This is a genomic window from Nocardiopsis sp. NPDC006198, assembly GCF_040613895.1.
In the GTDB taxonomy this organism is placed as follows: Bacteria; Actinomycetota; Actinomycetes; order Streptosporangiales; family Streptosporangiaceae; genus Nocardiopsis; species Nocardiopsis tropica.
In genome coordinates this window covers 114575-171540 of record NZ_JBEXSY010000002.1, presented here as the reverse complement: position 1 = coordinate 171540, position 56966 = coordinate 114575, and the positions used below count along the sequence as shown (strand labels likewise).

General features: G+C 71.4%; 49 protein-coding genes. 21 read left to right on the top strand and 28 right to left on the bottom strand.

Translation table 11 applies throughout. The features are described 5' to 3' along the window. Positions 1-43: 43 nt before the first annotated feature. Genes ABZ234_RS02550 through ABZ234_RS02540 form a run of 3 tightly spaced genes read left to right on the top strand, consistent with a single transcriptional unit; the run spans position 44 to position 4915 of the window. Positions 44-2290 (top strand): hypothetical protein, encoded by a 2247-nt coding sequence (locus ABZ234_RS02550; RefSeq protein WP_355010710.1) that lies wholly within the window; start codon positions 44-46, stop codon positions 2288-2290. Then, on the top strand, positions 2287-3546 hold the full coding sequence (locus ABZ234_RS02545; protein ID WP_355010709.1) for a hypothetical protein: 1260 nt from the start codon (positions 2287-2289) through the stop codon (positions 3544-3546). Before ABZ234_RS02550 ends, ABZ234_RS02545 begins: the two co-directional genes overlap by 4 nt. Further along, on the top strand, positions 3536-4915 hold the full coding sequence (locus tag ABZ234_RS02540) for a DUF4407 domain-containing protein (protein ID WP_355010708.1): 1380 nt from the start codon (positions 3536-3538) through the stop codon (positions 4913-4915). Before ABZ234_RS02545 ends, ABZ234_RS02540 begins: the two co-directional genes overlap by 11 nt. 247 nt (positions 4916-5162) lie before the next feature. On the opposite strand, the gene ABZ234_RS02535 is transcribed toward ABZ234_RS02540, so the two are convergent. Together ABZ234_RS02535 and ABZ234_RS02530 are read right to left on the bottom strand one after the other, a co-directional pair. Continuing rightward, positions 5163-5525 carry a DUF3140 domain-containing protein gene (locus ABZ234_RS02535; protein WP_355010707.1) on the bottom strand — a complete coding sequence of 121 codons (363 nt, stop codon included), beginning with the start codon at positions 5523-5525 and terminating at the stop codon, positions 5163-5165. 117 nt (positions 5526-5642) lie between these two features. After that, positions 5643-6659 (bottom strand): SDR family oxidoreductase, encoded by a 1017-nt coding sequence (locus tag ABZ234_RS02530; protein ID WP_355010754.1) that lies wholly within the window; start codon positions 6657-6659, stop codon positions 5643-5645. Between the two features lie 155 nt (positions 6660-6814). Between ABZ234_RS02530 and ABZ234_RS02525 the strand changes: the two genes are divergently transcribed. Continuing rightward, positions 6815-8689: a glycoside hydrolase family 15 protein gene (locus ABZ234_RS02525; RefSeq protein ID WP_355010706.1), complete on the top strand. Its 1875-nt coding sequence runs from the start codon at positions 6815-6817 to the stop codon at positions 8687-8689. Further along, positions 8682-9215, top strand: coding sequence for a DUF1360 domain-containing protein (locus ABZ234_RS02520; protein ID WP_355010705.1), 534 nt, complete (start codon positions 8682-8684; stop codon positions 9213-9215). Before ABZ234_RS02525 ends, ABZ234_RS02520 begins: the two co-directional genes overlap by 8 nt. Positions 9216-9268: 53 nt before the next feature. Here the strand turns inward: ABZ234_RS02520 and ABZ234_RS02515 are convergent, their stop codons facing one another. Then, a complete protein-coding gene (locus ABZ234_RS02515) occupies positions 9269-9754 on the bottom strand; it encodes a hypothetical protein (RefSeq protein ID WP_352982392.1) in 486 nt (161 codons plus the stop codon). Between the two features lie 303 nt (positions 9755-10057). On the opposite strand from ABZ234_RS02515, the gene ABZ234_RS02510 reads away from it, so the two are divergent. The 4 genes from ABZ234_RS02510 (at position 10058) to ABZ234_RS02495 (ending at position 13975) form a co-directional block, all read left to right on the top strand. After that, positions 10058-10654 carry a class I SAM-dependent methyltransferase gene (locus tag ABZ234_RS02510; RefSeq protein WP_355010704.1) on the top strand — a complete coding sequence of 199 codons (597 nt, stop codon included), beginning with the start codon at positions 10058-10060 and terminating at the stop codon, positions 10652-10654. Positions 10655-10743: 89 nt separating this feature from the next. Further along, positions 10744-11487, top strand: coding sequence for a spermidine synthase (locus ABZ234_RS02505; protein WP_355010703.1), 744 nt, complete (start codon positions 10744-10746; stop codon positions 11485-11487). Positions 11488-11686: 199 nt separating this feature from the next. Continuing rightward, positions 11687-12820, top strand: coding sequence for an aromatic acid exporter family protein (locus ABZ234_RS02500; protein WP_355010702.1), 1134 nt, complete (start codon positions 11687-11689; stop codon positions 12818-12820). A gap of 42 nt (positions 12821-12862) precedes the next feature. Continuing rightward, positions 12863-13975 (top strand): PQQ-dependent sugar dehydrogenase, encoded by a 1113-nt coding sequence (locus ABZ234_RS02495; RefSeq protein ID WP_355010701.1) that lies wholly within the window; start codon positions 12863-12865, stop codon positions 13973-13975. A 182-nt stretch (positions 13976-14157) separates the two neighbouring features. Here the strand turns inward: ABZ234_RS02495 and ABZ234_RS02490 are convergent, their stop codons facing one another. The 10 genes from ABZ234_RS02490 to ABZ234_RS02445 form a co-directional block, all read right to left on the bottom strand. After that, positions 14158-16416, bottom strand: coding sequence for a glycoside hydrolase family 9 protein (locus ABZ234_RS02490; RefSeq protein ID WP_355010700.1), 2259 nt, complete (start codon positions 16414-16416; stop codon positions 14158-14160). A gap of 171 nt (positions 16417-16587) precedes the next feature. After that, on the bottom strand, positions 16588-17574 hold the full coding sequence (locus tag ABZ234_RS02485; RefSeq protein WP_355010699.1) for a hypothetical protein: 987 nt from the start codon (positions 17572-17574) through the stop codon (positions 16588-16590). Positions 17575-17718: 144 nt separating this feature from the next. After that, positions 17719-18471 (bottom strand): hypothetical protein, encoded by a 753-nt coding sequence (locus tag ABZ234_RS02480; protein ID WP_355010698.1) that lies wholly within the window; start codon positions 18469-18471, stop codon positions 17719-17721. Between the two features lie 262 nt (positions 18472-18733). Further along, positions 18734-19474 carry an SDR family oxidoreductase gene (locus tag ABZ234_RS02475; RefSeq protein ID WP_267947090.1) on the bottom strand — a complete coding sequence of 247 codons (741 nt, stop codon included), beginning with the start codon at positions 19472-19474 and terminating at the stop codon, positions 18734-18736. Between the two features lie 223 nt (positions 19475-19697). Continuing rightward, the gene (locus ABZ234_RS02470) at positions 19698-21407 is read right to left on the bottom strand and encodes a dihydroxyacetone kinase family protein (protein WP_352982298.1); all 1710 of its coding nucleotides are present in this window, start codon (positions 21405-21407) and stop codon (positions 19698-19700) included. Positions 21408-21505: 98 nt separating this feature from the next. Next, complete coding sequence (locus ABZ234_RS02465) at positions 21506-22375, bottom strand: dihydrodipicolinate synthase family protein (protein ID WP_267947088.1); 870 nt, start codon at positions 22373-22375, stop codon at positions 21506-21508. A gap of 48 nt (positions 22376-22423) precedes the next feature. Further along, positions 22424-23938 (bottom strand): tripartite tricarboxylate transporter permease, encoded by a 1515-nt coding sequence (locus tag ABZ234_RS02460; protein ID WP_344179599.1) that lies wholly within the window; start codon positions 23936-23938, stop codon positions 22424-22426. Next, entirely contained in the window at positions 23935-24438 is a 504-nt protein-coding gene (locus ABZ234_RS02455) for a tripartite tricarboxylate transporter TctB family protein (RefSeq protein WP_355010697.1), read from the bottom strand. Before ABZ234_RS02455 ends, ABZ234_RS02460 begins: the two co-directional genes overlap by 4 nt. 5 nt (positions 24439-24443) lie before the next feature. Continuing rightward, positions 24444-25415 carry a tripartite tricarboxylate transporter substrate binding protein gene (locus ABZ234_RS02450; RefSeq protein ID WP_355010696.1) on the bottom strand — a complete coding sequence of 324 codons (972 nt, stop codon included), beginning with the start codon at positions 25413-25415 and terminating at the stop codon, positions 24444-24446. A 92-nt stretch (positions 25416-25507) separates the two neighbouring features. Further along, positions 25508-26176, bottom strand: coding sequence for a GntR family transcriptional regulator (locus ABZ234_RS02445; protein WP_355010695.1), 669 nt, complete (start codon positions 26174-26176; stop codon positions 25508-25510). Positions 26177-26610: 434 nt separating this feature from the next. Between ABZ234_RS02445 and ABZ234_RS02440 the strand changes: the two genes are divergently transcribed. Beyond that, complete coding sequence (locus ABZ234_RS02440; RefSeq protein ID WP_355010694.1) at positions 26611-27246, top strand: DNA-3-methyladenine glycosylase I; 636 nt, start codon at positions 26611-26613, stop codon at positions 27244-27246. 22 nt (positions 27247-27268) lie between these two features. Here ABZ234_RS02440 and ABZ234_RS02435 read toward each other — a convergent pair whose 3' ends face one another. The 6 genes from ABZ234_RS02435 to ABZ234_RS02410 form a co-directional block, all read right to left on the bottom strand. Then, a complete protein-coding gene (locus tag ABZ234_RS02435) occupies positions 27269-27844 on the bottom strand; it encodes a TetR/AcrR family transcriptional regulator (protein ID WP_355010693.1) in 576 nt (191 codons plus the stop codon). Positions 27845-27945: 101 nt separating this feature from the next. Further along, complete coding sequence (locus ABZ234_RS02430; protein WP_355010692.1) at positions 27946-28614, bottom strand: hypothetical protein; 669 nt, start codon at positions 28612-28614, stop codon at positions 27946-27948. Continuing rightward, positions 28611-29267 carry a hypothetical protein gene (locus ABZ234_RS02425; RefSeq protein ID WP_355010691.1) on the bottom strand — a complete coding sequence of 219 codons (657 nt, stop codon included), beginning with the start codon at positions 29265-29267 and terminating at the stop codon, positions 28611-28613. Before ABZ234_RS02425 ends, ABZ234_RS02430 begins: the two co-directional genes overlap by 4 nt. Positions 29268-29591: 324 nt before the next feature. Further along, positions 29592-32168 (bottom strand): class IV lanthionine synthetase LanL, encoded by a 2577-nt coding sequence (gene lanL, locus ABZ234_RS02420; RefSeq protein WP_355010690.1) that lies wholly within the window; start codon positions 32166-32168, stop codon positions 29592-29594. An 82-nt stretch (positions 32169-32250) separates the two neighbouring features. Further along, entirely contained in the window at positions 32251-32415 is a 165-nt protein-coding gene (locus ABZ234_RS02415) for a hypothetical protein (protein WP_355010689.1), read from the bottom strand. Between the two features lie 68 nt (positions 32416-32483). Continuing rightward, complete coding sequence (locus ABZ234_RS02410) at positions 32484-32645, bottom strand: cinnamycin family lantibiotic (RefSeq protein ID WP_267947077.1); 162 nt, start codon at positions 32643-32645, stop codon at positions 32484-32486. 285 nt (positions 32646-32930) lie between these two features. Between ABZ234_RS02410 and ABZ234_RS02405 the strand changes: the two genes are divergently transcribed. Both ABZ234_RS02405 and ABZ234_RS02400 read left to right on the top strand, forming a co-directional pair. Continuing rightward, complete coding sequence (locus ABZ234_RS02405; protein WP_344183584.1) at positions 32931-33827, top strand: ATP-binding cassette domain-containing protein; 897 nt, start codon at positions 32931-32933, stop codon at positions 33825-33827. After that, the gene (locus ABZ234_RS02400; RefSeq protein ID WP_355010688.1) at positions 33824-34657 is read left to right on the top strand and encodes an ABC transporter permease; all 834 of its coding nucleotides are present in this window, start codon (positions 33824-33826) and stop codon (positions 34655-34657) included. The genes ABZ234_RS02405 and ABZ234_RS02400 overlap by 4 nt, the downstream gene beginning before the upstream one ends. Positions 34658-34728: 71 nt before the next feature. On the opposite strand, the gene ABZ234_RS02395 is transcribed toward ABZ234_RS02400, so the two are convergent. The 4 genes from ABZ234_RS02395 to ABZ234_RS02380 form a co-directional block, all read right to left on the bottom strand. Continuing rightward, complete coding sequence (locus tag ABZ234_RS02395; RefSeq protein WP_355010687.1) at positions 34729-35550, bottom strand: SAM-dependent methyltransferase; 822 nt, start codon at positions 35548-35550, stop codon at positions 34729-34731. A gap of 364 nt (positions 35551-35914) precedes the next feature. Beyond that, positions 35915-36571 (bottom strand): response regulator transcription factor, encoded by a 657-nt coding sequence (locus ABZ234_RS02390; protein WP_355010686.1) that lies wholly within the window; start codon positions 36569-36571, stop codon positions 35915-35917. A 441-nt stretch (positions 36572-37012) separates the two neighbouring features. Next, on the bottom strand, positions 37013-38344 hold the full coding sequence (locus tag ABZ234_RS02385; protein WP_355010685.1) for a histidine kinase: 1332 nt from the start codon (positions 38342-38344) through the stop codon (positions 37013-37015). A gap of 85 nt (positions 38345-38429) precedes the next feature. Further along, positions 38430-40355, bottom strand: a complete 1926-nt coding sequence (locus tag ABZ234_RS02380; protein WP_355010684.1) for a serine hydrolase domain-containing protein — start codon at positions 40353-40355, stop codon at positions 38430-38432. Positions 40356-40655: 300 nt separating this feature from the next. On the opposite strand from ABZ234_RS02380, the gene ABZ234_RS02375 reads away from it, so the two are divergent. Then, a complete protein-coding gene (locus ABZ234_RS02375) occupies positions 40656-41255 on the top strand; it encodes a class I SAM-dependent methyltransferase (RefSeq protein ID WP_267947073.1) in 600 nt (199 codons plus the stop codon). A gap of 40 nt (positions 41256-41295) precedes the next feature. Here ABZ234_RS02375 and ABZ234_RS02370 read toward each other — a convergent pair whose 3' ends face one another. Together ABZ234_RS02370 and ABZ234_RS02365 are read right to left on the bottom strand one after the other, a co-directional pair. After that, the gene (locus tag ABZ234_RS02370) at positions 41296-42078 is read right to left on the bottom strand and encodes a methyltransferase (protein WP_355010683.1); all 783 of its coding nucleotides are present in this window, start codon (positions 42076-42078) and stop codon (positions 41296-41298) included. A gap of 719 nt (positions 42079-42797) precedes the next feature. Continuing rightward, positions 42798-43028 (bottom strand): hypothetical protein, encoded by a 231-nt coding sequence (locus ABZ234_RS02365; protein WP_355010682.1) that lies wholly within the window; start codon positions 43026-43028, stop codon positions 42798-42800. Positions 43029-43710: 682 nt separating this feature from the next. On the opposite strand from ABZ234_RS02365, the gene ABZ234_RS02360 reads away from it, so the two are divergent. Both ABZ234_RS02360 and ABZ234_RS02355 read left to right on the top strand, forming a co-directional pair. Next, complete coding sequence (locus ABZ234_RS02360; RefSeq protein ID WP_355010681.1) at positions 43711-44010, top strand: hypothetical protein; 300 nt, start codon at positions 43711-43713, stop codon at positions 44008-44010. Between the two features lie 460 nt (positions 44011-44470). Next, complete coding sequence (locus ABZ234_RS02355; RefSeq protein ID WP_355010680.1) at positions 44471-45016, top strand: NUDIX hydrolase; 546 nt, start codon at positions 44471-44473, stop codon at positions 45014-45016. Here the strand turns inward: ABZ234_RS02355 and ABZ234_RS02350 are convergent. Beyond that, positions 44993-46249, bottom strand: a complete 1257-nt coding sequence (locus tag ABZ234_RS02350; protein ID WP_355010679.1) for an XRE family transcriptional regulator — start codon at positions 46247-46249, stop codon at positions 44993-44995. The genes ABZ234_RS02355 and ABZ234_RS02350 overlap by 24 nt on opposite strands. Before the next feature lie 148 nt (positions 46250-46397). Here ABZ234_RS02350 and ABZ234_RS02345 point away from each other — a divergent pair, with 148 nt between their 5' ends. The 6 genes from ABZ234_RS02345 to ABZ234_RS02320 all read left to right on the top strand — a co-directional run bounded on the left by ABZ234_RS02345 (position 46398) and on the right by ABZ234_RS02320 (position 52048). Continuing rightward, a complete protein-coding gene (locus ABZ234_RS02345) occupies positions 46398-47546 on the top strand; it encodes a radical SAM protein (protein WP_355010678.1) in 1149 nt (382 codons plus the stop codon). Beyond that, on the top strand, positions 47543-48085 hold the full coding sequence (locus ABZ234_RS02340; protein WP_355010677.1) for a class IV adenylate cyclase: 543 nt from the start codon (positions 47543-47545) through the stop codon (positions 48083-48085). Before ABZ234_RS02345 ends, ABZ234_RS02340 begins: the two co-directional genes overlap by 4 nt. A 176-nt stretch (positions 48086-48261) precedes the next feature. After that, positions 48262-48423, top strand: a complete 162-nt coding sequence (locus ABZ234_RS02335) for a hypothetical protein (protein WP_355010676.1) — start codon at positions 48262-48264, stop codon at positions 48421-48423. A gap of 986 nt (positions 48424-49409) precedes the next feature. Beyond that, a complete protein-coding gene (locus tag ABZ234_RS02330; RefSeq protein ID WP_355010675.1) occupies positions 49410-50678 on the top strand; it encodes a Shedu immune nuclease family protein in 1269 nt (422 codons plus the stop codon). A gap of 276 nt (positions 50679-50954) precedes the next feature. After that, positions 50955-51500: a winged helix-turn-helix domain-containing protein gene (locus tag ABZ234_RS02325; protein WP_355010674.1), complete on the top strand. Its 546-nt coding sequence runs from the start codon at positions 50955-50957 to the stop codon at positions 51498-51500. Next, positions 51497-52048, top strand: a complete 552-nt coding sequence (locus ABZ234_RS02320) for a transposase (protein WP_355010753.1) — start codon at positions 51497-51499, stop codon at positions 52046-52048. Before ABZ234_RS02325 ends, ABZ234_RS02320 begins: the two co-directional genes overlap by 4 nt. Before the next feature lie 207 nt (positions 52049-52255). Here ABZ234_RS02320 and ABZ234_RS02315 read toward each other — a convergent pair whose 3' ends face one another. After that, positions 52256-54244 carry an N-6 DNA methylase gene (locus ABZ234_RS02315; protein WP_355010673.1) on the bottom strand — a complete coding sequence of 663 codons (1989 nt, stop codon included), beginning with the start codon at positions 54242-54244 and terminating at the stop codon, positions 52256-52258. Continuing rightward, the gene (gene hsdR, locus ABZ234_RS02310; protein ID WP_355010672.1) at positions 54241-56802 is read right to left on the bottom strand and encodes an EcoAI/FtnUII family type I restriction enzme subunit R; all 2562 of its coding nucleotides are present in this window, start codon (positions 56800-56802) and stop codon (positions 54241-54243) included. Before hsdR ends, ABZ234_RS02315 begins: the two co-directional genes overlap by 4 nt. Positions 56803-56966: the final 164 nt, after the last annotated feature.

The following is a 56966-nucleotide window of genomic DNA, read 5'->3' as shown; positions in this document are numbered from 1 at the left end:
GCCCCGCGACCGAACCGATCCGTGGACAGAGATCCCCAGCCGGGTGACCAACGTGTTCTACGGCATGGTCAACGCCCAGAACGGTACCTTCGGTGCGGCGGGGGAGCCCGGGGAACCGGACTCCCCACGCCCATCGGTCACCGGCCCCATGCGGGACCACGAGATCAGCGAGGCCGTCCGGGCCTTCGCCACCCCTGAGGGCTACACGGCCGCAGCCGAGCTCCTGGCGGACAGGGCCGTCCTCGTCCTCACAGGGGAGGCGGGAACCGGTAAGAGGACCGGAGCGATCTCCCTCCTCTCGAGGCTCTCCGACGGCGGGATCACTGTGCTCCCGCCGAGCCAGACCCTGGAGTCCCTGGCGGACCGCGACTTCGTGCCCGGCCGCGGCTACATCGTCCTGGACTGGTTCGGCGTGGACCGGTGGGACTCACCGGCGGAGCACGAGTACCAGTGGTCGGTGCTGTTCGGGTGTGTCGCCAACGCCGGGGCACACCTCGTCCTCACCTGCGACCGGGGTGTTCCCACCGGGAGGACGGCGCCCTCCGTCCCCTGGACCCGCCCCCGCGTGGTCGACGTCCTCCACGAACACCTGCGGGCACGGGCCCCGGGGGAGGAAGGCACGGACCCCGGTGGTGACCCCGGCGTGCCGGAGGCGGCCGAGAAGGCCGCCGCCGCCCTCCCGGACGACCGGTCACTCGCCGACGTCGTGGCTGTCGCGGAGGGGATCGCAGCCGGAGAGGACCCACAGGCGGCGGTCGAGGGCGTCCTGCGGTCCTCCTCCCGTACCCGGGTCCAGGAGTGGTTCGACGCCGACCCGGAAAGGCGTGACGTCGCCGACGCCACCGCGCTCGCGCTCCTCCACGGTGTGCACGAACGCGACTACGAGATCCTTGCCAAACGACTGCACCACCGTCTGAACAGGGCCTTTCCCTCAACGGCTCCCCTGGAGGGGTCTTCCGGGCGTACGGCGGAAGGTGACACCGAGAAGGAACCGGACCGCCTGCCCATGCTTCGGCGGCGGCGAGGTGCGGGAGGGCACAGCCTGATCCGGGTCAGGCTCCGCGACGACGGCTGGTTGGTCCGGCGCTTCCCCGGGTTCGCCGAGAACGGCGACCGGGCCGAGGTCCTGCGTCAGCTATGGGAGCGCTACGACGCGGACTTCTGGAACGCCGTCGAGTCCTGGACCAGGACGGTCGTCGGCCACGAGACCCGGAGGGTGTTCCTCGCCCGCGGCCTGGCGGCCCTGGCCGGAATCGCCTTCGAGGAGGTCCACGATCTCTACCTGGACCGGTGGTCGAGAAGGGGTGGCGGCGACGGCCGCGACACGTGCGTCTTCGTCCTGTGGTCCATGTGCATGGACGAGGGGCTCGCCCCCGTGGTCCTGCGGACCGCGGACCGCTGGCTCTCCCACGGCACGCCGGCGCAGGCCGAGACGGCACTCCACGTGTGGAGCGGTGAGCTGGGCGTGGCCTATCCGACCGAGGCCTTCAACCGGCTGTGGTCCCGGATGCTCGAAGAGGATGCGGCGGAGCGACGGCTGAGCGCGGCCCAGTCCATCGGCACGCTCTTCGGCAGCCTGGTGGACAGGGGCGGCAACGGACGGGCCGTGCTGCGCAGGCTCGACGACGGACTGCTCGACATCCGCCGCTTCGGTTCTGACCGGATCAACCGGACACTGCTGATCATCGCGGTCTTCTCCGCCCTCACGGTCCCCACAAGCGAACCCGTCACCGGGGGGCCGCCCCCGGCCCACGAGGACGACGGGCCCGACGACACGGGTACCGGAGAGGCCCTGGACGGCGACGGCCGGTCCCCGGCTGAGCCCGGCGGCGGCCCGGACGGCACCGCGGGACCTCTCGCGGCGGAGGACGGACAGGGGAGGGAAGCCCTCGGCGCCGACCCGGCGATAGCCCGCCACCTCATGCTCGCCCCGGACCAGATCCCCACAGTGGCCTGCCTGTGGGTGGAGACGGTCCGTCATCGCCCTGTGCGGCGCCTGTCGATCGAGGCCCTGTGGCGCACCCTGAGGGCGCTCCAGCGCAACGGTGCAGACGCGCAGGGCACGGCGCGCGACCTGCTCCTCGCCCTCGTACCGATGCTGCGGCCGGACGAACGCACCGGGTTCCGGACCAGCTTCGTCAGCGCGGTCCGCCGCTGCGCGGGCAGTGACCCCTCCACCGACGCCGTCCTGGAGATCCTCGCCGGGGTCTTCGGGGACGGCACCGACACCCCGACCGGCGCGGGCGCAGGCCCGGGCCCAGGCCCCCTCACGAAAGTGACGACGACATGAAACCCGCCACCTATCCGGTCGTGGAGGAACGCGCCCTGGGCGCTCCGGCCCGACAGGGATTCCTCAACCTGCGCGGCCGTCGCCGCGAGGCCTCCGAACTGCCGCAACCCGCCGCCCATCAGGTGCGCGTCTACCGCAGCGGCGGCGCGTTCCACGTGGACAGGGGCGGTCTCGCCCTCGACGACAACCGCGTCGTCGAGGCGGACCACGTGAGCCTGGTCGACGTCGGACACGACGTCGCGGTCGTGGTGGTCCTCTCGATCCCCTCCGCGGAGGACGACGAGTTCGAGGTTCGGACGACCTTCGCCTGTACGGTCATCGACCCGGTGACCGTGGTCAGCGAGGGCCGGGGAGACGCCGACCGCTTCCTGACCGGCTACATGAGGCGCTACGACAAGCTGCCGCAGATCGCCCAGAACCTCAGGCTGGCCGACATCAACGACGTCCGCGAGCTGGTGTGGAGCCACGTCAAGGCGTTCATCGACCTGTCGCCGCCCGAGGTCCGGGGGATGCGGATCGAGTACGTCGGTACGGAGGTGCTCACCCCGAACAGCCTCCGTGAGACGCGGGGGACATGGCGCACCACCCGTCACGAACAGGAGGTCGAGGTGGCCCGCACCGAGCACGACCACCTGATGAAGGAGAAGGTCACGAACCACACCCGTTCGATCATGGCCGGGCTCAGCGAGGCTGTCCAGAACGACACCATCAACGCGGTCATGCTGGCGCTGGCCGAGGGCCGCATCGACCCGACCGAGGTCGCGCACCGCATCACCGCCGAGCGCGAGCGGGCCCTCACCCGGGAAAGGGAGCGCGAGGAGGCCGAACGGCAGGAGCGGCAGCGCCAGGGGGAGTGGGAGCGCGATCTCGCCCTGCGCAGGGAGACCTGGGCACGTGAGGACGAGCACCGCCGTATGCAGGTCCGCTCCCAGTTGGCCCAGACGGCGATCCGGGAGAACTATGTGGACGGCGCCATGACCGCCGCCGAGGTCGTCGACTTCGTCGACCCCGAGATGTTCCCGATGCGCACCGAGTCGATCGGCAGCGGTGAGCGGAACACGACGGTGGCGGAGCCCGCCGTGGACACCGGCGAGATCGTCGCGCAGACCGGTGAGGACCCGCGCTCCGGGGGAGGGAGGACGGAGGGAGACCACGTCCTGCCTCGCGAGGCCGCCGTCGGTGACGGCCCCGAGAACGGAGTGAGGGGGCGGCGCTCCTATTCGGAGGGCCTGAGCGAGGACGACCATGACGCATAGCACCGTCGCCCCACCGGAGGCGGGCTCCCGCCCGGAGACCGCGGAGGAGCCCCGGCTCCCTCCCGAGAGCCGTCCGTACAGATTCCGCGCCTGGACAAGCCGTGTGCTGCGCCGCCTGACCGGCGTCGACGAGGACCTCCTGGACGAGGTCCCCGAGGAACGCCCCCGCTACACCCTCCAGGGGCTGGTGGTCGTCTGCACCTCCCTCCTGGCCGGGATCGCCGTCTTCGTCGCGCTCGGCCGGTTCACCGACACCCCGTGGCCGCTCCTGGTCCCCGCCGCCGCGTTCTGGGCCGGGCTCATCCTGGTCTTCGACTGTTGGATGCTCTCGACCATGCACGGTGTGAAGAAGGGCCACCGGTTCCGCGACTACACGGGGCGGATCATCCTGGCCGTGCTGGTCAGCGTGGTCGTCGCCGAGCCCGTGCTCCTCTACGTCTTCCGGCCGTCCGTCGAACAGGAGATCCGGGTCGACCGGCAGCAGGAGGAGGCGGCCTTCCGGTCGTCGCTGGAGCGCTGCAACCCGGTGTCGGGAGAACAGAGCACCGATCCGTCCTGCACGGAGGAGTTCCTGTTGACGGTCGGCGGCAGCACTCTCGCCGCCGACCGGTCCGCGCTGGCAGCGACGGTCGCCGAACGCGACCGCGTGCAGGAACACGTCGACTCCCTCCGGGGCCAGCTGGAGGAGAAGCAGGAGCTGGCCCGTCTGGAGTGCAACGGCAGTTCCGGAGACGGGCTGACCGGCCGAGCGGGTGAGGGCGTCAACTGTCAGCGGCTGCGCGGCGAGGCCGACGCGTTCGAGGAGGACAGCCGGCTCTCCTCCTACCAGGCCAACCTGCTGGAACTCGACTCCGAGGTGGAGGGCCTCACTTCCGCTTCGGGGGTGTCGACAGCGGATTTCGCCTCCGCGCGCGGCGAGCTGATCGACGAGAAGGTCGCGGACCGGACCGCCGCGGAGGGGGAGCACGGGATCATCGACGAGATGGAGGCCTTGGGCGAGCTCGCCAGGGGGAACTTCTACGTCATGGCGGCGGTGCTGCTGTTGAGGCTCCTGCTGGTTGCCGTGGACCTGTTCCCGGTCCTGACCAAGGTGCTCGGAGGGGCGAGCAAGTACGACGAGCTGTACACCGCCCGGGCCGACTTCCACCGGGAGCGCCACGGGGAGAAGCTGCGGATCCGGCGCAAGCAGCTCCAGGTGGACACAGATCGGGATGTGGGGCGCTTGGACGCCCAGCAGCAGGCCGACCGCAACGAGAACGATCGGCGGATGCGCAGCGACAAGGTCAGGCAGCGGGCCGTCCTGGAGGACGAGATCGCCCGCCAGGCCTCCCAGTACCGGGGGCAGCGCGGGCCCGACGGCGAGGGCTGAGGGGGAACGGAGAGGGGCGGAGCCCGTACCGGGCGCCGCCCCTTCGCCTTCCTGCCCTTCGTCACCCTCCGGGACCCCTGTCCCTCCTGTCCCTCACCGGTCCGTCGGCCGCTGCTCTGCCGGGGCTCGTATCCGGTCGGGCGAGAGTGTGCCTGGTGGTGGCGGACACCGGACGGGGACCGGGCCGGGTCTCGGCGGCCGGACGGACTCCCCGTCGGGCGGCCCTGCACCGGTGGGCCCGGCCCGGCTACGCGAGGTCCTCCTCGTCGGGCCGCGCCGAGTCTGGGCTGAGCGGGTCGTGCCCCACCGACATCAGGCGGCGCCGCCAGCCGGGATCCTCGCGGTGCGGGTCCGCCAGTTCGCGCCGGACGAGATCCGACACCTCGCGCATCAGCTCGACGTCGGCCCCCGTCACGTCGACACGGCGCTTGGAGAGCAGGTTCACGACCGCCTCGCCCCGCCGGGACACCGTGTGGCCGGGCTCCGGCCGGAAGCCCTCCTCGCCGGAGGCGTTGGTCAGCAGCCACTCGCGCAGCTCCTCACCGGTCATGTTCACCGCCGAGTGGAAGTCCTCCCACGCGTCGTCCACGGTCGGATCGTGCTCGGTCATCTTCTTCCTCCTCGCTCTCGGACATGTCCTGTCGGACCCGTTCGCCGGCCCCCGCGCCCCCGCCCCGCCTCCGGCCGGGACACCCCGGCTCCCCGGCCGCCGTGCCGGTCGAGCCCCTCACCGACGGAGCCGGCGGGACGCGTAGACCGCGGCCCCCGCCGCCAGCGCGGCGGCGCCGACCAGGGCCGCGGGACGGCGCCTGCGGTTCAGCTCGTCGAGGGGGCTGACGCCCCACGCCTCGTCGTCGAACTCCCCGTGCGCTCCGAAGTCCAGCACGTCGTCCACGGGCTCGAACAGGTTGTCCCGCTCGGGCGCGGGCTCGTCCCGGACCTGGCTGTCCCTGCCGGAGAGGCCCAGCTGGAGGTCGAGCGCCCTCGGGGCGAGACGCTGCGCCAGCACGGTGCCCACGGTCGACGCGCCCACCCAGTACCGGCGGCGCCGGGGGTGCTCGGCGGCCCACACGATCGCGCGCGCCGCCACCTCCGGCTGGTAGACCGGCGGCACGGGCCTGGTCCGCGCCCCCATCCGCGAGCGGACCCACGAGAACTGCGGGGTGTTGACCGCCGGCAGGTGGACCTCCGTCAACCTGATCCGCGACCGGGCGTGCACCAGTTCGGCGCGCACGGAGTCGGTGAACCCGCGCACCGCGTGCTTGGCCCCGCAGTACGCGGACTGGAAGGGGATGCCCCGGTAGGCCAGGGCCGACCCGACCTGCACGACCACGCCCCGGTTCCGGGGCGCCATCAGCTCCAGCGCGGTCCGCGTGCCGTGGACGTAGCCGTGGTAGCAGACGTCGGTGACCCGGCGGTACTCCTCGGGCTCCACCTCTCCGAAGGGGGCGATGACCGAGGCGAAGGCCGCGTTCACCCACACGTCCACCGGGCCGAGCGCGGCCTCGGTCCGGGCCGCGGCCTCGCGCACCGCCGCGGCGTCCGCGACGTCCGTGCGGACGGCCAGCGAGGGGACCCCGGCCTCGTGCGCCTCCCGCTCGGCGGCGGCCAGCCCCTTCGCGCCGCGCGCGAGGAGGGCCACCGCGTAGCCTCGGCGGGCGAACTCCCGCGCGGTCGCCCGGCCGACGCCGGCGCTGGCGCCGCTGACGACGGCCACCCGGCGTCCCCCGTTCCCGGTCTCCATACCGACCTCCGTCACGAACTCGGGTCCTTCCCCCTGCGCTACCCGGGGCAGTGGTTCCTTATGTGCACACCAGGACTCTGAAGTGTCGTTTCGTCCCGTCCTTCCCAGGGCAGGCGGAGAGGAAGCGCTCGCGGGAGGACCACGGGGAGGGGCCGATGGGGCAGGGGACGACGGGCATCGGGGACCACGGCTTCCTCTCGGACTGCCACACCGCGGCTCTCACCACACCGGACGGCACGGTCACGTGGCTGTGCGCGCCGAGGTTCGACGGGCCCGCGTTCCTGTCCGGGATCCTCGACCCGGACCGCGGCGGGGAGTGGACCCTGGAGGTCCAGGGGGCGCGGCCGGCGGAGCGCGCCTACGTGGACGAGACACTCGTCCTGGAGACCCTGTGGCGGGGCGACGGGGTGGAGGTCGCGGTCCGCGACCTGCTCGCGGTGCGGACCCCCGGGGGGAAGGAGGGCCTGTACCGCGAGGGCGTCCTCGTGCGGCTCGTCGAGTGCAGGTCGGGCACCACCTCCGTGCGCTCCCGACTGCGTGCCCGTCCCGACTTCGGACGCTCGGAGCCGCGGTGGGAGAGCGTGGACGGGGGCCTGAGGGAGGCGTCGGGCCCGCTGCTGTCGGGCGCTCCCGGCCCCGGCCTCACCGGGGACGGCGACCCCGAGTTCCTGGTGGAGCTCTCCGAGGGGGACACCGCGGTCTTCGCGCTGGACTACCTCCACGGCGAGCGCCGCGTCGACCTGGGGGAGGGGCGCGCCCTGCTCCGGGGGACGGTGGACGCGTGGCGGGCGTGGTCGGCACGGACCGACTACGATGGCGCGGGGGCCACCCACGTGCGCCGCAGCGCGCTCACCCTGCGCGGGCTGCTCCACGAGGAGAGCGGAGCCCTGATCGCCGCGCCCACCACCTCCCTGCCGGAGTGGCCGGGAGGGACCAGGAACTGGGACTACCGCTACGTGTGGCACCGCGACGCGGCCCTCGTGGTGCTGGCCTTCCTCCGCCTCGGGCACGAGGCCGAGGCGGGGAGCTACCTGAGCTTCCTGCTGCGGGTGTGCGGTCGCCCGAAGGGATGGCTCCCGCCCGTGGAGACGGTCGACGAGGAACCGCCCCCCGAGGAGGAGGTCCTGGACCACCTGTCCGGGTACGGCGGAGCGCGGCCGGTCCGGACCGGCAACGCGGCCTACTCGCAGCACCAGCTGGACGTCTACGGGCACATCCTCGACGCGGCCCTCTCCTACGAGGACGCCACCGGGAGCCTGCCGCCGGACGAGCTGGCCCGGCTCGCCACCGTGGTCGAGTCGGCGCGCGAGCTGTGGCGGGAGCCGGACGAGGGCATGTGGGAGGTCAGGTCGGATCCCCGGCACTGGACCAGCTCCAAGGTCTACGCCTGGGTGTGCCTCGACCGCGCGGTCCAGCTCGCGGAGATGACCGGCGGGGAGGACGAGGTGCCGCTGGAGGCATGGCGCGAGGAGGCCCGCGCGATCCGCCGGGACGTCCTCGACCACGGCTACGACCCGTCCACCGGCTCCTTCGTCCAGTCCTACGGCGCGGCCAACGTGGACGGCTCGCTGCTGCGGATCCCGCTCCTGGGCTTCCTCGACGGCACCGACCCGCGTGTGCTCCGCACCCTGGAGCGCGTGGAGGCCGAACTGGGCGAGGGCGGCGGCCTGATCCGCAGGTACGACCCCGAGGAGACCGGCGACGGGATCGGCACCCCGGAGGGCGCCTTCCTCCTCTGCTCGTTCGACATGGTGTCCGCGCTCGTCCTCGCCGGGCGGACCGACGAGGCGAGGGAGAGGTTCGAGCGGCTGTGCGGGAGCGGGGGCGAACTGGGGCTCCTTGCCGAGGAGATGACCGCGGACGGCACCCAGCTGGGCAACTTCCCCCAGGCCTTCACGCACCTCGCGCTGATCGAGGCCGCCGTCAACGTCGACGGGGCGGCCGACAGGGAGGCGCTGCACGACTGGGCCCGCACCAGGTCCGGCAACGGAGGCGGAACGAGACGAAGGAGGAACGGGGACGATGACTGACGACACCTCCGGCGCGGAGAGCGTCAAGGAGACCGTCCGGCAGGAGGCGGAGGCCTACCGCGGGGGCAGCGACCAGCCGCTCGTCGGCTACGCCGCGGTGGCGTCCGGCTACGCGGCCCTGGTGGCGGCGGGGGCGCTCGTCGCGAGCCGCTCCCGCCGGAGCAAGGCCGCCGCCTCGGTGGGGCCCTGGGACCTGGCGCTGATGGGGCTCACCACCCACAAGCTGTCGCGGCTGCTGGCCAAGGACCCGGTGACCAGCCCGCTGCGGTCGTTCTTCACGCGCTTCCGGGGGGCCTCCGCGCCGGCCGAGCTCGACGAGGAGGTGCGCGGCGAGGGCGGGCGCAAGGCGGTCGGCGAGCTGGTCACCTGCCCCTTCTGCCTGGCCCAGTGGGTGGCCACCGGCTACGCCTTCGGGCTGGTGTTCGCGCCCGCCCTCACCCGGAGCGCGGGAGCGGTGTTCAGCGCCGTGGCGGTGTCCGACTGGCTGCAACTCGCCTACGTGCGCCTCCAGAAGGCGCAGGAGTAGGGCCCGGCCGCTGGAACCCAAACTCTTCTCCCGGCCGGGCCCGGTCCGCCCGGTCAGGCGCCGCGGCGGCGGTCCTCCGGCCCGGTCCCCCCGGCGCCGGAGCCGTCCCCGCGGGGCTCACCGCCCGGCTCCCCGTCCGGGCCGTCGGAGCCGGCGATGCCCGCCTCGGGGGGCGTGCCGACGACGAACCCGAAGACGACGTGGTCGATCAGCAGCGCCCACCGCTCGCGCGGCCTGGACCCGCGCGCGTGGGCCAGTCCCAGCACCGGGGCGACGGCCACCTCGAACAGGCCCCAGACCGCGACGCCGTACACCGGCCCGGTCAGCCGCGAACGGCGCAGCCGGGCGGGCAGGAGGGCGAACGCCGCCCCCGCCGTCGCGCCGTACCCCCAGTGGGCCAGTTCCACGGCGGCCGACCTGCGGTGCTCGGGCACGCTCTCCAGCAGGAGGGGCACGCCCTCCTTGAGGACGGCGTCGGGCGGCGTCCTCTCGATGGCCCCCACGCCGACCGCCACCTGCCGCATCCCGCTCATGGCCATCGCGCCCACGACCCCCCGCAGAGCCCCCCGGAACCAGGGGCGGCGGGGAGGAGCACCGGTTTCGTCGACCATCGCTGCCTCCCAATTGCTCGGTGCCTTCCGGTTCCCACCCCCTAGCCGTTCCACGGCCCGTCCACACGTCGGGACGCGAATCCGTCGCACCGGCCGGAGCGGCGGGGACCGTCCGGACCGGCGCGCCGGGGCCGACGCGCGCCGTGCGCCCCGTCCGGGTGCTGGACCGGCCCTCCCCGCCGCCGTAGCCTCGACCCGACGGGCAAGGCGAACAGCGAGGAGCCCCGCCACATGGCGACCACAGCGCCGGACCGGCGACCCGCGTCCCTGGCCGCGATCGAGGCCGACACCGAGGCCATCGGCTTCACCATGTCCTGCGAGGAGGGCGTCGGCCGCCTGCTCCGGGCCCTGGCGGCGTCCAAGCCCGGAGGGCGGTTGCTCGAACTGGGCACCGGCACCGGGGCGGGTACCGCGTGGCTGCTCGCCGGGATGGACCGGGAGTCCGTCCTGGAGACCGTCGACAACGACCCCGAGTGCCTCGGCGTGGCCCGCCGCCACCACACCGTGGACCCGCGCGTGACGGTCTACGAGGCCGACGGCGGCGAGTGGCTGACCGGTCGGGCGGACGACGCCGGCCCCGGCTACGACCTGGTGTTCGCGGACGCGTGGCCGGGCAAGTTCACCCACCTGGACGAGGCGCTGTCGCTCGTGGACCGGGGCGGCTTCTACGTCGTCGCCGACCTCGCACGGCACGCGGAGGGCACGGACTCCGAGGGCCACCGGCTGGAGGTGGAGGGGCTGATCGGCGACCTGGAGTCGCGTTCGGGCTGGGAGCGGATCCCGCTGCTCGGCTGGTCCTGCGGGGTGCTCGTGATGGTCCGCCGCTGAGGCGTGTCCGGCGCGGAACCGGCCCCCGGGCGGGCGGCGCCCCCTACGGTGGGCGGGACACCCGCCCTCTCCTGTCTGGAGCACCGACCTTGAGCCCACGTTTCCGGGAACTCGACCACCGGCCCACCCCGATGGGGGTGATCAGCCTGCGCCGCCGCTGGGACCCCCTCGTGGGCGACGACGTCTACGAGATCAAGCTCGACGACGACTTCCTGATGTCCAGCGCCTTCACCGCCGCGGAGGTGGAGGTGGCCCGCCTCGCCCTGGCCGAACTGCGCGCGGGCCCCGGCGCGGAGCCGCCGGACGGGTACGACGTGGTCGTGGGCGGGCTCGGGCTCGGCCACACCGCCCTCACCGTGCTCGACGACCCCGGTGTGCGCTCGCTCCTGGTGGTGGAGGCGCTGGGCGAGGTGGTCGACTGGCACCGGGAGGGGCTCGTCCCGGCGGGGGCCGTGCTGTCCGCCGACCCCCGCTGCCGGCTGGCGCGCGGCGACTTCTTCGCACGGGCCCTGGGTTCGGAGGGGCTGGACCCGGAGGCCCCGGGCAGCCGGTTCCACGCGGTCGTGGTCGACATCGACCACTCGCCCCGACACCTGCTCCACCCGTCCCACGCACCCTTCTACGAGCCGGAGGGGGTGCGCCGCCTCGCCGGGAGCCTGCACCCCGGCGGGGTGTTCGCGCTCTGGTCCAACGACCCGCCGGACGCCGACTACGAGGACGTCCTGCGGCTCGCCTTCGGCGGGGTGCGCAGCGAGGTGGTGACCTTCGCCAGCCCCTACCAGGAGGCGCCCGCGTCGAACACCGTCTACCTGGGGACCGCCCCCGGGGCCTGAGCCGCGAGGACGGGGACGCCGCGGTGCCGGGGGCCCCGCGACGTGTCGGAAGCGCCGGAGGGGGAAGCGACGGTGACAGCGGGGACGGCCCGCGGCGGGACTGCTCCGCCGGGCCGGGGGCACGGGAACGGGCCCCCCTCCCCGGCGGCGGACGAGGACAGGAGGGGACGGGGTGGCGCAGCGGCATCGGACGGGACCCGTGGAGCGTTGGCGCCGGTGGGGGCGCAGGGCCTTCGAACGGCGGGGACACGAGCGCGAGACCGCCGTCCTCATCCTCAAGTGCGCCGTGGCCGCGACCCTCGCCCTGGGGGTGGGCACCCTGCTGATGGACACGCAGCAGATCGGGTTCGCGCCGTTCTCCGCCCTCCTGGTCGTGCGCCCCAGCGTCTACGGGTCGGTGCTCCAGTCCGGCCGCTACGTGGCCGCGGTCGTGACGGGCGCGCTGATCGCGGGCCTGGGCGGTCTCACCGTGGGCCCCGAGCTGTGGATCTTCGCCCTGCTCGTCCTGTTCGCCCTCGTCCTGGGCCAGGCCGCCGTCTTCGGCTCGCAGGGCTCCCAGATCCCCGTCGTCGCGGCTTTCGCCCTGGCGGGGGGCACGGCGGCCAGCCCCGGCGACCTCGGCTCGCTCCTGGCCATGGTCATGGTGGGCGCGGGCGCGGCCGTGGTGACGAACACGGTCCTCGCCCCCGCCATCCGCTTCCGCGACGCCGAGAACGCGGTGCTCGACTTCGCCGACGGCCTGCGCCACCTGTCGCACGAGATGGCCGAGGGGCTCGGGCGGGGGAACGACGGCCTGGCCGATCTCGACCACTGGGCGCGCGTCGCGGAGGGGTTCGACGACACCGAGCGCAACGCGCGGGCCGCGGTCGCCAAGCAGGAGGAGCGGGTGCGCCTCAACCCGCGCAGGGCCCTGGGCGGTCGCGGGCCCCAGGGCGACCCGGACGCGTACCGGGCCTGGATCTCCGCCCTGGGCCGGGCCTCGCGCCACCTCCGGTCCGTCGTGCGCACCCTGCGGTACTCGACCGACTCCGGGGGGAGGTTCCCCGCACCGGACGACGCCTTCCTGAGCGGGTTCGCGCAGCTCCTGAACGGCGCGGCCGACGCGTTCCGGGCCGTCTGCGACGCCGAGGAGCCGGAGCGCTCCTCCGCCTCCGCCGACCTGCGCGCCTGCCTGGACGCGGGGGAGCGCGGGGTGGAGCGGGCGCGGCAGGAGCTCGGCGAGGATCGGGACCGGGACCGGTGGCCCGTGTACAGCGCGCTGCTCACCGATGTGGACCGCCTGTTCGAGGAGCTCCGCGAGGGGCACGAGAACAGCACGCGCGACCGCGGGTGAGGAACCGGGCGTACACGGGCCGTCACGGGGAAGGGAGCGGACATGGTGCACACATCGACCGCCGGACCCGCCTCGCGTACCCTCTCCGCCCTCGGCGCCCTCCTCCTGCTCTCCGCCTGCAGCACCCCCGAGGGCGTGACCACCGGAACCGGTGAGACCGACCCCGGGACGACCGCCTCCGAGCCCGGGCAGCCGGAGGACGTCGCCACCGGCCTGGAGGTGCCGTGGGGCGTCGCGTTCCTCCCCGACGGCTCGGCTCTGGTCGCCCAGCGCGACTCCGCCGACGTCGTCCGCGTGGCGGACGACGGCACCGTCACCGGCGCCGGGACCGTCCCCGGGGTGTCCCCGTCCGGGGAGGGCGGCCTGCTGGGACTGGCCGTCGACCCCGGTTTCCCCGAGGAGCCCTACGTGTACGCCTACTACACGACGGATTCCGACAACCGGATCGGCCGGATGGAGTACGACCCGGACGGGGGAGGCCTGGGCGAGCCGGAGACGGTCCTCGACGGGATCCCCTCGGCGTCCACCCACAACGGCGGCCGGATCGAATTCGGCCCCGACGGCCTCCTCTACGCGGGGACCGGCGATGCCGGGGACCCGCGGAACTCCCAGGACACCGGCTCCCTCGGGGGCAAGGTCCTGCGCCTCACCCCGGACGGGGAGCCCGCCCCGGACAACCCGTTCGGCAACTACACGTACAGCTACGGGCACCGCAACGTGCAGGGCCTGGCCTGGGACGGGGACGGCAGCCTCTACGCCACCGAGTTCGGCCAGAACCGGCTGGACGAGGTCAACCTGATCGAGCCGGGCGACAACTACGGGTGGCCCGAGGTGGAGGGGCCCGGCGGCGGGGACGAGTACGTCGACCCGCTGGTCACGTGGACCACCGCGGAGGCCTCCCCGAGCGGCGCCGCCTTCGCGGGCGGCTCCCTGTGGGTGGCGGGCCTGCGCGGCGAGCGGCTCTGGGAGGTGCCGCTCACCGGTGACGGCGGAGCGGGCGAGCCGGTCGCCCACCTGGAGGGGGATTACGGCCGCCTGCGCACGGTGGTGGCCGTCCCCGGCGGGGACGGTCTGTGGCTGGGCACCAGCAACCTGGACGGCCGGGGCGAACCGCGCGACGGCGACGACCGGATCCTGCGGCTGCCCCTGGAGTAGGCGGTCCGGCGACGCGCTGCTCCCGCCGGCCCGGGCGGGGGAGCGGCCCCGGCGGCCGGGCCCTCCCCGGACGTCCAGGGGGAGGATGTCGGACGGGGCCCCACGCTCTCCTGAGGGGCCCCGTCCTCCCGGATGGATCTGTGGCCGGTCCGGGCCCGGTCACCGGGTCCCGGACCGGGCGGCTACCGGAGCTGTTCGACGGCGAACGCGGACACCCACGCCAGCGTCGAGTTCCAGTTGACGGTCAGCTCGTTGGTGGCGTAGGAGCCGATGTCGTCGATGTAGCAGAACTGGGGGGCGCACCCCGCCAGGTCGGCCTCGGTCACCGGGTCCCAGGTGGCCGTGTCCGAGTTGGGCCCTCCGGCGAGCGAACCGGGGGGCGGGGCGGGCAGCGACGGGTCGAGCTGGTGGGCGTACCAGCGGCTGTGCTGGTTGACCGCGTCGTTGGTGCCGTGCCCGGTGACGTAGGACTGGTTGAGGGCGTTGCGGCCCAGCACGTAGTCCATCCCCTCCAGGACCGCGTCCCGGAAGGCCGCGTCCCCGCTGACGTCGTAGGCGGTCGACAGCACCACCAGGTTGTTCAGCACGAGGTTGTTGGAGCCCCAGGCGAAGACCCCGTCCTCGGGCGCGTAGGCCAGGCCGTACGGGTGGGACCCGACGTTGTCCAGGTACTGCCCGGCGCCCTCGACCAGCGCGTCCCGGGCCCCGTCGGACAGGTCGTTGGGCACCGAGGCCAGCTGGAGGACCCCCAGCGGCGCCGTGTAGCGCCAGTCGAACCCGCCGGGTCCGAACACCCCGGGGTCGGCGTGCAGGCCGGACGAGGTGACGGCGTCCTCGTACCCGTCGTCGCCCGTGGCCAGGTACAGCTCCGCGGCCGCCCAGTAGAACTCGTCGGAGACGTCGGTGTCGTCGTAGGGGCCGCCGCCCTCGCCGGTCGGTGGGGCGTACTCCTCGGGGTGGGCCGCGGCGGCGGCCCAGGCGGTCTCCGCCGACTCCAGGCAGGAGGCGGCGAACTCCGCGTCGTAGGGCTCGAAGACCCGGGAGCACTGGGCCGCGGTCGCCGCGAGGTTGAGGGTGGCGGCCGTCGACGGCGGGTGCAGGTAACGGGGCTGGGGGTCGTCGGCGGGCAGCATCGGGATCGCCGTCCACGCCGCGTCGTGGACCTTGTGGTGGGCCATGCCGGCCAGGGGTTCTCCCTCGGGCACCTGCATGGCCATCAGGAACTCCATCTCCCAGCGGGCCTCGTCCAGGACGTCGGGGACGCCGTTGTCCCGCTCGGGCAGGCGCAGGGTGGAGTCGCCCGCGCGCTCGGGGTTGCCGGTCGGCGCGTGCAGGGCGCGCTCGTGGACGCTCATCAGCTGGTGGACGGAGATGCCGCCGTTGACCACGTACTTGCCGTGGTCGCCCGCGTCGTACCAGCCGCCGGACACGTCCAGTGTGTAGTCGCAGGGGGTCGCGGGATGGCAGGGGACCTCGGTGTCGCCCTGGTTGGGCGCGACGCCGACGTGTCCGGCCCCGCGTCCGTAGCCGGGGGCGATCGCGTCCGAGATCCCGATGCCGCTGCGCTGGGGGTAGTAGAAGGACAGGGCGTCCGCGGCCAGGTCCTCGTAGAGGTCGGCGGAGACGGCGAAGGGATGGCTCGTCTCGCCGTCGGCGGTCAGCGTGTACCCCTCACCGGGTTCGGTGAAGCCGCCGAAGTCGACGGTGTGGACGCTCTGGCCGGACGAGGCGTCGGGGCCGTGGGGGACGGTGTCGCCGTCGGCGACGACCGCGCCGTCCGCGTCGGACAGCGTCCAGGGGAGGGGATCGGCGGCGTCGGTGACGACGGTGGCGTTCTTGGGGCCCTCGGGCAGGTAGCCGAGCTGGTTGACGCGCACGCGCGGGCCGGTGTCGGGCACGTACACGGGGGGTTCGGCGCCGTCGAGCAGGGACACGTCGTCCAGGCAGAGCGTCCAGGGCTCGGCCGCGCCGCCGACCTGGAAGGCCACCTGGGCGTCGTCGCGGTCCTCGTCCGCCGTGAAGACGAACGCGTGGGCGGAGGCCTCCTCGGTGAGGAACGCGCGTTCGTCGAGCTCGGTGCGCCAGGGGTCGACGGGTTCCTGGACGAGCGCGCGGACGGGCCGCGACCCGGTCCCGGAGGCGGTGAAGGAGAAGGTGTAGGACTCGCCCGCACGCAGGGGGACGCCGTCCTGGCCGATGATCACGTCCCACGGATCGGCGGTTCCGCCGGGGATGTCGGCGCACAGCCGTCCGTCCTCCGTGACCTCGGGCGCGATGGAGGGGCTGCCCCACCATCCGGTGGTGCCGTCGTCGAAGCCTCCGTTGACGATGTGTTCGGTGGGTTCCTCGTCGGCCTGAACGGGGGAGGCCGCGAGGAGGGTCGCCGAGAGCGCCAGGGCGGCGCCGAGGGCCGGTGCAGCTTTTCTTCGTACCGGTCTCACTGTGGGGGTCCTTCCGCCGGGGGGTGAGCGGTCGACACGTCTGGGAGCGCTCCCAAACTCATTGTTGTGTCGTGGGTCACTGCTGTCAATGGGGGTAAACGGCACCGGAGGGCGCGGTCTCCCCGCCGCGGCGGAGGGAGCCCTCCGGCGCGGCGGGCGACCCGCCGGGGCTCAGCCCCCGGACCCGGACGCCTGCTGCGTCCCCACCCGCTCCATGCCGACGGCGGAGCCCCCGGTTCCGGCCGACCCGCCTTCGCGACCCAGTGCCCACAGGGCCAGGGCCGCGCCCAGCAGAACCAGGACCAGCGCCGCCGCGGCCAGGGCGACGGCCGGTCCCGTCCCGGACCGCTTCCGCTCGGGAGGCGGCGGGGGCCCGCCGGAACCGGTCAGCGCGCGGGCCAGGCCCGCCGCGTCCGGGCGGTCCTCCGCCAGCGGCACCAGCGCGGCCGAGACCGGGCCGGCCAGGTCCCGGGGCACCCCGAACAGGTCCGGGCGTCCGTTCTCGTGCCGGTGCGCCACCGCGTCCGGGTCGCCGGTGCCGAACGGAGCCCTGCCGGTCGCGGCGAAGGCCACCACCGACCCCCAGGAGAACATGTCGATCGAGGGGGACAGGCGGCCGGTGAAGCACTCCGGGTCGACCCAGCCCGCCGAGTCGGCCGCGGCAACGTGCGCCTCGAAACCGGTCAACACGGGGCCGTCCGGACCCAGGACCACGCCGGCCGGGGTCAGGTTCGGGTAGACGGCTCCGGCGGCGTGGACGTCGGCCAGCGCCGCCGCGATGCCGGCGGCGAGTTCGCGGACCTGGCCGCCGGGCATCGGCCCGTGCGTGGCGACCATGTCGCGCACGGTCGGCCCGGGGACGTACGCGGTCGCGAACCACGGGCGCGGGGCGGAGCCGTCTGCGGCGAGCAGCGGGGCCACACGGGGTGAGCGCACCCGCTGGACCAGGCCGGCGTGGTGGGCGAACCGGGACCGGAAGCCGGGGACGGCCACGTGCTCCTCGCGGACCACGGTGAGCGCGGCCCAGCCGCCGTGCCCGTCCGGGGCGGCGTAGGTGACACCGGAGCCCCCGGTGTTCATCCGGCCGTGCAGGGGATACGGGCCGACCTGTGCGGGGTCGCCGGCCACGAGCGGGGTCGTCGGGGGAGTCTCGTTCACGGGTCCTCCGGCGGGCCCCGGCGCACGGGCCGTCCGGGTCCGCCTGTCGTCCGGATGCGTTCGGGGACAGTATGGCGCGAACCGGACGAAGGCCGTGACCGGGCCTCCCCGGGGCCCCTCCGGTCCCGGGGAGCCCCGGGGGAGTCACTCCCCGGCGGGGAGCAGGCCCCGTGCGACGACGGTGTCGGTCAGGGCGCGGCGGATCTCCTCGGCGTCGCCGGCGTGGCCCCGGTGCCCCGTGGCGGCGAGCAGCTGGTCGCGGATCGCCGCGACCACGGCGTCCCCGCGCAGCACCTCGGCCAGCGGGGCCGCCTCGACGGCCTCCTTCCACTGGCGCAGCGCGTCCAGCCGGCCGTGGTCGACGGACTCGCGGGTGAGGTGGAACAGGGCGTCGATGTTGCGGTGGTAGGCGTCCGTGTCCAGGAGGTCCACGTCGAGGACCTCGACCGGGGTGTTGCCGCCCTCGCCGTCGGGGCGCAGGTGGTAGACCCGCCAGCGGCGGCCGTTGGTGAGGATCACCCACTCGGCGCCCTCGTCCGCCGCCAGGCGCCGCGACATCTGGATGTTGCGCTGGTCGAGCTCCTGGCCGATCCGCCGCACCTCGACGGGGGCGAACAGCTTGCCCTCCAGCATGATCGCGTAATCGATCGAGTCGCCGCTCGTGCGGTACTCGGTGGTCATGTCCTGGTACTTGCTGAAATTCAGTCCGACACTGAAGAAGTCGGCGACGAGCATGCGGGTGTCGCCGTCGTTGGCGTCGCGCTCCAGCAGGTCGGCCAGGGGGCCGGAGAGGCGGTCCACCGCCGCGGCGACCCGACCGCGGACCGGGGTCTCCCAGCTCACGGTGGTGGTGAACTCGCCGGTCCTGGTCATGACCTGGGTGTCGTCAGCGTCCATGAACGTCCGTTTCCGTCTGTGGTGAAAGCCCTGTCGCACGGCTTTCTCCGGGACCGGGGGAGCACGCGGACGAGGGGGAGAATCCGGCCCCGATGGTACAGCTCACGGGGCGGGCCGCGGGCCGCGGGTTCGCCTTGCCACCGGCGGAACCGGGGGCCGGCACGCCGCCCGCAGACCCCCTCGCGCCGGGCGCCCGCCGTCGGCCCGCCCGTCCGGCCGCGCGCTGCCGGGCACGCGCCGGGCGCGACCGCCGCCGGGCGCCTCAGAGGCCCCCGGAGACGCGCAGCACCGTGCCCGTCGCGTAGGCGGCCTCGGGGGACAGCAGCCACGAGACCGCGGCGGCGATCTCGAAGTCCTGCCCGGGCCGGCCCAGGGGGATGCGCGTGGCGGCGGCCTTGGCCGGGCGGTCGGGGTCGCCCATCGCCGCGTGCATGCCGGTCTCGATCACGCCGGGCGCCACGGCGTTGACGCGGACCCCGTCGGGGCCCAGCTCCTTCGACAGGCCCACGGTGAGGGCGTCCACCGCGGCCTTGGTCGCGGCGTAGTGCACGTACTCGCCGGGGCTGCCGAGCGTGGCGGCCGCGGAGGACACGTTGACGATGGAACCCGAGCCGTGCGCGGCCATGTCCCGGGCGGCCCGGCGGCAGCACAGCAGGTAGCCGAGCAGGTTGACGTCGACCACCCTGCGCAGGACGTCGGCCGAGGCGTCCGCGAGCCTGCCCAGCGGGCCGGTGACACCGGCGTTGTTGACCAGGCCGGTGACCCGCCCCAGCGGGGCGGCCGAGTCGAAGAGCCGCTCGACGTCCTCCTCCGAGGAGGTGTCCGCGCGCACGGTGACGCAGCGCGCGCCGGCCTCCCGCACCGCGGCCGCGGTCCGGGCGGCCGCCCCCTCGTCGCTCGCGTAGCCCAGTACCAGGTCGTGGCCGTCGGAGGCCAGCCTGACGCAGGTGGCGGCGCCGATGCCCCGGCTGCCGCCGGTGACGACTGTGAGCGGACGTGACACGGTTACCCCCTGTGCGGACTGCCTCGACGGACCTCCAGTGTCCACCGCGGCGCCCGTGCCCCCGACCTCGCCCCCGGTCACGGGGGTGGCCCGGTCCTTCCGGACCTCGCGGGCCCCGGCCCGGCGCCGCGGCGCGTACGCACCGCGGCGCCGGCGGCCGTCCTCTCCCCGTCCGCCGGGGCGCCCGTGGCGCGACCCCCACAGAGGCGCCACGGGGCCGCGCTCAGGAGAGGACGTCGCGCAGCTCCTCCAGGAACCGCAGGAGGGCGACCGAGCCCGGGTCGCGCTCGCCCGCCCCGCGCTCGCCCACCCAGGCGGCGCGGCCCTTCGCCGACGTCAGCCCGCTGGTCTCCTCGACGGCGCGCCCGGCCGCGGAGGCGGCGGCGCGCACGGCGGCGACCGGGTCGTCGGCCCCTTCCAGGGCCTCCTCCACCAGGAGGAGCCCGTCCACGAACGTCTTGTCGCCGGGCTCGGCGCCGCCCCGCTCCCGCACCCGGCGGGACACGGCGGAGGTGAGGCGCGCGGCGTCGCGGACCGAGACGGACGCGAGCTCCTCCGACTCGGCCGCGGCGGCGAGCACGCCCGCGCCGGTCAGCGCGGCGAACGTGGAGGGGTTGGCCGACGCGAACGCCGTCGCCGCCGCGCGCAGCACGTCGGCGTGGTGGGCGTCCTCCGGCAGCGCGAGCAGCGCCTCGCGCACGGCCTCCGCCCCCGAGGAGACCGTGATGCCCAGGTCGCCGTCGCCGAGGCGCGAGTCCAGCAGCCGCAGCTCCTCCGCGTGCGCGGGCATGCGCTCCATGGCCGCGACCAGCGCGCCGCGCAGCGCGCCGGCGGCGCCGGTACGGCGGACGGCGGGGGCCGGGCCCCGGACGGCCGCGGAACCGGGCGCCCCGACCCCGGCGGCGCGGGGCTCCGGCGCCTCCGTGTTCCCCTGGCCGAAGAACGGGGACGCGGCGGGGGCGTCGATCAGCTCGGCCAGCTCGTCGTCGAGCAGGAGCACGGAGACCGAGGCCCCCGCCATCTCCAGGCTCGTCGCGAACTCGCCCACGTAGCGCCGGTGGATGACCACGCCGCGCTCGCCCAGCACCTGGTGGACCCGGCGGTACACCAGGTACAGCTCCTCCAGGGGGGTGGCGCCCAGGCCGTTCACCAGGACCGCGACACGGTCGCCGGGCGCGGGCTCCAGTTCGCCGAGGATCTCGGCGAGGAAGCGGTCGGTGATCTCGTCGGCCGTCTCCAGCTTCCCCCGGTGGCTGCCCGGCTCGCCGTGGATGCCGATGCCGACCTCCATCTCCCCCTCGGCGAGCGTGAACGTGGGTTCGCCCGCGGCGGGGAGGATGGTGGGGGACAGGCCGACCCCCATCGTGCGCGTGGCGTCCACCGTGCGCCGGGCCACCGACCGCACCGCCTCCAGGTCGTCGCCGCGCTCGGCGGAGGCTCCCGCCGTCTTGTAGGCGAAGAACAGCCCGGCCACACCCCGCCGGGTGGCCTCCCTGCCGCGGGGCGCGGAGAGGATGTCGTCGGTGCCGAGCACGGTCGCCGTCGCGATGCCCTCGGCCGCGACGACGTCGGCGGCCAGGTCGAAGTTGTAGACGTCCCCGCCGTAGTTGCCGTACAGGTACAGCACGCCCGCGCCCCCGTGGGAGGCACGCGTCGCCGCGGCGATCTGCTCGGCGGAGGGGGAGGAGAACACGTTCCCCACGGCCACGCCCGTGGCCAGTCCCCGGCCCACGTAGCCGAGGAACAGCGGCAGGTGTCCGGACCCGCCCCCGGTCACGATGCCGACGCGGCCCTCGACCGGCGCGTCGGCGCGCACCAGCGCCCTGCGGTCGCCGGACGCCGCCCGCAGGCGGTCGGGGTGCGCCATGAGCAGTGACTCGGTGACCTCGTCGACGAAGTCCTCGGGTCGGTTGATGATCTTCTTCAGCGCCATCCGCGCTCACTCGCCTCTCGGTCCGCCGCCCCCTGGGGCGGGTCGTGTGTACGCCACGGGGGCGTCGGGCGGCCGGGTCCGGGACCCGGGCCGCGGGGTCAGGCCAAGGCCTCCGCGGTCTCCCTGAGGACCTCCAGGTCGGCCTCGGAGACGGCGTCGCCGCAGACCCTCGCGGGTCCGGCGGGGAGCCCCTGGACCTCCAGCCCGGCCTTGAGGTGCGGGATGCTGCCGCTGCGGACCGCGGCCACCGCGCGGGCCACCAGGGGCTGGGCCGCGCGCACGCCTTCGGTGTCCCCGCTGTTCAGGGCGTCGCGCAGTGCCACGAACGGCCGGGGGAAGACGGAGGAGACGCCGGAGACCACGCCGAGGCCGCCCGCGCGGACGAACTCCTCGAAGGCGATGTCGTTGCCGGACAGGACGTCGAACCCCGCGGGCGCCGCGGCCAGGTACGCCGACACCGAGGCGTCGCTCTCACCGCTGATCTTCACCCCGCGGACGCCGGCGTCGGCGAGGCGGCGCAGCACCGAGGGCGCGGCCGGGGTGGTGGAGCGCACCTGGAACAGGTAGGCGTGCACCTCCGCGCCGCCGGCCGCCGCCACCAGGCGCTCGTAGTAGCGCACCAGCGCGTCCTCGGGGGCGGGCAGGAAGTAGGGCGTGACGGCGGCGAGCCGGGTGGCCCCCGCGCCGACGGCGGCGCGGACCAGCGACTCGGCCTGTCGGGGCGCGGCCGCGCCCACGTGGGCGTAGACCCGCTCCGGGCCGAAGACGTCCAGGGCCAGCCCGATCACCCCGGTCCGCTCGTCGTCGTCGAGGGCGGTGAACTCTCCGGTGGTCCCTGCGACGAACACCCCGTCGACGCCCCGGTCGCGGACCGCCGTGAACAGCGCGGTGGCGGCGTCGGGGTCGAGGGCCTCGTCCCGGGTGAACGGGGTCGGGAGGGCGGTGATCACCTTCGCGTGGACGGACATGCGTGGTTCTCCTCGGGTGGGGAAGGGGCGGCTGCCGGCGGATCCGGGTCAGGGCGCCGGGGTGGTGGTGTTCTCGGAGGCGGCGCGGGCGCGGCGGGCGCCCCACGCCGTGCGCAGCGGGGGCACGACGAGGGCGAGCGCGCTCACCGCCAGGAGTCCGAGTGCGATGGGGCTGGTCAGGATGTTCTCCGGGCCGCCGATCTCCAGGGCGCGGCGGAGGTTGCCCTCGGCCAGGCCGCCCAGGATCAGGCCGAGGACGACGGGACCCGGCGGGATCCCGAAGCGCTTCAGGAACAGCCCGACGAGGCCGAACACGAGCATCACGGCGACGTCGAGGACGCTGTTGTTCACGGCGTAGGTGCCGACCATGCAGAACACGAGGATGACCGCCCACAGGAAGTGCTGCGGGAGCTCCAGGAGCTTGGCGACGCCGCGCATGCGCAGCACGCTGATCACGAGGGCGACCACCGTCGCGATGAGCATGATCCCGGCGATGCTGTAGACCAGGTCGGGCTGGTTCGCGAACAGCGACGGGCCCGGCTGGATGCCCCAGACGACCATCGAGCCGATCATCACGGCCATCACGGAGTCGCCGGGCAGACCCAGCGCCAGGGTGGTGGTCACGGACCCGCCGAGGGTGGCGTTGGACGAGGTGTCCGCGGCGGTGATGCCCTCCAGCGACCCCTTGCCGAACTCCTCGGGCCGCTTGGACGCCCTGCGGGCCTGGTCCCAGCCGAGGATGCCGGCGATGTCCCCGCCGGTGGCGGGCACGATGCCGACCACGCCGCCGACGCCGCTGCCGATCGCCATCGGCTTGAGCATGGTGCGCCAGTCCGAGCGCCTGGGGAACCAGCGGCCGAACTCCTTGATCGGCTCCGCCTCCCGGCCCCGGCGGTGCACGAGGATCTGGTTCATGACCTCCGCGATGCCGAAGAGGCCGATGATCGCGGCGATGAAGGGGATGCCGTCGGACAGTTCGGGGAGGCCGAACGTGAACCGCGGCGTGCCCGTGATGGGGTCCCGGCCGACGGCCCCGAGGAGCAGGCCCAGGCCGCCCGCCATGAGGCCCTTGACGATCCGGCCGCCGGACACCCCGATCATCATCGTCAGGCCGAACACGACCAGCGCGAACATCTCGGCGGGGCCGAAGTTCAGGGCCAGCCGGGACAGCGGGATCGCGGCGACCATGAGCAGGACGACGCCGACGAGCGTCCCCCACGCGGAGGCGAAGGCGGACGAGGTCAGGGCCAGGCCCGCCCTGCCCTGGCGGGCCATGGCGTAGCCGTCGAAGGTCGTGGCGATCGACGCGGGCGTCCCCGGGGTGTTGACGAGGATCGCCGGGACCCGGTCGCCGAAGTTCGCCGCCACGTAGATCGTGAGCAGGACCGCGAGGCCGGGAAGCGGTTCGAGGGAGAGCGTGAAACCGCTGGCCAGGGCGACCGCCATGGTGGCCGTCACGCCGGGGAAGGCGCCGACGAGCATGCCCAGGAGGGCGCCCGCGGCGATGCACAGCAGGACCATGGGGTCCAGGAGGGCGCTGAAGCCCTCGACGATCGGACTCATAGTGGCACTCTCAGGAGGACGCCGAACAGAAGGTAGAGGATCGCCGTCACGGCGATCGGGAAGAGGATCAGCGCCTTCCACCTGCGGCCTCCGCCGAGCCAGGTGAGGGCCGCGAACAGGACAGCCGTGGAGACCCGGAAGTCGACGAAGTACCAGAGGACGCCGTAGCCCGCGATCGACGCGAGCATCGCGACGAGCCGCCACGCCCCCTGGCGGGTCGCGGCCTCGGGCCCGTCCTCCTCCGCGGTCGCGGAGCGGCGCAGCAGCGCCCCCGCGGCCAGCCACGCGCTCAGCACCAGCAGGAGGACGGCCAGCGTCTCCGGCCACCACCTCGGGCTGAACTGGGTGAGCCGGGCCCCTTCGGGGATCTGCGCGGCCAGGGCGAAGGCGCCCGCGGCGAGCGCGGCGCCGACGGCGGCGGGGACCAGGTCCCGCGGTCTGCGTCCCGGACGCGGCCCGCCGGGGGCGGGCGCGTCCGGGGTCGTGCTCGTGTCGGCCACGGTGCTCAGTCCTGACCCTCGAGCAGTGCGCCGAAGCGGGTGTGCTCCTGGTCGACGAACTCGGAGAACTCCTCCGAGGGCACGTTGACCGGGATGTTCCCCGAGTCGGCGATGACCGTCCTGAACTCGTCGGAGTCGGCCGCCTCGGAGAACGCCTCCTCCAGCTTCGTGCGCACCTCGCCGGGGAGGCCGGCCGGAGCGCCGATGCCGCCCCAGCCGCCGATCACGACGTCCACGCCCTGCTCGGCCGCCGTCTCCACGCCGGGGAGCGAGTCGGAGGGCTGGGAGTCGAAGAGGGCGAGGACCCGGAGCCGGCCGTCCGCGTGGGCGGGGGCGGTCTCGGAGATGCCCGCGACCACGGCGTCCACCTGGCCGCCGACGGCGGCGGTGACGGCGGGGGCGCCGCCGTCGAAGGGCACCGGCTGGAACTCGGTCTCCGTGGCGCGCCCCAGCTCGGTGGTGGCGGCCTCCCAGATGGAGCCCGCGCCGGAGTTGGACACCGAGAGGGCCCCGGGCTCGGAGCGGGCGGCCTCGACCAGGTCGTCGAGGGTCTCGTAGGGGCTGTCCTCGGGGACGGCGATGGTGGCGGGGACCGACACCATCTGTCCGACGAGGTCGTAGGCGCCCGGGTCGACGTCGTAGCCCTGGTAGCCGAGCATGACGGTCTCGACCGGCAGGTAGCCGATGCTGTAGCCGTCGGCCGCCCGCCCGGCGAGGTTCTCCAGTCCCACGGAGCCGGCGCCGCCGCTGCGGTTCTCCACGATGATGCTCTGCCCCAGGGAGTCCTCCATCCGGGCGGCCAGGGTGCGGGCCGCGAGGTCGGACGCGCCTCCGGCGTCGTAGGGGACGACGAGGGTGATGTCCTGGCTGGGGTAGTCCGCGGCGTCCTCGCTGACGCCGCCCCGGTCGGCGCAGCCGGCCGTGAGGGCGGTGACCGCGAGTGCGGCCGCGGTCAGGCGGAAGGTGGTGGAACGCATGGTGCTCTCCGGTGTTTCGGTGGAATCGGCTCCGTGGGTCGGTCGCGGGACATGAGCCGAGGGACGACGGGACGCGGTGCGGTCCCGTCGGGTCAGTGGGTCGCGGGCTGGGTGTAGGGGGCCCTGAGCCTGAGCCTGGCGTTGTCCAGGTGGCCGCGGAGCTCTTCCAGGACGGCCTCGGGCTCGCCGGACCCGACCAGCCCGGCGAGGACCTCGTGGGCGCGGACGGAGGGTCCGAGGTCCTCGTAGCGCTCGTTGGAGGCCAGGAGGAGCACCTCGATGGTGGGCCGGTACTGCGCCCACACGTCGGCGAGGCGGCGGTGGCCGGCGACGTCGTAGAAGACCGAGTGGAAGCGCACGTCGGCGGCGGTGAAGGCGTCGGGGTCGCGCTCCTCGCGGGCCCTGCGCATCTGCTCCAGGGGGGCGCGGAGGCCTTCGGCGAGCCCGGCCCGGTCGCGGTTCAGGCCGATCTCCAGGGCGAGCTGTTCGAGGGATCCGCGCAGGGAGAAGAGCTCGTCGATGTCGTCCCCGCCCAGGCCCACGACGGTGGCGCTGCGGCGGTTGGTGTCGATGAGCCCCTCGGAGGCGAGGATCTTGAGGGCGTCACGGATCGGTCCGCGGCTCAGGTCGAACTGCTCGGCGAGGTGCCCCTCGACCAGCGACGTCCCGGGCGCGTAGCGCCCGGTGACGATCAGGCGCCGGAGTTCTCCGGCGACCTTCTCGCCGAGTGCCCGCTGCTTGATGGGCAGGATCTCCGACATGTCTTCCCTTCGGTTAACTGTTAACTGTTAACCAGATTGGATCACCGTGTGACGTGTGTCAATCCCCGTTGTTGCCGGTGTCTCCGTGGCGGTTGTCCGTTTTTTTCGGGTTCCCCTGTCCTGTCGGGGTTCCGGTGCGCACTGCCGCGAAAAGAACTCGACCCTGTCGGACCTCCCGCCATGGCGCTGTGGCATCGACCGGTCACCAACAGTGTGTGAAAGGTGTCCGAAAGGTGGCGGCGGGGTGTCCTCGGCGTGTCGTCGGGGGCCGGGGCCGTCTTCCGTGTGCGGCGTTCCCGTGGATTCACGCGGCGCGGACCGCGTACCGTCGAGGGCGCAAGGGGACCGCCCCGACCGCGCCGGGGGAGCGCGAGGGGTGGCGGACGGGACGCGGCGGGCCGGTCGGCGCCGACGCCGTGGAGAGGACATCCGAGATGCCGGAGAAACCGGGGAAGGTGCGGTTCGCCGCCACGGAGAGCGGCGCGCTGGTGTGCGAGGACGGGTTGGTGCGGCCGCCCTGGGCGGCGGCGGACCCGCTGCTGCGCGACTACTACGACACCGAGTGGGGGATGCCCGTCCGCGACGAGCGCGGCGTCTTCGAGCGGATCAGCCTGGAGGCGTTCCAGGCGGGACTCTCCTGGGCCACCATCCTGCGCAAGAGGCCGGCCTTCCGCACCGCCTTCGACGGCTTCGACCCCGACACCGTGGCCGGGTACGGCGAGGAGGACGTGGAGAGGCTGATGGGGGACGCCTCCATCGTGCGCAACGAGAGGAAGATCCGCGCCACGGTCCGCAACGCGCGGGCCGCGGTCGCCCTGCGCGGAGCGGGAGGGCTGGTCGACCTGGTGTGGTCCTTCCGGCCCGAGCGGACCCCGGCCCCCGCGCGGGTCGAGGACATCCCCACCGAGTCGCCGGAGTCGGCCGCCCTCGCCGGCGCCCTGCGCCGCGCGGGGTTCTCCTTCACCGGCCCGACGACCGTGTTCGCCCTCATGGAGGCGATCGGCATGGTCGACACCCACCTGGTGGACAGCCACCGCAGGGGGACCTCGGGGGTCTGGACGCGTTCCTGACCCGGGCCGCCGCGGGCGGGGGTCACTCCCCGCCGAAGAGCCGGGAGGCCGTGCCCCGGGCCCGGTCGAGCGGCCCGCGGTCGCGCGTGGCGCGGGAGAGCAGGAGCGCCCCCTCCACGAGGGAGAGCGCGGACCAGGCGTCGGCGTCCGCCTCCTCGGCCCCGCGCCCCTCGGCCACCAGGCGCTGCGCGAGCGTGGCCTGCCAGGAGGAGTACACCCTCCTGCACACGGTGTGCACCAGGTCGTTGGTGGCCGAGACGTCCAGGGCGGTGGCGGCCAGGGGGCAGCCCCCGGTGAACGCCGACCCCTCCATCCTGGCGGTGAAGAGGTCGACCACCCCCCGGACGAGGGCGGCCGCGTCGGGAGCCTCCTCGGAGAGCTCCCGGATGCGGGCCCCGATCTCGGCGCCGGCGGACTCCAGGGCCGCCGCGACCAGTTCGTCCTTCCCTCCCGGGAAGTGGAAGTAGAGGGAGCCGCGGGGGGCGCCGCTGGCGGCCAGGACCTGCTCCAGACCCGTTCCGGCGTAACCGTGGGCCTCGAGCAGCTCGCGTGCGCGGTCGACGAGCCGTGTCCGTGTGACCGTTCCCCTGGTGCCCATGACAGTGACGGTAGACCCGGCCCCGGGGCGAGTACAGCGGAACGGTCGGGACACGCGGGCCGTGCGGCCCGGTGCCGCACGGCCCGCGTGTCGTGTCCGCGTCACCTGCCCGCGTCGACCAGGTGCTCGACGAAGGAGCGGTAGTCGCGCAGGGCCAGGCGCAGGGACTCGGTGTCCGAGCCGTCGCCCTCGCTCCACGCGGAGCGGAGCGCGGCCCGGCGCGTCTCGATCCCGGCGATCACGGCGTCGGCGACCTCGGCCGCCAGCACGTCCGCCTCGCGCACGGTTCCCCGCGGATCGTCGACGAACCCGCCCTGCGTCTCCTGCCAGCGCTTCCGCACGTCGCCCGGGTCCATGCCGCGTGGCCCGAGCCGCCTCGCCGGGTCCTCCGCGCCGCGCGGGCCGGAGGGCGCGGCGGACCCGGCCAGAGCCGGGGCCGGCGCGTCGGGGCGAGAGGGGGCGGAGGCGGGGTCGGACACCTCGGCGTCGACCGTCACCGCCCGCGCGGCGCCGGACTCCGCGTCCGGGGCAGGGGCAGGGGCAGGGGGCGGGGGCGCGGTCGGGGCGGGCCCCGCCGCCCGTGCCGGGTCCGCGTGGAGCCCGCTGCGTCGCCGCTGCTCCGGCACCTCCTCGGCCGGGGGCCGCTGGACCCCGGCGGTCCCGGGCGTCGTCCGGCCGCCGGCGTCCTCGCGCTCCTGCGCCCGCGGGGTCCGGCGGACGCCGCTCTGCTTCCTGTCCGCCGGTGCGGCGGTCTCGTCGTGCTCTCTCACCGGTCCACCTCCGTGTCGGTCCCGCTCCGCGCCGGACCGGTCACGGTCCTGCCCGGAGCCTCGGTCGGGGTCGTGCCGGGGGACTCGGGCAGCCCGCCCAGCAGGGCCTCCACGAGGCCCCGGAAGGCCACCAGCTCCTCGCGCAGGCCCTCGGTGCCGACCCGGTCGGCCCCGGCCGGGCGCACGGCGCCGCGCACGCGGTGGAACTCGGCCACGGCGGCGGGGTGGTCCACCGACAGGTCTCCCGCGCGCTGCTCGAAGCCCCGGTCCTCGGCCGGGGCGCGGTCGGCGTAGCCGACGTCGGACATGATCGCCTCGACCAGCCCGCGGGCGTTGCGCACGGCGCTGACGGGGTCGTCCACGAACTCCTGCTGCACCGCGGCCCACGTGCCGGCGTGCGCCTCGCGCTCGCGCTCGGTGAGCCTGCGGAGCCTCATGCCCTTGTGGCGGTCGAGCCGCTCGGACAGCTCGCGTTCCGCGGCCGCCCTGCCGCCGTGGGCCTCCACGGCGCGGTAGTACTCCGCGCCGAAGCGCTTCTTGAGCCGGGCGGTGCGCCGGGCCGGGAGGATCGAGGAGCGCGCGGCGAGCGCGACTCCCACGGCGATGATGACGATTGCCGCGATGACGATGATGACAACGGTTCCGGTTTCCACTGGGGGCACCTCCTGTCGTCGGGTCGTCCTGCCCTGCCCCGGTGACCACGCCCAAAACACGGTCACGGGAAGGTAACGGAACCGTCGCAGGTGAGAGCGCCGACAGCGTCCGGGGCGGTCGGCCGCCGCAGGGCCGTCTCGTCCGAGGAGGGTGTTCCCACCCCTCCCGGGCACCGTGTGCCACACACGGGAGCCGGTGCCGCAGAGGAACCGCGGACACCGTCGGCCGCGTACCGCGCGTGGCCGAGCGGCCGCACCGCGCCGCCGCCGGCGACGACCCCCGCGGGGGCGCGGGGCCGGGACGCCGCGCGGACCGGGCGGCGGTCAGCGCCGGGCGGCCAGGAGTTCGTCCCCGAGCCAGTCCCGGGGACCGCCACGGTCGAGCCGGCGCAGGAAGGACAGGACCCCGGAGACCCCCGTCGCCCAGCCGCCGCCCGGCTCACGGGTGTGGTCGAGGAAGACCGGGGCCTCCGGGGTCCCGGCGGAGCGCACCAGCACCAGCCCGGCGACGTCCACGGCCGCGTCCCGGTACGCCGCCCCGCCCGTGAGCCCGGCGGTGTCGAGGAGGAACTCACCGACTCCCGCCAGCCCGCAGCACTGGCAGGCGACCTGCATCTTCGGGGCGAGGGCGCGGCAGTGCGAAGCGGTCGTCTCCGCGAGCCCGGTGTAGCGGGGCTCGCCCCGCACCGCGCCGGCCCGGAGCAGCACCCCGCCGATCCCGGTGAGCCCCTGGCAGAAGGAGGCGGCCATGGGCCGGGCCTCGGGCGCGGAGGCGGCCGAGACCAGCCCCGGGACGAACCCGGCCAGCACCTCCAGGCAGGCCGCGGCCTCCGCACCCGCGGCCGTGTCGCCGGTGGCGGCCTCCAGGCACAGGAGGAAGTGGGCGACGCCCGCGACGCCGTGCGCGAACCCCAGCCGCGTCGTCACCTCCTCGTGGTCGCGCAGGTCGGGCGGGCAGGCGCGCAGCCCCTCCGCGGGGGCCGAGGCCACGAGCCGCTCCGCGCAGCCCTGCGCCAGGTCGAGCCGGGACCCGTCCCCGCAGAGACGCCACAGCTGGAGCTGGGCCAGGCCGATCCCCGCCAGCCCCGACGAGTAGTCGGTCTCGGGGACCGACTCCGGGGCGGTCCGCGCCAGGGGGCGCACCGCGTCGGCCAGGGTCGGCTCGTCCAGTTCGCGGGCCGCCGCGGCCAGGAAGAGGGCGGTGCCCGCCTCGCCGTCCTGGAGGCCGGGCAGCGACCGGCGCAGCGTGAGGAAACCCGCGGTCCAGTGCGCCAGTGCGCGGGCCAGGCCGCGGGACTCGGCGTCCCCCTGGCGCAGCAGCTCCGTGCCCACGCCCGCCGCGCCCCGGTACAGGTTGGTGGGGCTGGGACGTCCTCCCGGCGAGCCGCCGCGTCCGGACAGCAGGTCGCGCGCCACACCGCGGGTCTGCTCCAGGGCGCTCGCGACCAGCGCGGGAAGGGAGTGCGGGGTGACGGTGTAGCGCGGTTCGGCCCGGAGCGGCGGATGGTCCCCGCCCCTGCGGAGCAGGTCGGCCGCCGCCCTGCGCTCGGCGGGGTCGGGGGACATCAGCCCCGGCACCGCGCGGGCGCAGGGCGGGACGCCGTCGCCCAGCGAGGCCAGGAGGGTGCGGGCGCGCCCGTCGTCGGGCACCGCCCGGGTGGAGCGGGCGGCCGGCTCGGTGCCGGTGGCGGCGTACAGCAGGGTGGCCCCCAGCGAGTAGAGGTCGTCCTCCTCGCACGCCGGTTCGCCGCGTTCCTGGGCGGGGGAGGAGTACCCCGGGGTCCAGCCGTGCACCTGGTCGCCGTCGAGGCTGCTGATCTCGAAGTCCACCAGGGAGGGGGCGCCGTCGTCGGCCAGCACGATGTTCTTGGGGGCGAGGTCGCGGACGAGGACGCCGCGCCCGTGGACCGCGTCCAGCAGCCGGAGCAGGTCGCGGCCCAGGCGCTCCAGGTCGCGTTCCGGGGTGGTGTACGTGCCGTTCTCGGCCACGTCGGTGCGCAGGTCCCGGGGGCCGACGTCCGTGGTGACGAGGAACTCGTCGGCGCCGTGCCGGAAGTGGTCCACCACGCGGGGGACCCCCGCGACGTCCTCCAGGCGGCGCAGCACGGCGGCCTCGCCGCGCAGCCGGTGGCGCGCGTCGCGGGACCCGTCGAGGTCCTCGCCCGTGTACGCGCGGCGCTCCTTGACGACCACCCCCGCACCCGACTCCCGGTCGGAGCCCCGGTAGACGCCGCCCACCGCGGTGTGGGCGATGGCGCCGGGTACCAGGAAGCGGCCGCCGAGCAGGACGGGCTCCCGGTCGGCCCCGCCGGGGGAGGGGGGCTGTCCCGTGAACGGGTCGGGAAGCCAGTCCGGCGGCTGGTAGCGCCCGTCCGCGGCGCCGGGGCGCTCGCGTCCCTCGGCGTCGTGGAGGACCAGCTGGAAGTCGCCGTTGCCGTCGATGCCGTAGACGCCGGCGAACGGCGCGTAGCGGTAGTAGACCGGCGCGTCCGGCCGCAGCCTGCGGTCGCTGGGGATCCCGGGCCCCTCCACCCCGACGAGTTCGGCGGCGAGCTTCTCGGCCAGGTCGGCGAAGTCGTCCGGGCGGGTGTAGACGGTGACGCCCTTGCCGACGGCCCCGGGGCGGTTGTGGTGGGAGTTGAGCTCGCGCATGGCCTCCGTGGTGCGCGCGAACTTGAACCTGCACGGCGTGCGCAGCAGCAGGGGGAGCACGCGCTCGACGGTGGACAGGAGGGTGACCGGCCGGGCCGACACGTGGATCTTCCACCCCTGGGGCGGAAGGTCGAGTCCGGGAAGCGCCACGTCGGTCCATGGGCCGTAGTCGGAGACCACCCGGCCCGCCTCGACGGCCCGCTCCCGTATGCCGACCGTGCACGTGCGTGTGCCGGTGTGCTCCCGCACCCTGGTCTCCCTCGTGGTCGTCGGTGTCGAAGACGGGGCGGCCGGCTGAGCGGCCGACCGCCCCGCGGCCGGCGCGTCGGGGTCACACGGTGAACCCGGCGCGCGGCGGGGTGAAGGGGGCCCGGTCCCGGGACCGCCGCCCCGCGCTGCCGTCCACCCCGGTCGGCAGCGCTCCCTCATGGCACAGGTGGAGGAGGGCGATCGTCTCCGGACGGCCCGCGTCGGAAGGTCCGGCGCTCGTGCTCACGGCGCCCCGACGGGGTGCGTCACGGTCGTCTCGGGGGGTCGGCGGTACCCGGGCGGGTCCGGGCCGGACTAGAGCGAGTAGCCGTCGCAGCGGATGGTGAAGCCGGAGACGCAGGTGTTGCGGCACTCCAGGTTGAGCCGCTCGGAGATGAGCTCGGTCTCGGCCCCGAGGGAGATCAGAGCGGTGGTGTCGAGCGATCCGGCGTCGCGGGGCAGTTCCTGTGCGGACATGAGTCCTCCAGATCTAGCAACTTTTTGTTAATGGCCGACTACCTTGGGTAGTCTTGCCAGGGGTAGTGATCCCCCTCCACCCCCCGCGAAAACGCCGGTGGGGCGGGATGACCCGGCTCGGCCCCCGAGCCGGATGGTTTTGCCCCCATGAGGAGCGAATTGGAACCAGGAACACAGGCCCGAGTTCCGCTCGAAGTGACGTCCTCAAAGGAGCCAGGGGATCGGACCGAATCCTCGCCCCCGGCGGCGATCAGGACAGAGGCACTGGTCAAGACCTACCCGGGGGTGGAAGCGGTCCGGGGACTCGACCTCCTCGTCCATCCCGGGGAGATCTTCGGGTTCCTGGGACCCAACGGGGCGGGCAAGTCCACCACCATCTCGATGCTCTGCGCGCTCACCCGGCCCACCAGCGGCGGACTGTGGGTGGCCGGGCACGACGTCCGCGTCTCCCCCGACGCCGTCCGCAGGTCCATCGGCGTGGTCTTCCAGGGCTCCACCCTGGACGACAAGCTGACGTCGGAGGAGAACCTGGCCATCCACGCAGCCCTCTACGGGGTCCCCCGCCGCCAGGTGCGCGAGCGCGTCGTGGCCATGCTGACCCTGGCCGACCTGCTCGACCGGCGGCGCAGCCTGGTCCGCACGCTCTCCGGCGGGATGAAGCGCCGCCTGGAGATCGCCCGCGGCCTGCTGCACCGCCCCCACGTGCTCTTCCTGGACGAGCCCACGGTCGGCCTCGACCCGCACAGCCGGGCCGAGGTCTGGCGCCACGTCCACCGGATGCGGAGCGAGACGGGGGCCACCGTCCTGCTCACCACCCACCATCTGTCCGAGGCCGACAACTGCGACCGGATCGCCATCCTGGACCGGGGGCGGGTCGTGGCCCTCGGCACCCCCGCCGAGCTCCGCTCGCGGATCGGCCGCGACCGCATCGTGCTGGTCGCCTCCGACCCCGGGCAGTGCTCGCGGCGGCTGGCCGACTCCCTGGGGCTGAGCCCCTCCGTCGAGGACGGCGCCCTGGTCGTGCGGGTCGAGGACGGGGCGGCCGTGCTCCCGGCGGTCATGGCGGCCCTCGGCGGCTCCGTCACGTCGGTGTCCCTGGTCCGGCCCACCCTGGACGACGTGTTCCTGCACTACACGGGCCGCAGCATCGGTTCGGAGCCCGCAGAGGGGGGAGACGCGTGAGCCCCGCGCCGACGGCCGCGCGCCTGGCCTCCGAGGGACGCGCGGCGGCCGCGGTGTGGAAGCGCGAGATGATCACGTTCCAGCGCGAGCGGATGCACCTCGTCATCAGCCTGCTGCAACCCCTGCTGATCCTCGTCGCCCTGGGCGTGGGGCTGGGGACGGTGGTCCCCGAGGACGGCTCCGGCGTCGGCTACGTGACGTTCCTCTTCCCCGGCGTCCTCGTGATGGCCATCCAGCCGCCGGCGTTCGCCACCGGCGCCTCCATCCTGTGGGACCGGGAGTTCGGCTTCCTGCGGGAGATGCTGGTGGCGCCCGTGCGCCGGGAGTCGCTGCTGCTCGGCAAGGTCCTGGCGGGCACCACCATCGCCACGTGCCACGGCGGGATCCTGCTCCTCTTCGCCGGGCTCGCGGGCGTGCCCTACGACCCGCTCCTCTTCGCCGGGTTCGTCGCGGTGCTGGCGCCGGCGTCGTTCGCCATGACCTGCCTCGGGGCGCTGCTGGCGGTCTGCGTGCCCAGCCCCAAGAGCTTCCAGGCCGCCACGGGCCTGCTCCTGGGGCCCCTCGTGTTCCTGTCGGGGGCGTTCTTCCCGCTCAACGGGCTGCCGTCCTGGCTCGTCGCCCTCACCGCCCTCAACCCCCTGACCTACGCGGTCGACGCGGCCAGGCGCGTCCTCGTCTCCCACCTGCCGTCCGGGGCCGCCGACGGGATGTTCCGCGGCCTGGAACTGTGGGGCGTGCGGCCGCCGGTCTCCGGGGAGCTGATGGCGCTGACCGTCTTCGGCGCGGTGTTCCTGCTCGTCGGGGCGCGCCGCTTCGCCCGCCCCGACTAGTGCGCTGTCCGGGCCGGGGCGGGGGCGCCGCCCCGGCCCGGGACGGCGCCCCCGGGACCGCTGTCCCGGCGTCAGGGCTTGCGCGCCACCCCGCCGTACTGGTCCATGCCGCGGCGGGTGCCGACCTCGATGGGGCCGGGACGCCACAGGGGGCACGGGACCACGCCGGGCTCCAGCAGCTCCAGGCCCTCGAAGCGGGCGGCGATCACCTCCGGGCTGCGCAGGAGGTAGGGGACGTCGCCCTGCTTGTTCCCCACCTCGATGGCCTGGTTGTAGGCCTCGCTGGTGTTGGAGCCGTCGTAGCTCGCCAGGTAGCTCCCGGGCGGCAGGGCGTCCATGAGCCGACCCACGATCGGCATGATCTCGTCCTCGGGCACGTGGCCCAGGATGCCCATGAGCATGAGCGCGACGGGCTTGTCGAAGTCGAGGGTCTGCGCGGCCTGCTCGAGGATCCTGTCGGGATCGCGCAGGTCGGCGTCGATGTAGTCGGTGGCCCCCTCCGGCGTTCCGACGAGGAGCGCCCGCGCGTGCGCGAGCACGAGGGGGTCGTTGTCCACGTAGACCACGCGGGACTCCGGGGTGACGGCCTGGGCGACCTCGTGGGTGTTGTTGGCGGTTGGCATCCCCGTGCCGATGTCGAGGAACTGGCGGATCCCCGCCTCCCCCGCCAGGTGGGTGACCACGCGGATCAGGAAGTCCCGGCTCGTGCGGGCCAGGTCCCTGATCTCCGGGAAGAACTCGGCCACCGCGTCGCCCGCCTCGCGATCGACCGGGTAGTTGTCCTTGCCGCCCATCCAGTAGTTCCAGATGCGGGCCGAGTGGGTCCGCGTGGTGTCGATCTGCGGCGGCCGGCCGGAGCTGTCGGGGGTGGACGGGGACGAGTTGTCGGTCATAGGGGTCTCTACCTCGCTGCAAGGGGGTTCACGCCACAGAGCGGGGGAACCGGCGCTGGCGCGCCCGGAACCCCTGTCTCATCAGGGATCTACTCGCGCCAACCATAGACGACGCGGCGCCGCGGGCGGGCGTTCGGCCGCGCCGGCCACCGCGGCCGTCGGGAGCCGGCCGGCACACCGCCCGCGGGGACGGCGCCGGCGTCCGGGGTCCCGCACCGGGCCGTCCGGGGCGTGCGACCGCGAGGCGGGCGGGACCCGTTCGGGGACTCCACCGGGCACGGGCCGGGCAGCGCGTGCGACCTCGGACGACACCGAAGGCACGTCCGGGCCGGGCACGCCCGCGCCGGCCCTCCTCCGGGGCCGCTCAGGGCGTGACGACACCGTTGCGGTAGGCCCAGACCACGGTCTGCAAGCGGTCCCGGACACCGATCTTGGTCATCACCCGCCCCAGGTGCGACTTGACGGTACTCGCCTCGATGACGAGGTTCTCCGCGATCTCGACGTTGGACATGCCCTGGGCGAGCAGCCTCACTATGTCGAGCTCGCGCTCGGTGAGCAGACCGCGCGACCTGGTGTCGCCCCCGCGCGTGGCCTTCCGTCGGGCGAACTCGGTGATGACACGGCGGGTCACGGCCTGGTCGACCAGGCCGTACCCGTCGGCGAGCCGGCGCACGGCATCGACCAGGTCGTCGGGCGCGGTGTCCTTCAGGACGAACCCGCTGGCGCCGGCCTCCAGGGCACCGAAGACGTACTCGTCGAGGTCGAAGGTGGTCACGACGAGGATCGCGGGGCGTGTTCCGCGAGCACGGCCGAGGATCTCGCGGGTCGCCGTCAGCCCGTCGCCGCCCGGCATGCGGACGTCCATGCAGACGACGTCGGGACGTACCCGCTCGACGAGTTCGACGGCGGACCGGCCGTCGCCGCACTCCCCGACCACCTCGATGTCGTCGGCCATCTCCATCACCACACGGAAACCAGCCCGGACGACGAACTGGTCGTCGACCAGGGCCACCCTGATCATGGAGCCCTCCCTCACCTCGGGGTCGATCGAGCCGGTCGTGGGGCCCGCGCCCGGGGCCGCCGCGACCGCTGCGCGGTGCGACGCCGGAGAGGCCGTCCGCCGGGGCCCGGCCCTCGCGGGGAGCCGACGGCGGGCCCGCGCTCCGTGCCGGGCCGGATCCCGGCACCGGCGGACCCGCGGTCACCGAGCGGCCGTCGAACGGCGGCGAACGGCGCCGTCCGCGCCCTGCCGCCGACGAGTGGACCGCACGCGTGAAGGGCAGTCTAGGCGTCACTTCGGCAGCCGATGACCGCGCCGGGACGGGGAGCCACGAAGAGGCGCCCGCTGACCTCGAAGGACGGAACTCCTGCGGTTCCGTCCCACGCGATCGGCCGGGCGCCTCGTGGACGCGGCACCGGGCGGGGGCCCTGTGCCCGGCGGAGCTCCCGCCGGGCCCGGCCCTCAGACGATGGGCAGTGTGAGCCGGACGCGCCACCCTCCCGAGTCCGTCGGCCCCGCTTCCAGCACCGCGCCGATCAGATCGGCTCTCTCCTTCATCCCGACCAGCCCCAGGCCTCGGAGCCCCTTCGGCGACCCCTCGCGCTCCACGCCGGGATCGTTGTCGACCCTCAGCACGACCTCGGACCCCCGGTGGTCGAGCACCACCCGCACCGGCGCCCCCCACGCGTGGTCCCGCGCGTTGGCCAGCGCCTCCTGCGCCACCCTGTAGAACGTGACATCGGCGACCGGCGGCAGCCGGCAGGTGCTGCCGGTGCGCTCCAGGACGACCTCGCACCCCTGGGCGCGGGCCCCCGCCACGAGGCGGTCGAGCACGGCGACCCCCGGAACGGGGGCCCCGTCCGCACGGGAGCCGTCGGACCCGGCCCCGGGGGACTCGTGCGGGTGCGCCCCGGGCTCCCGCAGGGCGCCGACCACCATCCGCAGGCTCTCCAGGGTCTCCCGGCCCTGGATCCGGATCCAGCCGATCGTCTCCGCGATGGCCGGGGCGTCCCGGGCCGCCAGCTTCTCGGCCGCGCCCGCCTGCACCACCATCCCGGAGAGGTGGTGCGCGGCGATGTCGTGCAACTCCCGTGCCATGAGGGCGCGTTCGGCCCGGATGGCGCGGTTGGTCCGCTCCTGCTCCGCCTCGATCACCCTGAGCCGCTCCAACCGGGCGAAACGCCGCCGTACGGCCACGCTGTTGCCGACGAAGCCGGCCAGCCCGAAGCTGATCGCGGCCGACAGCAGCCGTGCCGTGCCGGCCACCACCGGGTCCGGTACCCGGGCGGGGGGCGAGAGCGAGGCGAACGGCGGCAGGGCGAACACGAAACCGGACACGCCCATCACGGCCGCGACCGCCACGAGGATCCAGGACAGCCGACGCAGCGGGAGGACGGTGCCGCAGGTGTAGGCCGCGACGTACGGGGCCAGCCCCTGGTAGGCGACGTCCCCCGGCAGGAGGGCGAAGACCCCCACCTGGGTCGCCACCACGAGGAACAGGCACAGGAGGGGGGAGCGCCTGCGCACGCCCAGCACCAGGGACTGGGCGACGGTCAGGGCCGCGAGCACGGCCACGGCGGTCGGCGAGAACGGGACCCCCTCCGCTCTCGCGAGGACCACGACAGAGAGGAGCATGGGGGCCGAGGCCAGCGCGATGAACGCGCCCAGGAGGAGGTCGCGGCTCAACGGCCCGCGCAACCCCACACGTGTGAGCGCGGCGTCGAACAGTGCGAGCGGCCGGGGGGCGGGCCCGCCGGGCGGGTACCGCTCGTCGTCGGCGCCTTCCGGACCCACCGGGTTCTCACACCTCATCGATTCCGTCCGGGGGGTGAAGGGGAGGGACGGGGCACCGGACCCGTGCCGGTACCCCGCCGGGGAGTCAGAACGTCACGCTGCCGGCGACCATCCCGAACATGGCAGCGATCGTACCGGTGCCCATCAGCGCGGCCAGGACCAGCAGGCTGCCGATGACGCGGTCCACGCTCTCCTTGCGCCGGATGTCGCCGTAGACGACCATTGCTGCCGGGACGACCCCGAGCAGGCCGATCGCCTGGACGACCTGGAAGACCCGCAGCATGGTGAAGGAGACCGGCTCGAAGGACATGGCCGTCTGGACGGCGAACACCCAGCCGGCGAATCCGAGCACGGTGGCCGCCACGGCGGCCCGGGTGAGGACCCGCGCCCAGCGCCCGGCCCTGTCACGCCGGGGCAGGGCCATCCTCCAGCGGACGACGGGTCCGAGGACCCACGAGAGGACGGTGATCGCGATGACCGCCACCGAGAAGGCGGCGATCGGCAGGAGCACCGAGGCCGGCACGTCGTCCTCGCCCACGGGCAGGAAGGTGAAGGCCGTGGTGCCGACCGCCCTGACCTCGCCGTCGACCACGTCCGCCGCCAGGGTGCGGTGGCCGTCGACCTCGCGCCACAGCCAGGGCTCGACCTCCGTGTACTCCGTCGGCTGTCCGGTCTCGGGGCTCACCAGGAAGATCGTCCCGTCCTCAGTCGCCGTGATCTGCGCCTGTTCGACGGCGTAGAGCAGCGCGAGGAAGTTGCTGTGGATCGACCGGGAGGTCGAGTACTTCCCCTCGAGCATCGCGGCGTGCTCCGACGCCGTGGACTCGGCCTCCTCGCCGTCATCCTCCTCACCGGGGAAGTAGCGGTCGGCGAACCCCTCCGCCAGGGCGATGCGCAGGTTCTGGGAGACGATCCCCGAGGACCCGCTGCTGTTCATGGTGACGAAGATGCCCGCGTTCTGCTCGGGGTAGATCTGCATCTCGGAGTGGAACACGTCGGTGTCCCCGCCGTGGCTGACGATCCGGTTGCCGTTGCGCTCCTCCGAGAAGAACCCGAGGGCCATCCGGCCGCCCGCGGCGAGCCCGCCGAGGCTCTCCTCGCCCAGAGCCGGCTCGTGCATCAGGGAGACCGTCCCGGGCTCCAGCACACCGGCGCCCTCGGACGCCTCCATGTGCACGCGCATGAAGGCGGCCATGTCGGTCGCCGACGACGTCAGCGCCCCCGCCGGGGAGTCGGAGACGGTCTCGAACCGCTCGATCGGCGGGTCCTCGTCGGTGGCGTAGCCCTCCGAGAGCCGGGACGCCAGGTCCTCGGGCAGCGGCTGCTCGAAGGTGGACGACTCCATCCCGGCCGGTGCGAGCACGTTCTGGTCGACGTACTCCGGGAACGGGGTGCCGCTGACGACCTCGACGACGTAGCCGGCGAGCGCGATGCCGTAGTTGGAGTAGGCGGGTGTCGTCCCCGGTTCGTAGATCTGCTCCGGCGGGTCCTCGGCGACGATCTCGCGCAGGTTCACCTCCTCGCCCTCGGGAAGCATCGCGTTGGCGACGCGCTCCTCGAACCCGCCCGTGTGCGACAGCAGGTGGCGGAGGGTGAGGTCCTGGTCGAACGACTTCTCGACCTCGAAGTCGAGGTACTCGTCCACGTCGGTGTCCAGGTCGAGCCGCCCGTCCTCGACCAGCTGCATCACGGCGGTCGCGGTGAACGTCTTCGACACCGAGGCGATGCGGAAGAGCGTTTCCTCGGGGTCGACCGGCACCCGGGCCCCGACATCGGAGTAGCCGTACCCGCGTGCGGTGAGGAGCTCGCCGTCGGCGACGACGCTCACGGCCGCCCCGGCGATCTGGGCCTCGTTCAGGTAGGCGGGCAGCATCCCGTCGAGCCAGGCGTTGACGTCCTGTTCGGTGAGGGCGGCGTCGGCGGCCTCCGGCTTGTGGGGCTTCGGTGCGGGGGCGGGGACCGGCCCGGCGGCCCCGGCACAGCTGGTCGCGAGAACCGCGATGGCGCCCACCGCGGCGAGTACGGCGAGAGGGCGTCGGCGCCCGCGCCGTGGGCGGTGTGCCCGGGGGATCGGACTGGTCGCAAACACGGACTACTCCTGGGGATCGGTGCGGCAGGCGGCGTCGTGGACGCCGCCTGCCGTGGGTCGCCCCAGCATCGCGCGACGCGGTGCGACCGGTCTTCTGTCCCGAGTAGGAACCTGTCCTACGACTTTTGGGGGTACCTCGGCCTACCGAAGGCGGGACCGGCCGCGCTCCCCGAACCCCGGGGGCGGTCCGACCGCTCCGGAGGACCGGCCTACGTTGGGGCCATGACGAAATACGCGTGGATGTATCGTCTCGGCCTCACGCCCTGGGAGCGCTACGGCGCCGCGGGCGGGGCCCAGCTCGGCTCCCTCCTCGACCGCGAGGCGCGGGAGCGCCCGACCGGCCCCGGACGGGCGCTGGACATCGGCTGCGGACGCGGGCAGTTCACCCCCGAGCTCGCCCGGCGCGGGTGGGAGGCGGTGGGCGTCGACATCGTCCCGGCGGCGATCGCGGCGGCCCGGCGCAAGGGCCCTGCGGACGTCTCCTACGCCGTGGGCGACGCGACCGCCCTGGAGACGGCCGGCCTGGGCGCGTTCGACCTCTTCCTCGACGTCGGCTGCTTCCAGGGCCTCGACCCGGACCAGCGGGCCGCGGAGGGGCGGGGCGTGACGGCGCTCGCCGCGCCGGGGGCCGCCCTGCTGCTGCTCGCGTTCGGGCCGTCGCGGTACAGCCGGCTCGTCGAGGGCGTCTCGCGGGCGGACGTCGAGGCGGCGTTCCCGGGGTGGGAGCTCCTCGCCGCCGAGGACGCGGACACCGCCGGCCTGGGGTGGCCTATGGACCGCACCTCCCCGCAGTGGTACCGGTTCCGCCGCACCGACGGGTGACGCGGTCCCCGGGGGCCGACGGCCGCGAGCCGGCGTCCGGTCAGGCGTCCCCCGCCGTGCGGGTGGTGTCGTGCAGCTCGAACATCTGGTGCTCGATGTGGTGGTCGGGCTCGGCCCGTTCGGCGGCCAGGAGTTCGGGCCGCCAGCCGTGGGCGGCCGCGAGGTCCTCCATCGCGTCGCGGTAGCCGATGTCCCCGAACCCCAGGAAGAGCCGGCCCCGGGGCGCGAGGACGGCGCGCGCGCCGGCGAGGTAGGAGCGGCAGCAGTGGTGGCCGACGTCGAAGACCGCGCGGGTCAGATCGCAGGGGTGCTCGTAGCCCTCGGGCATGGCGACGTAGGGGATGGCCCAGAAGACGAGGTCGTACCCGGTGTCGGGGACGGCGTCGAACACGTCGCCGACCACGACCCTGACCCGGGAGGAGACGCCGTGGCGCCGGGCGTTGCGGGCGGTGTTCGCGGCGGCGGCGGGACCGATGTCGACCGCGGTCACCCCGGCGCACCCGGAGAGCGCGGCCTGCACGGCGGTCACCCCGGCGCCGCAGCCGATCTCCAGGAAGCGGCCCCCCTGCGGGAAGGGGAGGTGGCGGGTGTAGAACCCGGTGCTGGAGGTGAGCGCGGGCGAGAACACCCCGGGCAGCAGGTCCCAGGAACGGCCGAGGGCGTCGAAGTTCCTCCGGCCCTCCGAGAGCGCCCGCTCGACCAGGAGCGTGCTCCCGGCGACGACGGCGGACGAGGACGGGGCAGGGGTCCCGCCCGCGGCGCCCCCGCGCCCGGGGGAAGGTGTGGTGCCGCGGGTGTTCGAGTGCTCGACGCGCTCGTGCATGGTTCCGCCTCGTCTCCTGGTGGGGGAACGCCTGCCGCAGGGGCCGCCGCCCGCCGACCGTCACCCGGACCGGCGCGGCCGGCGGGGAAGGGGGCGTGGGCGGACGCGTGAGCGCGACGGTCCGCGAAGCGCTCCACGAGAGGGCGCCGCGTCACGGTGCCGGATCGTGTGAGCACTCTCCGAAATCAAGGACAGAGTAGACGTCGATTCCGGAGCCGACCGGGGATGGCGCCTCCCGAACCCCAAGGAGAGCCTCTGAACTGGGAGAACTCCTCCGAGGCGGGCTTGTGGGAAGCGTGGGTGCACGGCGCGACCTGGTGGCCGGGTTCGTGGCCCTGCCCGTGGGCGCCGGTGCGGGGCCGAGCCTCCTACGTCTCCGACGACGGCGTCTCCACCGTGGTCGACGTCTATGGGGCAGGGTCTTCCTCGGCCGGAGAGGCGGCCTGAGACGCGGGGGCGTTGCGGCGTTCATGCTTGTAGGTGCTGACGGCCCTGGTCAGAAGCGCCGACCAGAACACAGTCACGGCCAGCGCCATACCGCTGACACGCCCTTCGGTCAGCCATTCCAGTGCCACCCATTGCACTCCGACTCCGGTGAGGAGAGCGGTGAAGACAACCGGTCGGCGGGATGGAGGCGTGGGAACGCTCATCCGGTGGGGCCCCGTCCTGTGTTCGCGGAGATGGGTGGGTCGACGAGCGCCATCGCCGTGCGCAGGGGGTTATTCCCCGGCGCTCGGCGAGGGGCGGCTCCGGACGCGTTCGCGCCGCTCGAGGATCCAGCGAGTGATGAAGGGGCCCGTCAGACCGCTGACGCCGACCCCGATGAGGGCCGTGAGCCACGTGGGCCAACTCGTCAGGAGTGCGAGCGGCAACGAGACCGCCAACATCAGCGTGAACATGACGGCGACCATGGGGAGAAAGAACCTCTCCGGGTTAGGTGTGGCGCTCATACCGTCTCGAACTCCTTCGATACGGGGCGGGCCGGTGCCGACGCCCAGCGGTAAGTCAACGAGGGTCGAACGACTCGCGCAACCCCTGGCGTGTGGGGAGGCCGAACCGGTCGTCGACGACCACGGGGCGTGCATCCGCCCGGTGTCCCTTCGACGCACGAACACCGCCACCGGTGCCATCGAGGTGATCGACGTCCGGTGACGTGGCCGCCGGGGCGCACCCCATCGTGAAACGAATAATCACTGGGTGAAGTTATTGTTCGGAAGGGAGGAGATGAGGATTGCCCTCAGTTCATTAGTTTGGGCGTCGGGGGAAACGACTGGTGGTTGACCGCGCGCTTATTTCACCTGAAGCGATGTTCTTTATTTCTCTGCCCTGGCCTGCGGTCCCTGTTGTTGCCCGCTGGCCGTGGCGCGACCCATGGTCTCGGTGTGAACCAAGGGTCTCTCCTGAGGGTAAGCAGGACTTCTCCGGAATTCTGATGTCGGCGGACAGGCGCCACCGCCTCGCTCCTGCATGGTTCTGGTATGAACACCCTGACCCCGCCGAACGCCCTGAGTGCACCAGGGCTTAGGTGAATTGCAGGGGTTCATGTGGGTACGAGCCCCATGGTGCCACTGGTGCCCAGTCGACCAGCGGCACTGTGGCTTGTTTGTCAGTGTGGACTGTTACCGTTGCCGCATGAAGGTCATTTACAAGATCACTTACCCCAATGGAAAAATCTATGTAGGCTCAGATCTCACTGATAGCCGGTTGACCTACTTCGGGAGCCCTTCGAAGGAGATCCTTTTCCGAGACTTCGACCGCGCCGAACTTCAGGACTTCACCATTCGCAAACAAATCCTGTGGCAATCCGAGACTGCCACGGACAGCGAAGTCCGTCGATGTGAGAACGTATTGATCGTCGAACACGGCGCAAACAACCCTGAGCGCGGGTACAACCAGCGTCCGCAGTACCGGGAAGCCGGCGACCAGGGATGATTTGACGACACCGTTCGGGGCGAACGGTGTCGCAGCCGTTAGCCGAGGCCTGCCAGAGGTTGGACAGCTTCATGGCAGGCAGCGGATCTTGCCAGTAATGAGGAGAAACCGACCAGGACCACCATCCCGCTGGGCCTCCCAACCGAGGCTTCGCCGATGTGTGCCGGTCTCCTCGCCTCCTGTAGCTGTTTGCTGCGGGAGGAGCCGGGCGAGCCGGGTTTGTTGGCGGATGGAGCCGGACTTGTCCGACAGCTCTGCGGCGCGTCGTGCCTGACGGTGGGCCCGGGTGGTGTGGCGGTGGGCGGCACGGGGTCGGGCTAGGGCCGATCGCGAACTCGTCTGGACCACTATCCGTGGCCTGCTCGTTCTTCTGAAGGGCGAGCACAGAGAGGAGATCGATGCCCTGTGACCAGAGGGTAGCCCTGAGGAGGTGTGGAGGCCTTCGCGGTAGTTTCGGGTCATGAGCGGTGACGAGGACGGTGAGGGCCGGTGGGTGGTGCACGGCGAGCGCACCCTGTACGACAACCCGTGGGTGCGGCTGGGCAAGGCCGACATCACCACACCCTCGGGCAACAGGTTCGAGCACCACACCGTGACACTGCCCTCGGCCGCGGTGATCGCGATCCTGGACCGCACCGCAGAGCACGTGCTGATGAGCTACCGTCACCGGTTCGTGCCTGACGTATGGGGCTGGGAGCTGCCCGGCGGGCTCCTGGATCCCGAGGAGACACCGGAACGGACCGCCGTTCGCGAAGCTCTGGAGGAGACCGGGCACCGGGTCGGTTCGGTGGAGCACGTGGCCACGTTCGAGCCGATGATCGGCACGGTCCGCAGCCCCCACCACGTCTTCGTCGGACGCGACGCCGAACTCGTCGCGGACCCGACCGAGTTCGACGAGGGCGTCTATGAGTGGGTTCCCCTGACCAAGGCCCGCGCCCTGGTCTCTGAAGGGCGTGTGCAGAGCTCAGGCACCCTCATCGCCCTACTCCACCTGCTTGCCTCCTGAGAGAGCCCGAGGTTCCAGTAGCCGGGCAAGACGGGCGCGTTGGCGGACCGAACCGGAACGCTTCGACAGCTCGACGGCGCGTCGCGCCTGTCCACGGGCCTGGGTGAGGTCGCCGTAGGCGGCGTAGGCCAGGGCCAGGTCGGTGCGCAGACCGGCCTCGGCGCGCCCCAACCCGAGGTGTGCGATGTCCGCCAAAGCCCGGGTCAGGTCCTCGATCGCCTCGGGCACGCCGAGGCGAGCAAGGCAGTGGCCCCGCCAGCGCAGCAGGTGAGGCTGGTCCAGCATGAGGAATGGCAACGCGGGATCATCCGGCTGCTGGGGGAGAAGAGCGAAGGCCCGTTCCAAGGCCTTCTGTGACTCCACCTTCTGTCCCAGACATGCGTGCACTTCTCCTTCGGCGGCCCGCATCCACGAGCGCAGCAACGGGGGCAGCGCCCCACCGCCGTCCTTGTGCGCGGCTCTGAGCACGGTGAGTGCTTCCGGCGCTTGGCCGCTGTCCAGCAGTACGTAGATCTGTTCGGCGCTCACGTGGGCCAGGATCACGGGGTCCTGGCTTTCGCGAGCCGCCGCCTTGGCGAGTTCGTAGTACCGCCAGGACGTCGCCGCGCGTCCTGAGTCGAGGGCCTGCCATCCGGTCAGGGACGCTGCTTCGGCCAAGGCGCGGGCCAGGCCGCGCCGTGCGGCCCCCGGGATGGACTGGCGTAGCAGCTCCTCCATCTGCTGGACATGGGCCTGGCTTTGCGCCAGAAGGTAGTGAGCGCCCAGTTTCCGGTCGATCAGGCGCAGGTTCTGTGTCTGTTCCTCGAACAGGGTGATGAGCGTCCGGTCGATTGAGACGACTTCCAAGCGCTCCCGCACCTGGTGATCGAGAGCCGGTGCGCTCATCGGGGCGACGGCAGCGACGCGGTCACCAGCGACAGACTTCTCCGCGTCCGTGAACGGCTGCCGGGGTGCCAGGCCGAGCAGGACACGTGAGGGGTCGGGCATGTCGATCCCGTCGGCGATCCGCTCGATCAACCGCAGCGAACTGACCGTGCGCCTGCCGCTCAGGATCTCGCTCACCCGTCCCTGGGCGATGCCGGTCACTGACGCGATCCGTGTCTGGCTCGCACCGTGTGCCTGGACCAGCCGGAGCAGGCCGGCGATGTCGCGCTCGCGTAGGGCCCGCTGTGTCTCCTGACGTCCCCAGGCCCACGCCGGGATGGTGATCTGTTCCCAGGAACGACCAGGCATGGATCCCCTTCGGTCTACGCGGACACGACCCCGATTATCTCCGAGGGGGATATCCACCAGGAATGGGAGGAGCGGTACCCGCAACGGGATCGTCGCCTGTGACGCAACCTCCCCGCTCCACCGCGAGCGCCGACACAGGAGCCTGTCCATGGACGTTCCCCCGATCCCTGAGCCCGTGCCGACCTACATCGGCACCGACACCACCCTGCGCGTGAAGATCCTCGACGCCTGCGGCATGACCTGCACCTTCTGCCACAACGAGGGCACAGCCGTCGTGGTCGACAACCGCAACCGCGGCCCTGGACCTTTCACCGCTTCCGGTACCTCGGGGCGGATGTCGATCTACGCAGCCACCAACGGAGCCGCCTTTTTGCCCGCCACCATCGCGCCCGACGAGAATTTTGCTCATGTCCTGCGGCAGCTACGCCAGAGCATGGGTTTCGCCGAACTCCACCTCACCGGAGGAGAACCCACACTCCACCCATGCCTGCCCGAGCTGGTCCGCCTCGCCACCGACCAGGGCTATCGGGTGTGCATGACCTCCAACGGTGAGAACGGGGCCCGACAGATCCCCGTCTGCGCCGAGGCCGGACTCGACCGCGTCAACTTCTCCGTCTTCGGCACCACACACGAAGAACTCGCCCAGGTCCAGCACACCCGCTTCCGCGACCCCGCCAAGGCCGCCACGAAGATCCGAGCCCTACACGCCTCCATCCAGGCCTGCGTCGACCACGGGGTGCGGGCCAGCGCCAACATCGTCGTCCTCGACCACACCCACACCGACCGCGTCCACCGACTCCTGGACACCTATGCCCCCGAACTGTCCGTGCGGCTGCTCAACTCACTCGACCACGGGCAGACATCCATCGATGCCATTCATCAGCTCCTGGCCCAGCGTGGTGCCGTTGCCGAGGCCCACCACCTCACCGCCGGAGTCTCCGGAGCACGCACCGCCTACCGCATCGACGGCGGGCGACGCCGTATCCACGTCAAGTGGATCCGATCGGTACGCCTGCCCGCCACCTGCCAGGGATGCCGGTTCAACAACGACACCGACTGCCAGGAAGGCTTCTACGGCCTGCGCCTGTACCGCGACCGCCACGGGCGCCACCTGGTGGGTGTGTGCCTCCAACGCATGGACCTGTGCCAGCCGATCGAGGACTTCCTCAACGCCCCCGTCAAGGACGAGATCCTCCGCCTTCGCCAGACCGACCGTGACAGGCTGGAAGCCGCCCACCGAACCCCCGCGTTCTCTCCCACCACGACACACAGCACGGAAGGAAACCCGACGCCATGAGCGCGATCGAGTACGAGGCCAAGGTCCTGGACATCGACGTCGACCAGGTGGCCCAGCGCATTCTCGACAAGGGCGGCACGGACCTGGGCGAGGTGCTCCAGCGCCGCTACGTCTACGACATCGAACCCGGGGACGCCTCCCGGTGGGTGCGCCTGCGCGACACCGGCAGCCAGGTCACGCTGACGGTCAAGGAGATCGACTCCGACGCCATCGGCGGCACCCGCGAGACCGAGACCGAGGTCGGCGACTTCGAGACCGCCAACGCCCTGCTGGGCAAACTCGGATACACGCCCAAGGCCTATCAGGAGAACCGCCGCCACAGCTTCACCCTGGACGGCGCCCAACTGGAGATCGACTCCTGGCCGCGTATCCCCGCCTACCTGGAGATCGAGGCCGACAGCCGCGCCGAGGTGGTGCGCGTCGCGGCCCTGCTCGGCTACGCCGAAGCGGACCTGACGGGCGAGAACACCACCAAGGTCTACGCCCGCCACGGCATCGACCTGTCCACCATCACCGATCTGCGTTTCGAGACGAAATGAGCCTGCGGCTGTGGTCTGTCCTCGTTCCGCACGGCGCAGGCGAACCACAGCCTTACGCAAGGCGTTGGGAGCCTTCGCGGTTTCGTATCGAGGGTTTCTGTGCGCGGGTCAGGAAGACAAGGCAGGGGCCACCCGGCCAGGGCGGGAGGGCGCCTCTGCGAGAGCTGATGCGGCGGATGGAGCACTCCAGCACGCGGGTCGCGATGATCTACCTCCACGCGCGGGACGAACGCGAACGCGAGATCGCGGACCGGCTGGGGGAGAGGGCCACCGAGGAGCTGCGCCGGTCCCGTGCGGGGGAAGGTGATGGTCCGCCTGCGGCGGGTGCTCAGAACTGATCATCGGGCACGTAGCGGGCACGCGGCGCGTACGGACCCCCTGTAAACGCGAGAGGCCAGGTCACCGGGAATCCGGTCTGACCTGGCCTCTGCCGTGTGGAGCGGATGACGGGAATCGAACCACCCAGCGCCAGCCCGCCGACCTGCGCAGATACGAGAATCCCCAGGCCGCGCCGCCGCCCGTCACCCCGTTGTCCCAGGTTCCCCCACGTTGCACCGGCCCCCGTCCACCCTCCGGGTGCACGACCTTTGCCCGTCTGGTGCACCCTCGCGGGTGCACCACGAGCTCCTCAAGGAGAGCTGTTGTCCTGGGTATCGGAACTGTTCTATCGGTTGCAGTATGTCTGAGCGGGCAGTTCCTGACGGAGTGAGCGCACTGGGCAGGGTGGGTATCACCGTTCAAGTTGTTCAGAAGAGTGAGGGCGGCTCCCGGAACATCTGGTTCTGTGGTGTGTGCCTGCGCTTGAAGTGGACTGGTTTGCGAAAGCGCCACACAGATGAAGAATCGAACTTGAGTTCGATTAGCTGGGTAAGCGCTGACGCATTGCCGAGGACTGTGAGTGCCTGCCCCCAACCTCATTGATGAACATGATCACGCTCCGCTGCCTGCCCCTAACACCGCTCTGGCCCTTCCCAGGCTCTCCCTGGGTCGTAAAGTTGGTAGCTCCCATGAGGCTCAAGGTTGCCAAGGCGGGATGTGTTTTCCCTGGATGGCAGCGGCGTGATTTGGGTGTTCTGTACGTTTTTTCCTGAAAACTCTTTTGATGCCATCGAAGAAGATCACACTCTGTTATTGATCATGTACGGAACTGGCCGCGAGGCCAACTCTTGTTACTTAAGTCCCTGCACAATGAGCATGTGCTGCATCATTATGGTTTCGTAGAGCACCCTGGCCTCGCATGCCGCACGGCTTGGGCGTGTAGCCGTGTAGCGCACGGCTGCTGACCGAGTCGTGGTTTGGGCCGGCCTCCGGGTGCCAGCTAGACATGCAAGAGTGGTTCCCGCTACCGGGAATTATTGAAGGGTGGAAGATGTCGAAATACATATTCGAGAGTCCGGGGGAGCCAAACGAAGTTACTTATGCATCCGGGCGGTTGACCACGAGAACTTATGCTAGTCGAAGCTTTCGAACTCTGTTTGGTCGAGATGCCGGGCATCCGTCGCGCTATATATATCGCGTATTCGATGAAGAAAATTTTATTGAGAATGAAAAATGGGAATGGATTAATACGGTGATCTCTGAGACTCCCAAAGGGCGCAAGCAGATACAGCTCCAAGTTGCGCGAGAAAGTGGAGCGGTTCGGATGCTTCGAATTCAGAAAGTTCCTGCAGGCAGTAGCGCATCAAAGCTTGAGACAGTCCTCGAACTCAACCGCGAACAAGCGGCTCGCCTAATAGATATGTTGCGAGCGCTTGGCACGATCCCGATCGAAGGCGAAAGTTCAGCTTATGTCGACGATCAGCTTATCAAAGATCTCTTTGGAGATCCTGACGCTGTTAGTAGGATTTATTCCAAAGAGCCTGATCGATTCAAAGCTCTCATCGAGGCCGACGCTGATGCTGAGGATGTCATCGCTTTGAAGCACCGGAAAAATGTCGTACAGACGATGCAAGAGTGGCTTAGAAGTGAGGCGACGTTTGATTTGGCTGCGGCTGAAGCCGGGGGCCCTGAGCGCGCTTGGCAATTAACGCTTGAGAAGAACCCATGGATCCTTGGTGTCGGCCTAGGTGGTCAACTGTTCACTTCTTGGGACCGCGAGAAGCTTGGACAAACTGTTGTTGGGCGAAACATCAAAAACCCTGGAAAGATACCCGATGCACTCCTTCGTACGGCTGGAGTAATTCACTCCCTCGCATTTGCTGAAATTAAGCATCATCGAACGAAATTGGTGGATAGTGAATATCGCTCCGGGTGTTGGAATCCTTCCAAAGAGCTTAGCGGTGCAGTTGTTCAATCTCAGCAAACAGTGCATCTGGCTTGCCGTGAACTTGGAGACTACCTGCAAGACACCTCTGATGAGGGAGAAATGCTGCCGTCCGGAACTTTCCTGCTTCGCCCTCGGTCATTCGTCATTGCTGGAACTCTAGATCAACTCACTGGTTCTGCCGGGGGGGTCGTGTCAGACAAGTTCCGGAGCTTCGAGATGTTTCGGCGAAACCTGCACGATCCCGAAGTTATCACTTTCGATGAACTCGTCGCCCGTGCTGAATGGCATGTTGAGATGTCCGCTCGGTTTGTAGAGTCCAGCGACTAATCCATTGCTGATTCCGAAAAAGAAGATGATGACTTTAAGAGTAAATCCTAAATTTTACCGGCTCGTGCATGACGCAAGAACGGTGCCCAAGGTGCCGAGCAGCAGGTAGCGCTTGATCCCGTTGGCCTTTTTGGTGCCGTCAGAGCTATGCCTCGGTCGGTAACCTTGAAGACTCTGCGAGTCGATGATGCCTGCGCTGGGCTGTGGGTACTCAGCTTGAACTCGTGATGTCCGGTACCTGGTGACAGCGGCCGACCACCGAGGTACGACGTCCTCATGAGGTACGCGCAAGGGGGCGGTCTGACGCCTCAGGAACAAGAACGGCGAGAACGGTTGCGGATGGACGCGGCCGAGCACTTCGCGCGCGGTGAGAAGACCGAGGCCATCGCCAGGCGGCTACGGGTGACCGAGCGGTCGGTGAGGCGCTGGCGGCACGCGTGGGAACAAGGCGGTGCCCACGCGCTGCGCTCGGCGGGTCCGGTCTCGACCGAGCGGTTGAGCCCCGGGCAGTGGGAGCGGCTGGAAAGGGAGCTGGAGCGCGGCCCGCTCGCGCACGGCTGGAGCGATGAGTCCCAGGGGTGGACGCTCAACCGCGTCAAGCTGCTGATTGGCCGGATGTTCCACACCGGCTACACCGTCCAGGGCGTGTGGAAGCTGCTGCGCCGGCACGGCTGGTCCGCGCAGATACCCGTGCGGCGGGCGCTGGAACGCGACGATGAGGAGATCGAGGTCTGGAAGGCCCGGGTATGGCCGCAGGTAAAAAGACCGCGGCCGACCTGGGCGCCTATGTCTGATTCGAGGACGAGGCGGGGCAGCGGCTGAGGCCGCCCCGGGGGCGCACCTGGGCCCCGCGCGGGCGGCGGCCCCTGGTGCGGGTGCGGGGCCGGGGCACGGGCAGGGTCAACGTGGCCGGTGTGCTCTGTTACCGGCCCGGTGACCGCTCACGCTTCTTCTACGTCCTGCACCTCTACCGCGGCCGCTGGGGCGAGCCCAAGGCGTTCTCCTGGCGCCGGTACCGCATGACCCATTTGCGGTCGGGCGCCCCGGTGGTGTGGTGCTGGGACAACCTGAATGTGCATCTGACCCGCGAGCTGACCGACTTCGCCGCCGAGCATCAGGACTGGCTGCGCATCGTCCAGCTGCCCCGCTACGCGCCGGAGTTGAACCCGGCCGAGGGGGTCTGGTCGCTGCTCACACGGTATCTGGCCGATTTCGCCGCCGCTGATCTGGCGCATCTGACCCGGGTGGTCAAGCGGAAACTGAAGAAGATCCCATACCGGCCCCACCTGATCGACGGCTGTCTGCCGCCGACCGGTCTGACCATGGAACCCGACACGGCCACACCAGCAGACATCACGAGTTCAAGCTGAGTACTAGGGCGTGTTCGGCGGATACTTCCGGTCGGTTCGGCGCTAGCGCCGAAAGACACGAGCGGCCGCCAGGCAATCTCTCGCAAGACGACAAGCGCAGGTCAGCCCGGGGTTGGCTGTCCAAGCGAAGGCGGCGCAGCGAGAGGCAGTCTGGCGGCCGCGAGGCGGAATGATCCGCCGAACACGCCCTAGGACTTTCTCACTGATCTAGCTTCCCGAGAACAGTGTTGCTGCAAGATCAGACGCCGCTGCGGTGCCAGCCGCCTTGGTCGTCACACCGCGCAACACAGCCATTGTTTCGAGGAACTCGTCCCACTGAGCCGCTTCGGCGGGAACAGGCACCTCGAGGTTGCTGAGGTTGGCGTAGTAGAGACGCGCTCGAACCCCGCCTCGGACATTGCGGTTGATCTCGTCAAGACCTGCCTGACTTGTCAGGTAGAACAGCAAATAGTCGGGACTAAACGGGGCGTTGTCCTTGAGGCGGAACACGACATATTCGGGAGAGACCCAACCCTCCTCGATCGTCGTCCGGCAATAGGCCAGTGATCCCACGTTGACACGCATTGGGTTATAGACGAAGTCACCCACTTCGATGCGTCGATACCGCGACCGATCTGCAGATGCTGCCCCCTTGAATTCGCCGAAACCGCCGGAGTTCGTGACCCCGACGAGATTGTCTACCGGGTTAACACCTGCCCGCTCGCCACGCTCCTCGATGAAATTGCCGAGCTTGACCCGATCGCCAACCCTGAAACTCTGGAGCTGGTCGAGCGCTTGCTTCCATCGCCCAGCGGTCTCGATCACGACTCCAACCTGGCTTCGCAGGTGGTCAACCAGGTCGAGCGGGTCGGCGACGTGGCCACCCTCGGCCTCGAGCCGTGGTCGTACATTGAGGTCGTACCCGTTCGCGACAATCTCGTCATAGCTTGCCGTCCAGGAGTGCGCTGAGGGCTCGCCGTCTCGCACCCAAGCAATGGCCAGTGCGAGGCGGTCGCGTGTTAGCGGCAGGGTCTTCGAGAAGCCTGGCTTTCCCTTCGGAGGTCGTACGAGGTAGAAACGCACTGACGTCGTCGGCTTACCCGTGCGCCGGAAGATGAGTAGATTCGTTCGCGCACCCGGAGCGTTGATAAAAACCCCACTCGGGAGTCGAATGATTCCTTCGACGCTGAACTCGTTAAGCAGGCGGCGACGGACGCTAAGGAACGCCTGATCCGTTCGAAAGAGGATGCCGTCAGGGACGACGATGGCGCAGGTGCCTCCCATGGCGAGCTTGGCCATGCAGTGCTGGAGAAACAACAGTTCCGTTGCGTCTGACCGAGCAGGAAAATTCTGCTGCACCTGTGAGTTCTCTTCGCCGCCGAATGGCGGGTTTGTGAAGATGAGATCGCGCTGTTCGTCGGGTGCAATGGAACGGATATCCTGCTCCAACGTGTTCCGTCGCACGGCCTGCGGGTCATCGATACCGTGGAGCAGTAGATTAACCGTGCCGACGAAGTGAGCCAGGGCGCCCGACTCCTGGGCGAAAAATGTGCCGGAGCGAAGTAGCTCCGTCTCAGCTGTGGTGCGTGCTTGCTCACGGAGGACCTCGTGTGCTGACACTAGGAAGCCGCACGAACCCGCACATGGGTCATACACGGTCTGACCCAGTTTCGGCTGCACGATCGCAACCATGGCGTCGACAATCGGGCGGGGCGTATAGAATTCGCCTGACCATCCAGCATCGGTGGCCTGGGCCAGCAACGACTCGTATACCACCGACATAGTGTGAGCGTCAGTCAGTGCGTGGAAGTCTATTTGGTCGACTTTGTCAATTACTTCACGCAGTGTGTAGCCACTCTTCATGACAACTGTCACTGCTTGGAAAAGCGCGGCAACACGCTCGGCGCGCCGGGACCCCGAGAGCTGCTTCAGGTGCGGAAGGAGCTTATTGGAAACGAAGGAAATAAGAGGGCCGCCTGTAAGGTCGGAATTAGCCCATGCTGACCAGCGGTAGTCGTCGGCGATCACTCGCTCGTACCTGGTGCCGTCAATCATGGCGACTGCTTCGCGGTCGTCCTCCAGTGCGTCATACTGCTTGAGAAAGAGAAGCCAGGTGAGCTGCTCAAGGTACGACAGGTAACCCTTAGTGTTGTCATCGGAGCGCATGCGATCCGACGCACCCTTGATGAGCCCCCGGAGCTTGGATTCATCGGTCATGCGGCAGACTCCCCATTGCTTTTGTATAGATGTTCCTGCAAGTCACGGAGTAGGTTCTTCACTGCGGAAACGCTGCCGAAGATCTTGATGATTCCCCGGGCTCCGCTGAACTGTTCAACGAAGGGTGAAAGCGAGAAAACCTCCGCGCTCGCGATTTCCTCGATTCCTGCCAGGCGGTACTTGTCGATGAGCAAAGATACGACCTGGCGTTGCACGTCGGTGAATTCCGATAGGAAGTCGGAGCCGACCTGCTCGAATTGTCGAGCTCTTTCCTCCCTCGAGCGAATCTCTGTCTGATATCCAGCGAACGCCAGGAGGTCATATTCGTCGGCGTCGGGCCTTTCCAGGAGCACGCTAAGCACCGCCGGGTCAGCGTTGCCAGCGGCGAGTTGCTCGCGGAGCGCTGCACGCTTCGTTGGGTCACGCCATAGTTGAGAGAGCGTGTTGACGTTGACTGCCACGGTGCGGATCTGCTCTCCCGCACGATCGATGTACTGCTGGACGGTGAGCTCTTCACCGCTCCCGAGAGTCAAGTCCGTTTCCTCGGCGATATTCACCGTGGTGCCGTTGATCGTGAGCTTCCCAGTACCTTCCTGAGGCTGTCGGAGCGCGATGACAACCTCAATCGGCTCCGCGGACACGGGGACGCGCGTCCTCCTCCTTGTGTAACCTTTTGCGGCGACGTCGACCGTGAGCGTTGCCTCGGGTAGTTCCGCGACATGGAAGAGGCCGTGCCCGTCAGACTGAGCCTCAGCGAGCGTACGCATACCCCCGCGCACGACGATAGCGGAGTCTTTGATCGGCTCGCCCGAATCGTGGGTCACGACTTTGCCAACGAGGACACCAGCACCCTTTTCGGGCAATGCACGATGCCCGCTCGGGGGCAGATCCCATTCATCGAGTAGGCGGGTCGCACCGGTGTAGTCGATGATGCGAAAGAATTCCTTGCCGGTCGCCGCATCGAGACGGCTTCCACGCCCGAGAATTTGCCTGAAGACAGTCGGTGAGCTGATCGGCTTCATGAACACAATGTTCCGACATGCAGGGACGTTGACTCCCGTGGTGAGCAGGTCGACCGTGGTCGCGAGCATCGGCTGAGTGCTGGACGACAGCTGGAACTCCTCGAGCAACGCCTGGGCCGCAGGCTCTTCGCTCACGACCCGAACCGCATAGTGTTCTTTACCCGTCTCGGGACCAAGCAAGTTCTGCATGTGGTCGCGAACGTTGGCGGCGTGCTCCATGGTGACGCAGAACACCATGGTCTTCTCGTTCGGCCCCCACTGGCGTAGGAGGCCTGCGAGATGCTCGCACAGGACGCGTGTCCGATCCTCGACCACGATGGCGCGCTCAAACTCACTCGACGTATAAATGTCCTTGACTTCAGTACCTTCGGGCACGATCAGGTCCGCACCCTGCTCGACTTCTTCTCCGATGCGCAGTCCGGACTGGTCGATGTTTGTGCGAACCTGCCGTACCCGGTAAGTAGCGAGGAAGCCATCATCGATCCCGCGCCCAAGCGAGTACTCGAACACTGGCATAGGGTTGCCATCAGAGTTACGGTTCTCGCCAGCGAAGAACTCATACGTGTCGATGTTGTCTGTGCGCTTCGGTGTCGCCGTCATTCCCAGATGGAACGCATGGGAGAAGTGGTCGAGGATAACCTGCCAGTCCCCGTAGCCAGAGCGGTGGCATTCGTCGACGATGACGAGATCGAAGAAGTCAGAAGGATAGCGCTCGTAGAGCCGCTTGCCGTCCTCGCCGCGGACATACAGCGTCTGGTAGATCGCGAAGTGGACGTCACGGGCGAGCGGTGGCTCACCCACGACGACCCCACGCGACTCTTCAAAAGGGCCGAACTCGTTGAACGCCTGGTCGCGGAGCGACACCCGGTCGGCAAGGAAGAGGACACGCTTGGCGTAGCCGCTTTTCAGCAGCTTCCATGCTAGATTGAAAGCAATGTACGTCTTGCCTGTCCCGGTGGCGAGGGACAGCAGCGCTCGACGTTTTCCCTCGATCATCTCTTCAAGGGTGGCTGTGACAGCGCGCTCCTGATACCAGCGCATACCTCCGGTCGGGGACGGCCACGCAGGTTGAATGATCGGATTGGTAACCTCTTCGCCGCGCGGGTTCACGATGACCGGACCACGTGTCTGTCGGCCTGCTGCCAGTCGCTTGCGGAGTTCGTCGCTTGAGGGGAACGCCTTAAGTACACGCACTGTGTCGTTGAGGCGGTCGTGCTCCACGATGCCGTGACCGTTCGAGGAGTAAGCGAAATATACACCTAGGTCGACGGCATACCCGAGCGCCTGCTGTAGTCCGTCCGAGGGGCTGTGCTCCTCGTCTTTGGCCTCGACGATGGCAAGGATTGGCCCACGTGCTCCGTCGCGCAGCACGTAGTCGCAGAACTGCGGCTGGTCGCGGATGCTTTGCTCGCCGACCAGCCGAACCCGACCACGCTTATACGTGAACTCGCGCTCAATCACCGCTTCAGACCAGCCCGCCGCGACAAGCTTGGGATCGATCAGTTTGGCACGAGTATCCGCCTCGTTCAGACCCATCCTCACCTCCTACAGAGACGGTAGCAGTGGCTGTCTTGTACAGAATGTGGTGGAGATTTTGGCATGTGTCGGGGTCGCCTCCTGGCACTCCAGTGAACGGAGAGGTTGTTGCTGACGCTCTGTGGGTACTACTGAAGCTGGTGCTGCCTGTGCCAGCTTCGGGC

Excerpts from the sequence above, each read along its gene's own strand:
- ABZ234_RS02495 (WP_355010701.1), top strand. The coding sequence starts at position 12,863 with ATGGTGCACACATCGACCGCCGGACCCGCCTCGCGTACCCTCTCCGCC.
- hsdR (WP_355010672.1), bottom strand. The coding sequence starts at position 56,802 with ATGGGTCTGAACGAGGCGGATACTCGTGCCAAACTGATCGATCCCAAG.
- ABZ234_RS02375 (WP_267947073.1), top strand. The coding sequence starts at position 40,656 with ATGACGAAATACGCGTGGATGTATCGTCTCGGCCTCACGCCCTGGGAG.
- ABZ234_RS02510 (WP_355010704.1), top strand. The coding sequence starts at position 10,058 with ATGGCGACCACAGCGCCGGACCGGCGACCCGCGTCCCTGGCCGCGATC.
- ABZ234_RS02450 (WP_355010696.1), bottom strand. The coding sequence starts at position 25,415 with ATGCGTTCCACCACCTTCCGCCTGACCGCGGCCGCACTCGCGGTCACC.
- ABZ234_RS02540 (WP_355010708.1), top strand. The coding sequence starts at position 3,536 with ATGACGCATAGCACCGTCGCCCCACCGGAGGCGGGCTCCCGCCCGGAG.
- ABZ234_RS02470 (WP_352982298.1), bottom strand. The coding sequence starts at position 21,407 with ATGGCGCTGAAGAAGATCATCAACCGACCCGAGGACTTCGTCGACGAG.
- ABZ234_RS02460 (WP_344179599.1), bottom strand. The coding sequence starts at position 23,938 with ATGAGTCCGATCGTCGAGGGCTTCAGCGCCCTCCTGGACCCCATGGTC.
- ABZ234_RS02370 (WP_355010683.1), bottom strand. The coding sequence starts at position 42,078 with ATGCACGAGCGCGTCGAGCACTCGAACACCCGCGGCACCACACCTTCC.
- ABZ234_RS02340 (WP_355010677.1), top strand. The coding sequence starts at position 47,543 with ATGAGCGCGATCGAGTACGAGGCCAAGGTCCTGGACATCGACGTCGAC.
- ABZ234_RS02315 (WP_355010673.1), bottom strand. The coding sequence starts at position 54,244 with ATGACCGATGAATCCAAGCTCCGGGGGCTCATCAAGGGTGCGTCGGAT.
- ABZ234_RS02465 (WP_267947088.1), bottom strand. The coding sequence starts at position 22,375 with ATGTCCGTCCACGCGAAGGTGATCACCGCCCTCCCGACCCCGTTCACC.
- ABZ234_RS02410 (WP_267947077.1), bottom strand. The coding sequence starts at position 32,645 with ATGTCCGCACAGGAACTGCCCCGCGACGCCGGATCGCTCGACACCACC.
- ABZ234_RS02520 (WP_355010705.1), top strand. The coding sequence starts at position 8,682 with ATGACTGACGACACCTCCGGCGCGGAGAGCGTCAAGGAGACCGTCCGG.
- ABZ234_RS02355 (WP_355010680.1), top strand. The coding sequence starts at position 44,471 with ATGAGCGGTGACGAGGACGGTGAGGGCCGGTGGGTGGTGCACGGCGAG.
- ABZ234_RS02330 (WP_355010675.1), top strand. The coding sequence starts at position 49,410 with ATGCAAGAGTGGTTCCCGCTACCGGGAATTATTGAAGGGTGGAAGATG.
- ABZ234_RS02480 (WP_355010698.1), bottom strand. The coding sequence starts at position 18,471 with ATGGACGCTGACGACACCCAGGTCATGACCAGGACCGGCGAGTTCACC.
- ABZ234_RS02445 (WP_355010695.1), bottom strand. The coding sequence starts at position 26,176 with ATGTCGGAGATCCTGCCCATCAAGCAGCGGGCACTCGGCGAGAAGGTC.
- ABZ234_RS02515 (WP_352982392.1), bottom strand. The coding sequence starts at position 9,754 with ATGGCCATGAGCGGGATGCGGCAGGTGGCGGTCGGCGTGGGGGCCATC.
- ABZ234_RS02335 (WP_355010676.1), top strand. The coding sequence starts at position 48,262 with ATGGAGCACTCCAGCACGCGGGTCGCGATGATCTACCTCCACGCGCGG.
- ABZ234_RS02395 (WP_355010687.1), bottom strand. The coding sequence starts at position 35,550 with ATGACCGACAACTCGTCCCCGTCCACCCCCGACAGCTCCGGCCGGCCG.
- ABZ234_RS02545 (WP_355010709.1), top strand. The coding sequence starts at position 2,287 with ATGAAACCCGCCACCTATCCGGTCGTGGAGGAACGCGCCCTGGGCGCT.
- ABZ234_RS02345 (WP_355010678.1), top strand. The coding sequence starts at position 46,398 with ATGGACGTTCCCCCGATCCCTGAGCCCGTGCCGACCTACATCGGCACC.
- ABZ234_RS02530 (WP_355010754.1), bottom strand. The coding sequence starts at position 6,659 with ATGGAGACCGGGAACGGGGGACGCCGGGTGGCCGTCGTCAGCGGCGCC.
- ABZ234_RS02350 (WP_355010679.1), bottom strand. The coding sequence starts at position 46,249 with ATGCCTGGTCGTTCCTGGGAACAGATCACCATCCCGGCGTGGGCCTGG.
- ABZ234_RS02360 (WP_355010681.1), top strand. The coding sequence starts at position 43,711 with ATGAAGGTCATTTACAAGATCACTTACCCCAATGGAAAAATCTATGTA.
- ABZ234_RS02435 (WP_355010693.1), bottom strand. The coding sequence starts at position 27,844 with ATGGGCACCAGGGGAACGGTCACACGGACACGGCTCGTCGACCGCGCA.
- ABZ234_RS02525 (WP_355010706.1), top strand. The coding sequence starts at position 6,815 with ATGGGGCAGGGGACGACGGGCATCGGGGACCACGGCTTCCTCTCGGAC.
- ABZ234_RS02325 (WP_355010674.1), top strand. The coding sequence starts at position 50,955 with ATGAGGTACGCGCAAGGGGGCGGTCTGACGCCTCAGGAACAAGAACGG.
- ABZ234_RS02390 (WP_355010686.1), bottom strand. The coding sequence starts at position 36,571 with ATGATCAGGGTGGCCCTGGTCGACGACCAGTTCGTCGTCCGGGCTGGT.
- ABZ234_RS02365 (WP_355010682.1), bottom strand. The coding sequence starts at position 43,028 with ATGAGCGCCACACCTAACCCGGAGAGGTTCTTTCTCCCCATGGTCGCC.
- ABZ234_RS02535 (WP_355010707.1), bottom strand. The coding sequence starts at position 5,525 with ATGACCGAGCACGATCCGACCGTGGACGACGCGTGGGAGGACTTCCAC.
- ABZ234_RS02440 (WP_355010694.1), top strand. The coding sequence starts at position 26,611 with ATGCCGGAGAAACCGGGGAAGGTGCGGTTCGCCGCCACGGAGAGCGGC.